Genomic DNA, 56,670 nt, shown 5'->3' with positions numbered 1-56,670 from the left:
GGCCCGGGCCTCGCTCGGCCGGGCCGCCGAGGTGCTGGCGGCCGCGGTCGAACGGGGTTTGGACGCAGGCGATCTCGCCGCGCGCACGGGTGCGCGCCGGGCCGACGTCGACGCCTTCACCGCCGCCTACGGCCGCTACTGCTGGCCCACCGACGGCCTCGAGGGCGTGCGCCTGGCCCCGTTCCAGCTGCTGGCCGCCGCCGGCGCGAATTGCGCCGGGCGCGACCACAACTGGCACCTGGAGCACATCGACCGCCTGGTCGCCGCCGACCCGGCATTCTTCACCCCGACCGGCCGCCGCCTGGTCGACCTCGCCTCCCCCGAGGCCGAGGCCGCCGCGACGGCCTGGTGGACCGACCTCACCGCGGCCGGCGGCGAGGGCATGGTGGTGAAGCCGCTCGGCTCGCTGGTGTCCGGCGCCGGCACCCGCAGCGGCCGGCCGGTGCAGCCGGGCGTGAAATGCCGTGGCCCGGAATACCTCCGGATCATCTACGGCCCGGAGTACCTGCGCCCCGACCAGCTGCACCGCCTGCGCTCCCGTGGCCTCGGCGGCAAGCGTTCCATGGCCCTGCGCGAGTACGCCCTGGGCCTGGAGGCCCTGGACCGCTTCGTGGCCCGGGAGCCGCTGTGGCGCGTCCACGAGGCGGTGTTCGCGATCCTGGCCCTGGAGACCGAGCCGGTCGACCCTCGGCTGTAGACGCCCGGAAGGTCGTCCGGTTCAGCTCAGGGTGTCGGGGTGGACCAGGCCGGTGCGGTAGGCGATGACGACGAGCTGGGCCCGGTCGCGCGCATCGAGTTTGGTCATGGCGCGATTGACGTGGGTCTTGGCGGTGAGGGCGGTGATGAAGAGACGTTCGGCGATCTCGTCGTTGGACAGGCCCAGCGCGACCAGCGTGACCACCTCGCGTTCGCGCGGGGTGAGCGCCGCCAGTGCGGGCGGCGGCTCCCAGCGCACCGGGTCCGGCTGGGCCAGGAAGCGGCCGATCAGTGCCTTGGTCGCGGTGGGCGACAGCAGTGCGTCGCCGGCGACGACCGTTCGGATCGCGGCGAGCAGTTCGTCGGCGTTCATGCCCTTGCCGAGGAATCCGCTCGCCCCGGCGTGCAGGGCCTCGACGACGTGCTCCTCGTGCTCGAAGGTGGTGAGCACCAGCACCTTCACCCCGGCGAGGTCCTCGTCCGCACTGATCAGCCGGGTCGCGGCCAGGCCGTCAAGCTCGGGCATGCGAATGTCCATCAGCACGACGTCGGCCCGGTGGGTGCGAGCGAGCTCGACCGCTTCGCGGCCGGTGGCGGCCTCGCCGACCACCCGCATGTCCTCGGTGGAGTCGATGAGCATGCGGAAGGTGTCGCGCAGGAGAGCCTGGTCGTCGGCCAGCAGTACCCGAATGGTCATGACCCGCCCTTCCGGCTGTTGCGATGCGGCAGTTCGGCGTCCACCCGGAAACCACCGTCCGGGCCCGGGCCAGCGTTGAGCGTGCCGCCCACGGCCTTCACGCGTTCCCGCATGCCGATCATCCCGTAGCCGGTGCCGGTCTCCGCGCGCAGGCGGCCGTCGTCCTCGACGGTGATCCGCACCCGGTCGGGTCGATAGTCCAGCCGCACCCACGCGGTCCTCACCCCGGCGTGCTTGCGGGTATTGGTCAACGCCTCCTGAATGATTCGGTAGGCGGTGAGGTCGGTCAGCGAGGAGAGCTCGAACGGCTCCCCGGAATGCTCGACGGTGACGTCGAGCCCGGCATGCCGGAAGGACTCCACCAGCTCGGTCAGTTCCCCGAGGCCGGGTGAGGGGGCACGCGGATGCCCCGAATCGTCTTCGGCGCGCAGCACTCCGACGGTCGCGCGGAGATCGTCGAGCGCGGTCCGGCTGGTGTCGCGAATGCGTTCCAGCGCCGCGTAGGCGTGGTCCGGATCTGTGCGCATCAGATGGTGCGCGACACTGGCCTGCGCGTTCACCAGCGTGATGTGGTGGGCGACCACGTCGTGCAGCTCCCGGGCGATCCGCAGGCGTTCCTCGGCGACGCGGCGGGCGGCCTCCGCTTCCCGGTCGCGTTCGGCGGTTTCGGCCCGTTCGAGGGCCGCGGCCAGCAGCTCCCGATGGCTGCGCATCGCATCACCGGCGGCGACGCCGAGCAGGGTCCAGGCGATCTGGGACAGCGCCTGGGGCAGATCCCCCGGACTCTGCTGCGAAATGAGGATGGCGGCGACCAGCGGCACCGCGGCACACACGCCGGCCAGCCAGGCGGTGCGCCGATCCATCCGGTTCGCCACCGTGAAGAGCGCGACCGCGGTGGCCGCGGGCGGCGGTGCGGAGTACGGAATCAACAGGTAGCGAGCGACTTCCACCAGCACGGTGGCGGCCACCACCGGGATCGGCCACCGGCTGCGGACCAGCAGCGGGACGCAGGTGAGCGCGAGCCCGCTGACCGCCCGGTCCATCGGGCTGTGCCGCAGATGGGCCATGCTCGCGGCCACCGGCGTGGCGACCAGGAAGCATCCGATCGCGACCGCGAGGTCGGCCGCCCACGGCCGGACTCGCAGCCAGCACCGCAGCCGGGCGATCATCCGCACGTCGTCAAGGTACCTACCCGCCGTGCGCATCGGCATTACCCGGCGCGATGACGCGGCCGCGGTATTCCCGCAGGGTGCGGGCGCTGTTCCAGCCCAGCGCCCCGACGACGCGGTCGCCGATGCGGTAGAGCGCGACGAATTTGCGCTCGCGGGGGTCTCCCGCGACGATCTCGGTCCGGGCGCCGATCGGACACCAGCCGTGGATCTGGATCTTGCTGTCGTAGTGGTCGGTCCAGCCGAAAGGGGTTGGCGCATAGAGTGTTTCCTGTCCCGACTCGGCGAGCAGATTGCGGGCAGCGGCCATGGCCTGCTCGCCCGCGTTGGTGCGCTGCTCGAACCGGACCCGCGCGCCGAGGCCCGGATGCGGCCAGTTGGCGACATCACCGGCGGCGTACACGCCCGGCGCGGCCCGGCAGTATTCGTCGCAGAGCACCCCGTCGCCGACCGGAACACCGGATCCGGCCAGCCAGTCGACGGCGGGCACCGAGCCGATGGCGACCACCACGACATCGGCCGCCAGCCGCGTCCCGTCGTCGAGCACCACGGCGGTGACCCGTCCGACCGCGCCTTCGATATCGGAAACCTTGCGGCCCATACGCATTCGCACACCGTGGTCGCGGTGTGACGCGGCCACCAGGCCCGCGACCTCGGCACCGAACTGGCGGATCAGCGGGGCGGGCTCGGCATCCACGAGGGTGACGTCCGCCCCGAGTTCCCGTGCGGACGCGGCGATCTCACTGCCGAGGAAGCCGGCGCCGAGCACCACCACCCGTGGTCCGGCCGCCAGCTCCGCGCGCAGGGCGAGGGCGTCGTCGAGGGTCCGCAGCGCGTGCATCCCGGCCAGGTCGTGACCGAAGGGCAGGCGGCGGGGTCGCAGGCCGGTCGCGATGATCAGGCCGTCGTAGCGCACCCGGTCGCCGTCGGCGAGGGTGACGGTGCGGGCATCGGTGTCCAGACCTGTTGCCCGGCAACCCGATCGCAGTTCGAGACCGAGCCCTTCGATCGCCGAGTCGTCGCGCAGCGCGATGTCCGCCGGCTGCCGGTCACCGGTGAGCAGCTGCTTCGACAGCGGCGGCCGGTCATAGGGCGCATGGGTTTCCTCGCCGATCAGGGTGAGCGTGCCCGTGAAGCCCTCGCGCCGCAGGGCCTCGGCCGCGCTCAGGCCGGCGGCCGAGGCGCCCACCACCACAAGGCGATCGAGGCCGGGCACTACTGCTCCACCCGGATGGCCAGGGCCGGGCAGCGCGCGGCGGCATCGAGCACCCGCGGCAGCAGCTCCTCGGCCGGGCTGGGATCGAGCAGGACGACGATGCCGTCCTCGTCGCGCTGGTCGAACACCTCCGGTGCGGCCACCACGCACTGACCGCCGCCACAGCACCTGTTCTCGTCGATGTCGATCTTCATGGGATATCCCCTCTCCTACCAGGTCACCGGCAGCTCGTGGACGCCGTAGACGACCATCTCGTCGCGCATCGGAACCGCGTCGAGCGGCACCGCGAGCCGCAGCTCCGGGAAGCGCTCGAACAGGGCGGTCAGCGCGATGCGCAGCTCCAGCCGGGCCAGCTGCTGCCCGATGCACTGATGGATGCCGAAGCCGAACGCCACGTGCGGCCGGTGGGGGCGCAGCAGGTCCAGGCTTTCCGGATCGTCGGGGAACAGCTCCGGGTCGCGGTTGGCCGCGGGCAGGTGCGCGACCACTGTGCTGCCCGCCGGGATCAGCTGCCCGCCTACTTCGACATCCTCCAAAGCCGTTCGGCGGATACCGAATTGGATGACACTCAGGAAGCGCAGCAACTCCTCCACCACGGCGTCCGCATGCTCGGGCTCGGCGCGCAGCAGGGCCAGCTGGGCGGGATCGCGCAGCAGGCACAGGGTGCTCAGGGCGATCATGTTGGCCGTCGTCTCGTGTCCGGCGACCAGCAGCAGAACACCGACTCCCGCCAGCTCCTCATCGGTGAGATCCCCGTCCCGGACCAGGGCGCTGAGGATGTCGTCGGCGGGCTCGGTCCGCTTCTGGACGGCGAGGCGGTGGATCAGCTGGTTCAGTTCCAGCTGGGCCTGCGCCACCTCCTCGGCGGGCGCGCCCAGCCGCAGCAGCGTGGCCGAATTGTGCTGGAACTCCGCACGATCGGCGTACGGCACCCCGAGCAGCTCGCAGATGACCAGGGAGGGAATCGGCAGCGCGAAGTCCTGCACGAGGTCGATCGGACCGGTGGCCGCCGCCATGGCGTCCAGGTGATCGGCGACGATCCGCTCCACCGCCGGAGCCAGCTCGCGCATGCGCCGCACGGTGAACTGGCCGGTGAGCATCTTGCGCAGGCGAGTGTGCTCCGGTGCGTCCATGAAGATGAACCAGCCCGGCGCAGGCGGCGGAATCTCTTGCGAGCCACGGTGATTGCCGGTGACACCGCGGCGCCGTGAACTGAAACGCGGGTCCGACAGCACGGCCCGCACGTCGGCGTATCGCGTGATCAACCAGCCGTCGATGCCGTCCGGCAAGGTGACATGCGCGACCGGATCCTGCTCGCGCAATTCCCGGTACTCCCCGGGCGGGCTGAACGGGCAGGTCCGGACCACGGGCTGGCTCCCGGCGAGCTGTGTATGGGTCATCGACGTCCTCTCCGAACGGTGGCGATCCGCGGATTCGCGGTTACAACCACCCTGCCGCCGGGACCGGGTGGCCGTCGTCGTCCGGACGTGGACTTTCGGCATACCGCGAACGCGGTATGCAGGGCTACGCGCCGTTGAGGTGCTCGCGCAGGCGATCGAGGTAGGGGCGCTGGCCCTTGCCGAGTTTCTCGTGGGCGGTGTCGAGATCGAACCAGCCGACCCGGTCGATTTCGGGGAATTCGGCGATTCGCCCGGATCGTGGCGGCCATTCCATTTCGAACGTGCCCGGCACCACCTGTTCGGGATCCAGGTCACCCTCGACGGCCCACACCGTGACCTGCTTCTTGCTGCTTCCGCTGCCGTACTGGACGTCGCCGAGCGGAATCCATTCGCCGTCGGGCACGGGCAGGCCGAGTTCCTCGCCGAATTCGCGGCGGGCGGCGTCCCGGGGCTGCTCCTCGGTGGGCTTGTACTCGCCCTTGGGGATGGACCAGGCGGCGCCGTCCTTCTTCGCCCACAGCGGTCCGCCCATGTGCCCGATCAGCACTTCGAGACCGGTGGTGCGGCGGTACAGCAGGACTCCGGCGCTGAATCTGAGGCTCATGGCAAGGAGTTTGCCGAATCGGCGCGCGGGCGCGCATCTCGGGCGCTACTGTGTGCGACACCGCGGCAATCCGGACGTCAGGGATAATTTCCCGATAACGGACGAATTATTCCCGCCCCGCTGTGTTGCGCCCGAAACCTGTTCGGCAGCATCGAATTCCATTAAGCTCCTGGGTTCGGATCGGCCCACACCTGATGACGGATTGGATACCGCATGGAGTTCCGCAACGCCTGCGCGACTGCCACCCTGGTGATCGGCACACTCATGACCCAGGCCACCGCACTATCGGGGGCGACCGGCCCGGCGAACGCCGAGCCCGCCGCCCCCGGCCTGGTGTACTCGGCCAAGCTGGTGGACAAGACCGTCGTCACCACCCTCAAGGGCGGCACCTTCGAGCTGTCGCAGGCGGCCAAGGATTCCACTCCGGCGGCCCCTGATTCGGACCCGGCGGCCAGGCCCGCCGACGTGGTGAACGTGAAGGACGCCGATGGCAAGGTGCTGCTCACACTGCCGCTGGAATTCCATCTGGGACCCGTCGATATTCCGGTCAAGCCCGAGGTGCAGAAGGACGGCACCGTGCTGGCCCTCACCCCCGACAAGCCGGCCGGGGTGTCGCTGTCGCAGCCGCTGGTCGTGAAACCGGTTGCCTCGCAGGCAGAGGACGACCGCGCGCTGAGCTACTTCACCACCCAGTTCAGCCTGGCCACCACCATCGGCACCTTCGTCGGCACCGCCATCGGCGCGACCGTCGGCTGCATCGTCACCCTGGTGGCGGGCTGCGTCCCGGGCCTGACCACCGGCGCCACCGCGGGCGGCATCATCGGCACCATCGCCTTGGGTGGCCCGACCCTCATCGCCTCGGGCATCGATCTGCTGTCCACCATGCAGGCTCCCGATGGCACCACCAAGTGGGCCGACAAGACCACGACCCCTGATCCCGCGCCGCAGCCTGCGGCTGCGCCGCCCGCGGAACAGCCTGCGCAGCCGAGTAACTGACGCGCCGGCCGGAACCGGACAGGCTCAGACCTGCGGAATCGGCACCCGCCAGACCAGTGTGGTGCCGTGCCCGTCCAGTCCCGGCCCGAGTTCGAGCACGCCGGCGAGATCGGTGGCGCATTCGGCGACTTTGCGCAGCCCGCCCCGCCGGGGCGCGTCACCCACGCCGACACCGTTGTCCGACACCGAGATTCGCAGTTCGCCCCGGGCGGCGGTGACGTTCACGTCGATGCGGGTGGCATCGGCGTGGCGCGCCACATTGGACAGTGACTCGCGCAGCACGGCCAGCGCCTGCCGCCCGGTCTCCGGCGGCACCACGGTATCGAGGGGACCGTCCTGCCGCAGGCTCGGCGCGTAGCCGAGGTAGCGGGCGGCGGTGGACACCAATTCGGTGATCTCGCTGCGCAATCCGCCCTGCCCGCCGGTGGCCGGAGGCAGCGAGAAGATGGTGGCGCGAATGTCCCGGATGGTGTCGTCCAGGTCGGCCGCCACGCGTGCGAGCCGCTCCCCGATCTCGGGCGCCGGGTTCATCCGGAGCGCGCCCTGCAGGGCCCGGCCCGAGGCGTCGATGCGCCGGATCACGGAGTCCTGCAGGTCGCGGGCGATGCGATCACGGTCCTCCATGACGGCGATCTTCGCCGAGTCCTGCCGGCGGCGTTCGGTGTCGCGCGCCACCTGGTCGTACATGCGCACATTGACGATCTTCACCGCCGCGATGACGGCCAGCGCCTCGATGATCCGCTCGTCCTCGTCGCTGAACGCGCCCCCGCGCTTGTTCGCCAGGTACAGGTCGCCGAGAACCGTGCCGCGGTAGCGCACAGCCACCCCGAGGAAGCTGCGCATGGGCGGATGCCCGGCGGGCCAGCCCTCGAAAGCGGGGCTCTTGGTGAGGTCGGCCAGCCGGACCGGATGCTCCCCGGACAACACCGCGCCGAGCACGCCCCGGCCGTGCGGCCAGTGCCCGATCCGGCGAATCGTCTCCTCGTCCACACCGACCGGGACGAATTGCGCCAGCTGCCGTTCACCGCTCCCGTTATCGGGTTCGAGCAAACCCAGTGCGCCGTATTGGGCACCGACCAGCCGGACCGCCGCGGTCACCAGCTGCCGCAGCACCAGATCCACATCCAGGTCCGATACCACCGTGTATACGGCCTCGATCAGATCGTGTAGGCGTTCTCGCGAGGCCGTCAGTTCACGCAGCTCGTCCGGTACGACAACCCACAGCTCATCGGACATGTGGCACAGGCTACCCACCAGCAACCTCGGGACATTTGCCTCCGGGGCCTGGTGTCGCCGAGAAGAACGAGAAATCAGACCTTTCGGCCGAACAGGAGTCACGCGACCGACCTCACCAACCACGAAAGCATTCCTCCGCCACATGGACCAGGCATTCCTCCGCCACATGGACCAGGGCGGCGGATCGAACCCAGGAGGACTCGGCGTGCTCCGCGAAGATCCGCAGACAGCTACGGGTGCTCGGCCATCGCACTCCACGCCCTGCCCCAAGGGAATTGGTGAACGGCGTCCGAGCCGGTGCCAGGGTCGTGCTGTTCGTTTGATTTCGTCGCCGGCGAGAACGGTTACGCCCCAGTCGGAAAGCCTGCGCACCGCCTCCTGCAGCGGAGGGACGCTGAGTTGCGCATTGCTCGAGAACGGGATCGCCGCCACGAGGGAGTGTTCCGGGAGTTGTCGAACATACCGCTGACTCCAGCATCGAGGCGAAGCTCCCGGAGCCGTCCCCCGAGAGCTTCTTTTGCCGGATCCAGCAAACTTGTCACGGTCGGCGATTCGGCCGGTGGGGTTGCCCTCGCCCAGTGATGGTGGACTCGCAAGATCGGGTCGAGCAGACCTCTTCCGTGACGCTCGAACGAGTGGTGTTCTGGATATGGGTCACCGACCCCGGTCTTCAGGACCGGAGCGGATCATTCAAGTGTCAAGGAAGGCGCTATGACCACGATCCATCTCCATCAGACGACCACCGCGACGCCTGAGCAGTTCCTGGCCGGCCTCACCGACTTCGGGCCGGGCCGGGCGGAACTCTTCGGCAACAGTGCAGACCGCTACCTCGAGGTGCATCACGAAGGCCCCCATGACGCTGATGTCACGGAGGGCTCGGGCGGCATCTGGGAACGCCTGCACTACGACTGGAGCGACCCTCATCACGTGGTGATGACGACCACCGACTCCAACTTGTGGGGTGGCGCCTCGGGCCACACCTACACTCTCACGCAGCTGCCCACGGGCATGACCGATGTGGACGCCCTCGTGGTCCGCGACGGCAAGAACCTCAGGGGACGGCTACTCGCGATAGTGCTCGGACTCTTCGGCACCCGCGTCTTGGGAAAGTCGTTCAAGAAATCCGTCGAGGCCATCGAAGCTCGCAGCGGCGGCGCGAGTGGAAAGAACACGCAGCCTGGCGAAGGGTGAACGAAACGGCCGTCCGATCGTTCCGCTCGGACCTGCAAGCGACGCGACCGGGCTGTTCGTCGCGGAAGGCGGGGCCGCCGGATCGAATTCCGGGGCGTGTCGCGCAATTCGGTGTCTAAACCCGCAGACCGTTGATCAAGGCCAGGACCGCGGGTTCGGTTTGGGCGCGGGCGGTTTCGGGGTCGTCGGCGTTGGCGATGAACATGGCGGCCTCGCCGAGGGCGGAGAGGATCATCAGGGCCAGGGGGCGGATGTCGAGGTCGGCGCGCAGGATGCCGGCCTGGACGCCGGATTCGAGGCCCGCGACGACCAGACCCAGGCCGTACTTCTCGTCGACCGCGCGCCACTCCTGCCAGCCGAGCACCGACGGTGCGTCGATGAGAGTGATGCGGACGCGTTCGGGGTCGACGCAGGAGAGCAGGAAGTTGTGCAGTCCGGCTTCGAGAACGGCCATGGTGTCCGTCGGCGGGGCCTCGGCCATGGTCTCGGCGACCTGCTGGAGGATCTCCTGCTGCACCTGCTCGTAGACGGCGCGGAACAGGTCCTTCTTGTCCTTGAACTGGTGATACAGCGCGCCGCGGGAGCTGCCGGCGCGCTCCACGATCTCGGGGGTGCTGACCGCCGCGTAGCCGCGTTCGGCGAAGAGTTCGCGCGCGGCGGCCATCAGATTCGCGCGGGTCGACTCGGATCGTTCGGCTTGCCTGATCATCGACACCTTTCTGGCTCGGTGCCTGGATCGTAACGCGGAACCATTGAAAACAGGCAGCCTGTTTGTTAGTTTGAAATCCTCTTCACCGTCACTGCTCCTAGAGGAGTCATCCAGATGACGCACACCATCTCCCCCGAATCCCGCGCCGCCTGGCGCGACCCCGCCCTCGGCACCCGCCGCGAGCTCGCACTGCCGCACGGCACGCTGAACGTCTTCGACAGCGGCAGCGGCGATCCCGTCGTCTTCGTGCATGGGCTGCTGGTCAATGCCAACCTGTGGCGCCGGGTCGTTCCGGCGCTCGCCGGCGAATTCCGCTGCGTGGCAATCGATCTGCCCTTCGGTTCTCACACCGCCGCCATGCCCGGCGCCGACCTGAGCGCCCCCGGCCTGGCCCAGCTGGTCATCCAGGCCATCGAGGAGCTCGACCTCGGGCCGGTCACCCTGGTGGGCAACGACTCCGGCGGCGCGGTGAGCCAGCTGGTCGTGGCCGCCCGCCCGGACCTCGTCGCTCGCTTGGTGCTGACCTCCTGCGACGCCTACGAGAACTTCCCGCCGCCGTTCTTCGATTACATCGGCCTGGCCGCCCGCACCCCGGGAGCGCTCACCTCGCTGGCCCTGAGTCTGCGCATCCGGGCCGTTCGCCGCCTGCCCATCGCCTACGGCTGGCTGACCCGTGGCCCGATCGACCACGCGGTCAGCGACTCGTACGCCCTGCCGGTCGGTACCAAGGCCATCCGCGAGGACGTCCGCCGCGCCATCGGCGGCCTCGACAGCCAGTACACCCTCTCCGCCGCAAGGACTTTCGCCGATTTCAAGAAGCCGGTGCTACTGGCCTGGTCGGCCGGCGACCGCTTCTTCCCGGACCGCTACGCCGAGCGCCTGGCCGCCGACTTCCCCGACGCCCGCATCGAATGGATCCACGATTCGCGCACCTTCTCCCCCGAGGATCAGCCCGAACAGCTGACCAGCGCGATCCGCGTCTTCCTGGACGCGACCAGCGCCGAGACCCGGCACTGATTCCGGCCCCGAGGCGTCAGAAGTCGCTGTCGAATCCGTCGAAGCCGCCGAAATTGCCGTAGTCGCCGAAGTCCTGGCCGCCCAGGTCGACCCCGGGGTCGTAGCCACCCTGGTCATAGCCGCCCTGATCGTAGCCGGGGTCGCCGGCGCTCTGGTCGTAGCCGCCGTCGGCATATCCGCCGTCGGCGGCGTCCAGCCCGGCCTGATAGCCGTCGCCGTAACCGCTTTCGAAGGCGGCCGAGTCGTACCCGACCCCGGACATGCCGCTGAAGAGGGCATTGAACAGGACCGCCGAGCCGACGCCCCAGGCACCGGCGACCAGGGCGGTCTTCCACCACGGCTCGGAGTACCAACCGGCCGGAACGGGACGGCCGGCGACGCGACCACCCGGGTAATAGTTCGGAGTCGAGGCCGACGGCGTGGGCGAGGCCTCGATGCGCCGCCCGTCGTATTCGATCGCGCGGTCCTCGGTGACCCGGCCGGCACTGCGCTGGCCGTCGAGTTCCGGAACGGCCGGACCGGGGTCCATGCCCATGGCCGACCGCGCGGCCCCCACGTAGTAAAGCCCTTCGAGCGCTGTCTCTTTCGCGAGCCGGGCCTGCGCGGGCGTGGTGGCCTGCTCGATCTGAGAGCCCGCGGCATTGAACCGCTCCCCCGCATCGGCGAGGGCCTGCTTCGACGCGTCGTCCGTGCCGACGAGGTTGTAGACCTGCCCGCCGAGGCGCTCGATCACCCGGCGCGCATCGGCCTTGGCATCCTCGAGCTGGGTGTTGGACCGCGAGCGCTGCGCGCGGTTGACCGCCACCACAGCCAGCAGGACAACCACCATGACAATGAGCAGAACGACGACCGTAGACACGCGACCAGCCTACGCGGCAGAATTCGCCAAACCGTTGCTAAGCACTGTGAGCCTCCCGAAGCCCCGGGCTATCCAGCCACCGCCGTAAAACGCGCGTTGCGGCGACCTGGATCAACCTCCTCTTCGTCTAGCTCCGACACCGCAAACTGACGTTTGCCCGCCGTTTTCGCCGAATACATGGCCCGGTCGGCGCTGCGCAGCAGATCCGAGAAGTCGCACTCCCGTCCGGGCGGACAGAACGCCGTGCCCACACTCGCCGAGGCCGGGACCGGACCGGCCGCCGTGGGCACCGGCTCGCACAGCGTGGCCAGCACCCGCATGGCCAGCTCGCCCAGGGTATTGCGGCGGGAAGGCAGTGCGACCACGAATTCGTCGCCGCCGTAGCGTGAGATCACCGTGTCGGGCGGGCAGGTCGAGCGCAGACGCTGAGCGATGGTGACCAGCACCTCGTCGCCGACCGTGTGACCGTAGGTATCGTTGATCACCTTGAAGTCGTCCAGGTCGATGAGCAGCAGACCCACCCCACGCGCCGGATCGGTAGACATCACCCGCACCCGTTCCTGCAGCAGTGAGCGATTGGCCAGATCGGTGAGAGCGTCGTGCGTGGCCTCGTGCCGCAGCCGGGTCTGCAGTGCCGCGATCTCCTGCACCCGCACCGACACCGCCTCCGAGAGACTGCGTTCCTGCTGGGCGAGGGCGCGCTGCTGCAGCGCCTCGGCGTAGGCATCGATGGCCTGGCTGGCGATGAACGACCAGCGGGTGGCGATCAGCGAACCGCGCACGCCCGGCGAGAGCCCCAGCAGCGCACGGCTGGCGGGGGCGAGCATGCGGGTGCGGTCGAACGGCGATTCGGCCAGACTGCGACCGATGCGGCGGGCAGCCTGCACCGGAAACGGTTCGGTCCCGGCCAATTCCAGCAGATCGTCGATGATCCGGCCGAAGATGCGCTCGAGTTCATCGGAGGGAACCGCGGGCGACTGGCCCAGCGCGGCGCTGCTCGCGCCGGGGTGCACTGCCCGCACCCATTCGCGGATGGTCACCGCCACAATGGCGGAGGTTCGGGTGTCGAGACGGATGGACATGCGCGCTCACCCGACGCACGAGATGCCAGGACCGGGCAGCACGCCGGTCACGCCCTTCGGATCGAACTCACTACCACGCGGTCGGCCACACCAGTGGTGCATGCTCACCGCCCCCTTTCCAGATACCCCCGTCCGGACAAAAAGGATCCTAGCAAGCCACCCGACATCGAAAACCCCTGATTCAGAACAGGTTCCCGCTGCCTCGCGAATGGCGATCGGATGTGTCATCGCTGGTGAGACCCCGGTGTTACACCCTATTTCGGCATGTTCTCGGCGACTCGCCGAACGACCCGTTTTACCGGCCGCGACGTGCGGCAACGGCACCTGATTGGCATTCCAGGAGTGAGGTTCGGTACAGTGCTCAACGCAGACAGCATCCATGGATGTGGTCACTGCGGGTGTAGTTCAATGGTAGAACCTCAGCCTTCCAAGCTGATGGTGCGGGTTCGATTCCCGTCACCCGCTCTTTCCCGTTCAGCGGGAGCGTCGAGTCCGACGTGCAACGGGGTGTAGCGCAGCTTGGTAGCGCATCCGCTTTGGGAGCGGAGGGTCGCAGGTTCAAATCCTGTCACCCCGACCATCTTTCGATTCGCACCACCCGGATGTCACCGCTCACCGCGGGCAATGGCCATGCGGCGCAGCGCGTTACGGTCCCCGCGCCGGGAGTGGTCAGCACCTCGATGCCCGCCGGAATGCGTTCACCGGTGATCGATCCGCGGTTCTGCCGCGTCCGGCCTCGCCCTGGGTGACCGGACAGCCCCTGTTGATCAACCCGCGGCGTCGTCTGGCCCGGCGGCGAACTACCCGATCACACGCCGCGCGATCGGCGGGCGACACTATTGCATCGCATACGCCGGATCCGCCCGAAAATGGTATTCCGGTAACCGGATGTTGTGCCTCCGTTTGCGCTGTGTTATCGATTTACAGTGCTGGTCGACCACAAGATGAACGTTTCCAACTCGGTGCTGTCCGGCACCGGGACTCGTTCTCGCCTCATCCCGGCCGCCGGGCTGGGCGTGGCGGTGGTGTTGCTGACCGTCGCGCAGGTATGGGCGTCGGCACACGGGGTGATGGGCCCGCTCCGCAGCCTGATCGACGACTACTTCGCGAACCCCCAGTCGGCGGCCGTGTCATGGGCCGGACTAGGGCTGGCGTGTATCGGGGTGCCCACCCGGGTCCGGGTCGTCAGCCTGGTAGCCGCCGCGGTGCTGGACCTGCTGACCTTGGGCCTGCAAGCGGCCTGTGGCTGGCACATATCGATCGGCACCGGACCGACGCTTGCCCTGACCGCCCTGACCGTGGTCGTGCTCCGCTGGGAAGGCGAGCATCGTCGAACTGCCCTGCAGGCCATCGCCTTCGGCGTGCTGCTGGTCATGGCCTCCAAACTCGCCGACACCTGGCTGATGGTCAGCATCGTCGCCGGACCCCGGGTGCTCGACCAGTACGTCCAGCTGGCCGACCGGGCGCTGGGCGAACCGGCCTGGCTGGTCGGGCGCGCGCTCGAGGCGCTGGGCCCGGTGCCCTCACACGTGCTGCACGTGGTCTACATCCAATTGCCGGTGGCGGCCGTGGTGGTCGCGGTCTGGCAGCTGCGCCATGTCTCGACGAGCGCGTGGCCGCGGCACCACCTGGTGCGAACCTTCCTGGTACTGGGCGTGATCGGCCCGCTCGGCTATGTGCTGTTCCCCGTCGTCGGCCCGGTCTTCGCCTACGGCCCGCTCGGCCACGGCCTGGAGATCGGCGACTGGCCGCAGGTCTGGCCCACGCTGACCCACGATCCACAGCCGATGCTCTTCGACTCCGAGACCGCCCGCAACTGCATGCCCTCCATGCACACCGCCTGGGCCACGGCCCTGTTCATCCACTCCCGCACCGCGCCGCGCTGGCTGCGCTGGGCCGGCGCCTTCTGGCTGGTGTGCACGCTGCTCGCGACGCTGGGCTTCGGCTACCACTACGGCAGCGATCTGGTGGCGGGCGCGGTGCTGTGCCTGACGGTGGAGTCAGCGTTGCGCGATCCGGAGCGCGGATGGGACGTGTACCGGGCCCGGATGGTGTCGCTCGGCACGGCGGCCCTCGCCGGTTTGCTGCTGTCCTATCGGTTCCTGACCGCAACCATGGCGGAGTATCCGATACCGGCCGGGGTCGTCGTGCTGGGCGCGCTGGCCACCGTATCCTTCGTCTTCTATGCGACCTGGTTCGCGCGGCCGGGCAGCCGGTTGGCGGACTGGGGCGGCCGGTCCCCGGCCGACGGATTTGCCACCGATTAACCGTTCCCCCAATGAAATCCGGACACCTTGCGCACCAGCCGAAAGGATTACTGTCTCCCTGATGATCACAACGCGGGCGGGGCAACGTAACTTGCTGCGCTATCTGAAGTCGGAGGGCCGCCCGGGCCTGCCCCGCATTCCGATCGTGATCGGAATCCTGGTGTCAGTGGCGATCACGGCGATCTTCTCCGCCATGCACGGCTTCCTCGACCTGCAGGTGTACCGGGTCGACACCCGGGGCTGGCTGGAGCACGGCACCCTGTACGGCCCGACCCTGCCGGTGGCGGGCCACACCGACCTGCCCTTCACCTACCCGCCGTCCGCGGCGGTGCTGATGATCCCGCTCGCCATCATGCCGCTGTGGCTGGCCGAACTCATGGTGACCGCCAGTTCGCTGGCCTGTCTCGGCATCACGATCTGGCTGGTGCTCTCCCGCGTCCGCCCGGATCTGGACCCGCGCACCAAACTCACGCTCAGCGTGACCGCGGTCGTGCTCATGCTGGCCGTCGAACCCGTCCGCACCACGCTGTGGTTCGGGCAGATCAACCTCGTTCTCATGGCCGCCGTCGCCCTCGACTGCCTGACCGAGAAGCCCCGCTGGCCGCGGGGTGTCCTGATCGGCGTCGCCGCGGTCACCAAACTGACGCCCGCCGCCTTCGTCCTGTACTTCCTCATCCGCCGCGACTGGAAGGCCGCGGGCACGGCCACGGCCACGGCAGCGGGCGTGATCGGCGCCGGATTCGTGCTGTTCCCGAGGGAATCGCGCGACTACTGGCTGCACGCGATCGCCGACACCAACCGCATCGGCTCCCCCGACTACGTCGGCAACCAGTCCCTCAAGGGCATGGTCTTCCGCCTCGGCCTGTCGAATCCCGCCGCCACCGCGGTCTGGCTGGGCCTGGCCGTGGTGGCGGTCTGCGCGGGCGCCGCCCTGATGCACCATCTGGTCGGGCTCGAACGCCGCACGGCGGACTCGTCCGGTCCGGCCAGCCCGGTGACCATCCTCTCGGTGACCGCGCTGCTCGTGAATGCCGCGGTCCTGCTGCTGATCTCGCCGGTGTCCTGGACCCATCACTGGGTCTGGGTGGCGCCTGCCCTGATCACCGCCGCGGCCTGGACCACCACGAATCCACGTGTCGCGCCGTTCGCGATGACCAGCGCCTTCACGCTGTTCTTCCTGATCGGCCCGGGCATCGTCCCCAATGGCAAACATCAGGAACTCGCGTGGTCGTGGTGGCAGCACATCCCGGGCGACATCTACATCATCGCCACCGCGGCCCTGCTCGCCGTCGGTGTCGGGCAGCTGCTCAGGCTCCGGGCCCGCGCTGCCCTCGACCGGACCCCGTAGCCGCAGCTATCCGGCCTCCGGTGCCGACACCGCGGTCAGATGCATGAACGAGACCGCGAACCGGCCGGATTCGGGCACCATGCACAGCAGGGTGTCGCCCGGCTCGATCATGCCCTCGGTCATCATCTCGTCGAGGATGACGAAAATGGACGCGCTGCCGATATTTCCGACCCGGGTCAGGTTGCTGAACCACATCTCGGGGCGGCCTGCCCAGATGCCGCGGCGCTCGAGCTCGTCCAGCAGGATGGTCTTCATCCGTTCGCTCGAGTAGTGCGCGGGGAACCTCTTCAGGCCGCGCGAGGCGAGTTCGCTGGCGACGGTGACCGCTGTACGCTTCTCGCCGATAGCCACCTGAAGGTAGGCGTTCTTCAACGCCATCATCCCGGAGCTGCAGATGCCCTGTGACATGCCGCCGCTACGCTCCACGAAGTCAGGCAGGCCGACAGCTCAGGCACCAGAACAGGTTTCGCGCGTCGAGCACCGAATACAGCCCCGCAGCGCGACGTCGGCGGCACAGGTCATAGCGCGGCGTTGGAGACGCTGGTTCAGCACGAGTGTGCTGGTTCAGGGCCGCAGGGTTGCGGCGGCGATGTCGAGGAATTCGCGGAGGAGTTTGTCGCGGTGGTCCGAGGCGACGACCAGGCAGGTTTCGGCGCCGGGGGCGTCGGTGACGGGGCGGTGGACGAGGTCGGGTCGGACGTAGGCGCGGACGACGCTGAGCGGGATCAGGGCCAGGCCGTGGCCGGAGGCGATCAGCTCGAACTTTTCTTCCAGTGAGGCGGTGCGGCGTTTCGGGGCGTCCAGCATTCGCTCGCCGTCGAGGTCGGCCAGGGTGAGTTCCCGACGCGATGCCAGCGGATGGATGGCGGGCATGCAGGCGACCCTGGGGTCGTGGCCGACGGGGATGGCGCGCAGTCCGGATTCATTGAAAGGTCTTCGGAGGTAACCGATCTGGGCTCGGCCGTCCCGTAATGGCGCGTCCGGCTCCCACCAGCGTGCGGGTACGACGTCGGTTTCGATCTCCGGGTGACGTGTCGTGAATTCCCGGATCGCCTCCGAGACGTACAGTCCGGTCGAGAAGGCGACCACCAGGCGTCGCACGCCGCTGTCGGCGTCGTGCACGCGCCGAACCGCCGCGTCGACGGCGGCGAGAATCCCCTGCGCCTCCTCGTAGAGCTGTTTTCCGGCGGCGGTCAACTCCACGGTGCGGGTGGTCCGCACGAGCAGGGCGCAATCCAATTCCTGCTCGAAGGCTTTGATCTGACGGCTCAGCACGGGCTGGGCGATGTAGAGCTTTTCCGCCGCGCGGCCGAAGTGCCGGTGCTCGGCCACCGCCGCGAAGTAGCGGAGCTTGCGCAGATCCAGATCCATACCCTCACGGTATCAATCTGTGGAAAGGGTCTTGGACGCCGCGACGAACCGTCACCAGACTCGAAGCATGATCGTCATCACCTCCCCCACCGGCCAGATCGGCAGCCAGCTGCTGGACCGCATGCTCGAAACATCCACTCGCAGTGAAGAATTGCGCGTTATCGTGCGCGATCCCGGGAAACTCCCGGAGGCGATCCGCGCCCGCGTCGACATCGTCACCGGATCGCACGGCGATGCCGATGTCGTGGACCGGGCCTTCGCCGGCGCGGACGCGGTCTTCTGGCTGGTCCCGCCCGACCTGCACGCGCCGAGCCTGGACGATGTATATGCCGGATTCACGCGCGCCGCCGCGAAGGCGTTCACCACCAACAAGGTCGGGCACGTCGTCGGCGTCTCGTCGCTCGGGCGCGGTACTCCCGTCGCAGGCCGCGCCGGCCACGTGACCGCATCGCTGGCGATGGACGATCTCATCGCGAGCACAGGTGTTGCCTACCGCGCACTGGCGAACCCGTCGTTCATGGACAACCTACTGTGGCAGGCGGTTTCGATCCGAGACGACGGCGTGTTCACCGGCACCGAGGCCGCGGACCGCCCGACGCGGATGGCCGCCACCCGCGATATCGCCGCGGTGGCCGCCCGCCTGCTGCTCGACCGCTCCTGGACGGGAACAGGCGAGGTCCCGGTATTGGGCCCGCAGGACCTGACACCGAACGACATGGCGCACACCATGTCCGAGGTACTCGGCCGCCGAATCCGCTACCAGCAGCAATCTCTCGACGACTTCCGCGCCACGCTGACCGCGCGCGGCATCGGCGACCCGATCGCGACCGCCTACGTCGACATGATGCACGCCAAGAACAATGGCCTCGACGACGCCGTGCCCCGCACCGACGAAACCGCGAGCCCGACAACCTTCCGCGAATGGTGCGAACAGATCCTCGCGCCAGCGATCCGCGCCTGACCGCTCCCAACTGTCACAGTCGCCTTCATGGTGAACGGATGCGTTCATAGGCATTTGCGGATGCTCTGTACCGCAGCGCATCTCGCCCGCCAACCGCGCGATGTACGGCAGCCTGGCGCGTCTGGATCCAGGCGGTGGTGGTCGAGGTCAGGACCCGATCGGGTGGGTGCCAGGCGTGTCCCGAGCGCGGCGGCCACGAACGGCGCGACCAGCGATGGGTGGTCGTGCGTATCCACGCGAGGACCAGGCGGCTGGGCGGCGCGTCGGCCACCGGGACGCACACCGGGCCGGGGCGGACCGGTTCGACCAGCGAGCGGGGCAGAACCCGATCATCCGGCCTTCCGCGATCATGTAGAGCAACTGGACCACGTCGGCGTCCTCAGGACCGGTGCCGTCGCCCCCGGGGACACCTTTCCGGCGCGGCACCGTTTCACCCGCCAGATCGGACATGCGCACTGCGGCGCACCCGGCCAGCCGGTGCCCGGGCTGGAGGGGGACGTGCTGAAACGATCCGCGACAGCTTCAGCAGGGCTGACAGGTGGGGCACCAGAACAGGTTTCGGGCTTCCATCACGGCGTGGACGACGATGGTGCCACACAGGCGGCAGGGTTCGCCGGCTCGGCGGTAGACATAGGTGCGAGGCCGGTCGGCGGCGTAGGAGGGTGCGCCGTGGTCGTGTTCGGGGCGGACCACGTGCATCAGGCCGCGACGGACGCCGACCTTCATCAGCTCGACCAGATCCAGCCACAGGGCATCCCATTCGCTGCGGCTCAGCGACTTTCCGGGACGGTAGGGCGAGATGCCGTGGCGGAACAGGACTTCCGCTCGATACACGTTCCCGACTCCGGCCAGGATCTTCTGATCCATGAGCAGCGCGCCGATCGGCCGTTGGGAGCGGCGGATGCGGTCCCAGGCGCGGTCGGGCTCGGCGTCCCGGCGCAGCGGGTCGGGGCCCAGGCGGGAGGTGAGCGCTTCGACCTCGGGGTCGAGCAGGATCTCGCACGCGGCGGGGCCGCGCAGATCCGTGCCGTGCAGGTCGCCGGTGCGGCCGCCGCCGATCAGGCGCATGCGGACCTCGCCGACCGGATCGTCCATGGGCACAGCGGATTCGGTGAACTTGCCGTACAGCCCCAGGTGAATGTGCAGGGTGACACCCGAATCATAGTGGTGGAGCAGGTGTTTGCCCCACGCCTCGGCACGGGTCAGCACCCGGCCGTCGATCAGCGCCGCGCCCTCGGCGAATCGCCCTTGCGGGCTGGAGACTCGGACCTGACCGCCGGCGAAGCGCTTGTCGTGCAGCTTCGCCAGGCGGTGCAGCGTATGACCTTCGGGCACAGGTCAGTTCGGGAGGGCCGGGGGAACGCCGGTCTTCTCGTACTCGGCGAGAATGTCGATGCGACGCTGGTGACGCTCCTCGTTGGACCACGGGGTGGTCATGAAGGCGTCCACGATGGCGAGGGCTTCCTCGGTGGTGTGCATGCGGCCGCCGATGCCGAGCAGCTGGGCGTTGTTGTGCTGGCGGGCGAGCTGCGCGGTCTCCACGCTCCAGCCCAGGGCGCAGCGGGCGCCGGGTACCTTGTTGGCGGCGATCTGCTCGCCATTGCCGGAGCCGCCGAAGACGAAGCCCAGCGAGCCCGGCTCGGCGACCACGCGGCGGGCGGCCTCGATGCAGAAGGCCGGGTAGTCGTCGAGGGCGTCGTATTCCAGCGCGCCGCAGTCGACGACATCGTGGCCCTGGCCCTCGAGGTGAGCCTTGACGTGGTTCTTCAGTTCGAAGCCGGCATGGTCGGCACCCAGGTATACGCGCATGGCTGCGATTCTGTCAGGACGCCCGCCCCCGGTCCGCATGGGGCTCTCACCGTGAGCGGCCCCGGGGCGACGACCGCGCCGCTACGCCCGCGAAACGTACTATCCAGGCATGACGTCCGACGACAGTTCGTATACGCCGAACGCCTACGGGGGACAAACCGCTGGCGGCCTATCGGGACCGCCGCCCGCCGGAAGCATTCCGGCTTGGAACCCCGCGACCGGCATGGCCGGATGGGATCCCAGGCTGGGCCCGCCGGGATGGGCTCCGCAGCAACCGTATTCGCCGCCCCCGCCGCCGGTGGTGCAGCAGACCCGCGGCCTGTCCCCGTTCGGGATGCCGGCGCGGCACAGCTGGGAGATCCCGCTGCTGGTGATCGTGATCTTGGCCACCGTGCTGGCGTATCTGTTCGCACTGCTGCTGCTGGTGTCCGGCTATGCCGGCCAGCTGGTGCTGGCCCTCGTGTTCGCGCCGCTGCTGGTCTATCTGGGCCGTGGTCTGAACTACGCGACTCAGCGGGTGAACGGCGTGAAGATGTCGCCGACCCAGTTCCCAGAGGGCTATCGCATGGTGCAGGAGGCCGCGGCCCGGTTCGGCATGGCCAAGGTGCCCGACGCCTATGTGCTGCTGGGCAACGGCCAGATCAATGCGTTCGCCTCCGGGCACGGCTTCCGCCGCTACGTGGTGGTGTACAGCGATCTGTTCGAAATCGGCGGCGCGGCACGCAATCCCGAGGCGCTGGCCTTCATCATCGGCCACGAGGTCGGGCACATCGCGGCCGGGCACGTCTCGTACTGGCGGCAGCTGGGCATGTTCCTGGCGCCGTTCCTGCCGATCCTGGGCAGCTCGCTGATCCGCTCCCAGGAGTACACCGCCGACAATCACGGCTTCTGCAACCGGCCGCAGGGCGCGCCCCCGGCCATGCAGACGCTGGCGGGCGGCAAGTACCTGAACAATCTGGTCGGTTTCGACGAGATGGCCGACCGGGCGGCCCAGGAGAAGGGCTTCTTCGTCTGGATCGTGAACGCCATGTCCAGTCATCCGGTACTGACCTGGCGCATGTGGGCGCTGCGCGACCGCAGCCGTCACGGCAAGCTGTTCTGGCGGCCCGACGCGCCGCAGCGTCCGGTCGCGGCCCCGCCCCATGGCGGGTACCAGCCGCCGTACCCGGGCGGATTCGGCGGACCGCCGCCCGGATATGGCGATACCACCACATATCACGAGTACCAGCCGCAATGACGTCTCGCGACAGCGAGATCGGGCGAAGTCTCCAAATATGTGACGGGACAACTTATTTCGTGAGGCGAGGGTGCCTCCCCGGGTGCGGCCGGAATCGGGTTGCCACTCGACCGCGGGCACGCGTGCCCGCCGGTGAACGGCTCTCAGCCGTGCGCCGAAGGCCCGGGGAGGCGGGGAAGTTCAGTCGAAGACGGGGTCCTCGGTGCGGGTCCGCTTGAGCTCGAAGAAGTGCGGGTAGGCGGCCAGCGCGACCGCGCCGTCCCACAGCTTGCCCGCCTCTTCCCCGCGCGGGATGCGGGAGAGCACAGGCCCGAAGAAGGCCACGTCATTGATGTGGATGGTCGGCGTGCCGACATCCGGGCCGACCTTGTCCATACCGGCGTGGTGCGAGGCGCGCAGCGCCTCGTCGAAGTCGGTGCCCTTGGCGGCCTCGGCCAGCTCGGCGGGCAGGCCCACCTCGGCCAGCGACTCGGCGATGATCTGGGCGAGCAGGTCCGCGCGGGAGCCGTCCTCGCGCTCGTACTCGGCGCGGCGGTTGTGCAGGCGGGTGCCCATGGCGGTGTAGAGCGGGGCCAGCACCTTGTCGCCGTGCTCCTGGGCCGCCGCGATGGCGACCCGCACCGGGCCCCAACCGGTCGCGAGCAGCTCCTCATACTGCGGGGGCAGGCCCTCGCGGCCTTCGTTCAGCACGGACAGGCTCATCACGTGGAAGTGCGTCTCGATATCGCGGACCTGCTCGACCTCGAGGATCCAGCGGGAGGTGATCCAGCACCACGGGCACAGCGGGTCGAACCAGAAGTCGACCCGGTCCTTCTTGGTGTCGCTCACAGAGAAATCCTTTCGCAGTCGATCGACGGCCGAGGGCAGGGCCGTACTCAATGCGCAACAACCCGGATTGTTGCCGATATTTCCGCTCCACCCGACTAAGCCCGGGCTAGGGTCGGAATATCGGCCTCATCGACGGCGGTCCCGACCGTACTAGCACGGAGGTTTCGGCATGACCACATCCAGGTTCGTCATCGCGGGCGGTGGACTGGCCGCCGCAAAACTCGCGGAAGCCTTGCGGGCCAATGATTTCGATGGTTCGGTGACGCTTGTCAGCGCGGAGGATCATCTGCCGTACGAGCGTCCGCCGCTGTCCAAGGAGCATCTGCTGGGCAAGAAGGCGCTCAGCGACTTCACCGTGGATCCGGCGCAGTGGTATCGCGACCATCATGTCGAGATGATGCCCGGCACCACCGTCACCGCACTGGATCGCGGCACCAAAACCATTGCGCTGCCGGACGGTACGACACTGCCCTACGACAAGCTGGCGCTGGCCACCGGTTCGCGGCCGCGGCTGCTGCGCCTGCCCGGCGCGGACGCCGAGGGCGTGTACGTGCTGCGCACCATCGAGGAGTCCGACGCCTTGCTCGCGATGTTCGGCTCCGCGCGGCGGCTGGCCGTCGTCGGCGGGGGGTGGATCGGGCTCGAGGTGACCGCCGCTGCGCGTGCCGCGGGCGTGGAAGTGACTGTGCTGGAGGCGGAATCGGTGCCGCTACTGGCCGCGCTCGGGGCCGAGATGGGCGCGGTGTTCGCTGATCTGCACCGCGAGCACGGGGTGGATCTGCGGCTCGGGGTGAAGGTCGGCGAGATCACCACCGCCGACGGCCGGGCCACCGGCGTACGGCTCGACGACGGCACCCACATCGAGGCGGACGCGGTGCTGGTCGCGGTGGGCGCGCGGCCCAATATCGAGCTGGCCGCCGATGCCGGGCTGGCGGTCAGCGGCGGCGTCCTGGTCGACGAGAGCCTGGCCACCAGCGACCCGGATATCGTCGCGGTCGGTGACATCGCCGATCAGCAGCATCCGGTACTGGGGCAGCGAATCCGGGTGGAGCACTGGGCGAATGCGCTCAACCAGCCCGCCGTGGCGGCGCTGACCATGCTGGGCAAGCCCGCCGTGTACGACCGGCTGCCCTACTTCTTTACCGACCAGTACGACCTCGGGATGGAGTACACCGGGTACGTGTCGCCCAGGCGGCAGGCGCGCGTGGTGGTGCGCGGCGACCTCGGCAAGCGCGAGTTCGTGGCGTATTGGCTGGACGCGAGGAACCGGGTGCTGGCCGGGATGAACGTGAACGTTTGGGACGTCACGGACAAGATCAAGAAGCTGATCCTGAGCAGCGAGGCCGTGAACCCCGAGGAGTTGTGACGACCATCACGTAACCCGGAGTGCGGAGTACGTCGCCCCGGCGTACTGGGCTCCGACCTGTGGACGAGAGCGCCCGCGGGGGCGCACAGACGAAAGGAGCCGACCGTGAAGTACATCCTGATCAAGACCTACTCCGCCGCCGCCTACTGCGACACCCCGATCAACGAGTGGGCGCCCGAGGAGATCCAGGCCCACATCGATTTCCAGCGCGCCCTCGGCGAGGAACTGGCCAAGTCCGGCGAACTCGTCGACGCCCAGGGCCTCGCCGACCCGGGCCAGGCGCGCACAGTCACGTCCGACGGCCGTTCCGCGCCGGTGGTCACCGACGGGCCCTTCCCCGAGACCAAGGAGTTCCTGGCCGGGTATTGGATCGTCGATGTCGAGAGCCCGGACCGCGCGCTCGAGATCGCGGCCAAGGCGTCGGCCGCGCCCGGCCCCGGCGGCAAGCCGATCGGCGAGTACATCGAGATCCGCCCGATCATGAGCGCCCCCGCCGCCGATCTCTGATGCCGGACATCGAGATCGAGGACCTGCTGCGCGAACTCGCGCCGCAGGTCCTCGGCACCCTCGTCCGCCGCTACGGCGACTTCGACGCTGCCGAGGACGCCCTCCAGGAGGCCCTGCTCGCCGCCGCCACCCAGTGGCCTGCCGACGGCCTGCCCGACAACCCGCGCGGCTGGCTCACCCAGGTCGGCTCGCGGCGTCTCATCGACACCATCCGCGCCGAGTCGGCCCGCCGAAACCGCGAGGCCGCCAATGCCATTCGCGATCCCGAACGACTCGGTGCCGCCGCCCCCGATCGAGTTGACGCCGCCCGCGCCGAAGATCGTGACGACACGCTGACGCTGTTCTTCCTGTGCTGCCATCCGGCCTTGTCGCCCGCGAGTGCGATCGCGCTGACGCTCCGGGCGGTGGGCGGGCTGACCACCGAGGAGATCGCGCGAGCCTTCCTGCTACCGGAAAAGACCATGGCGCAGCGGATTACGCGGGCCAAGAAGCGCCTGGCGGCCGAGGAGCGGCCGTTCGCCATGCCCGCGGAGTCGAACGGGCGACGGGGGGAATGGAATGAGCGGCTCGACAGTGTGCTGCGGGTGCTCTATCTGATCTACACCGAGGGGCACACCAGCGGTGGTGAGCGACTGTGGCGGGGCGATCTGTCGAGCGAGGCGATTCGGTTGGCGCGGGCCCTGTTCCGCGTCCTGCCGGATGATCCGGAGGTCACCGGGTTGCTCGCATTGCTGCTGCTGACCGATGCCCGGCGGGCGGCGCGCACCGGAAGTCGCGGCGAGCTCATCCCGCTCGCCGAACAGGATCGCGACCTCTGGGATCGCGAGATGATCATCGAGGGCGTGCGGCTGGCGACCGCGTCGGTGCGCAGCGGCCTCATCGGCCCGTACCAGATCCAGGCCGCCATCGCCGCCCTGCACGCCCAGGCGCTGCGTCCCGAGGACACGGACTGGCCCCGAATCCTGTTGCTGTACAACGCCCTCGAGCGCCAATCCCCCAACCCGATGGTGACTCTCAACCGCGCGGTCGCCACCGCCATGGTCCACGGCCCCCAGGCGGGCCTGGACCTCACCGACACCCTCTCCGACTCGCTCGCGGGCAACCACCGCCTCGACGCTGTCCGCGGCCACCTCCACGAAATGGCCGGCGACCCCGACGAAGCCATCGCCGCCTACACCGCCGCGGCCCGCCACACCACCAGCCTCCCCGAACGCGACTACCTCACCATCCGCGCCGCCCGCCTGCGCCGCCGGTGACCGACCGGTGGCAGGTCAGGCAGCGGAGGCACGGAAGGCGGTGGGGCTCTGGCCGCGGTGGCGTTTGAAGGCGGCGGAGAAGCCGAACGGGTCCGCGTAGCCAACCGCTTTGGCGATTTGGGCGATGGTGAGATCAGTGTCGGTGAGCAGTTCCTCGGCCTCGTCCATGCGGGATTCGGTGAGGTAGTTCAGCGGCGGCTGGCCCAGGACCGCGGTGAAGCGCTTGGCGAACAGGGAGCGGGAGACTCGGGCCTCGGCGGCCAGCGACGCGACGGTCCAGGGCGCGCCGGGATCGCTGTGGATGGCGTGCAGTGCCGGGCCGACGATCGGGTCGGATAGACCACGGAACCAGGTCGGGGCCTCCGGTCCGGCCTGCTCGAACCAGTTGCGCAGTGTGCAGACCAGGCTCCAGTCGAAGAGGCGGTCCATCATCGCCTGCGAACCCGCGCTCTGCCCGACAGCCGCGGCGGCCGCCGACTCGTACCAGTCGCAGGTCTCGAAATCCTCGCTGATCACCAGGACCGGCGGGAGCGCCCGCAGGAGGCGTTCGTGGCGGCGCGTCGAGGTCCGGTAGGCCCCGACCATCAGCGCGGTGGCGTCGGCCTCACTGCCCCACCGGATTCCGGTGAGCTCCTGGCCGGAGCACTCGGAATCGGAATGGAAGCAGGCGATCTCGTACTCGGTGGGCGCGGCATCACGATTTCCCGGTCGGTCGGCGGCCCGGTTCCCGACATCGCCTGATACCAGCCGGAATTCATCGGGCCCACGCACCAGCGCGGTGTCGCCCACCGCGAGCGGCCTGCTGCCGCCGCCCGGCAGTAGCAGCGTGCCGCCGCCACGCATGACGGTCACCATGGTCAATGGGGCGTGATCGGCGAAGCGGATGATCCAGGGCGCGGGCATGACCGCGTGCGTCACGATCGAGCCCTCGGCTCGAACACCGCTCAGCAATTTGCTCAGGGGATCCACCCCGTCGAAGGGTAGACGAATTCCTATTCAGTGGAGCGTTTTATCCATGGATCGTCCACATCGATTTCGGTGTACTGAAAGCCATCGGAACGCACCACCGCTCGATCCAGGAGGAAAACCCTTGTCGCACAACGGTATCGACCAGGTCGGCCGGCAGATCCACACCGCCCTGGTCGTGGTCGCCCATCACCGATCCGATTCCCTCACCGCGTACATCGCCGGCCGGACCGTCGCCCGGCTGGAGTCCACCGGATACCGCGTCGACCTGCTGGATCTGCGGGCCGAAGGTTTCGATCCGCGGATGACCGAGGCGGACCAGCCCGACTGGGGTAATCGCGAGAAGACCTACTCCCCCGAGGTCCACGCGCACATGGACCGCATCCTGGCCGCCGATGTCGTGGTCGCCGTCTTCCCGGTCTACTGGGCGAGCGTCCCCGCACTGCTCAAGGGCTGGATCGACCGGGTGTGGAACTACGGGTTCGCCTACGGCCGCAGCAAGCCTCGCCTCGCGGGCAAGCGCATGCTGTGGCTCGGCCTGGCCGGGGTCGCCGCCGGTGACCCGACCGTGGAGTTCATGCAGCAGAGTCTGGAAGGCCAGCTCAATATGGGAATCGCCTACTACTGCGGATTCTCGTACTCGGCAGTCGGTCTGCTCCCTGATGCCGAGGAGCGCCGCCAGCGCCTCACCGCCGACGGCAGCCTGCTCATCGACGCGGCCACCATCGGCGCGGAACGCGAGGCCCAGTACGCCGCACTGGAGCGCAGCGGCGACGGTCTCGTGGCGGACTTCCTTGCCGCCGAACCGATTCCGGTCTAGACCCCGTTCCAGGTATTGCCCGTGATGAGCTCGTAGGCCGCGACGTACTTCTGGCGGGTCACCTCGATCACCTCGGCCGGGATCTCCGGGCCCGGGTACTCCCTGTTCCACCCGGTGGAGGTGGACCAGTCGCGCACGAACTGCTTGTCGAACGACTTCTGCGGGCGGCCGGGCTCGTAGTCGTCGGCCGGCCAGAAGCGGGAGGAGTCCGAGGTCAGCACCTCGTCGCCGACGGTGAGAACGTCGCCGTCCCAGCCGAGTTCGATCTTCGTGTCGGCGATGATGACACCGCGCGCGGCGGCGTGCTCGGCACCGCGGGCGTAGATCTCGAGCGTCAGGTCGCGCAGCTGCTCGGCGACCTCCTTGCCCTCCTGGTTCACCACGTCCGCGAAGCTGATGGGCTCGTCGTGCCCGGCGTCGGCCTTGGTGGTGGGGGTGAAGATGGGTTCGGGCAGCTTGTCGCCATCACGCAGGCCGGGCGGCAGCGCGATACCGGACACGGTGCCGGAGCGCTGGTATTCGGCCAGGCCGCCGCCGGTCAGGTAGCCGCGCGCGATGCACTCCACCTTCAGCATCTTCAGCGGCTTGACCCGCACCCCGCGGCCCGCGAACTCGGCGGGCACGTCGGTGGTGGACAGAATGTGGTTGGGCACATCGGAGAAAAACCCGAACCACCAGTTGGACAGCTGGGTGAGCAGCGCGCCCTTGTCCGGGATCGGGGTCGGCAGCACCACGTCGTACACCGACACCCGGTCGGATGCGACCAGGATCAGCGAATCGCCGTCCTCGTACAGGTCGCGCACCTTACCGGCGTGGATGTGCTTCAACGGTCCTCCTCGTGCTGGGCGATTGCTGCCGCCGCAGAGCTTACCGACGGGCACCGTCCGCCTCGACGCCCGGTCGAACGCCCGATTCCATTCGACCTGGAGCAACCGGCCCGCACGGGTCGGGAACGACCGGCCCGCACGGGTCGGGAACAATCGGCCCGCGCGGGCCACGCCCCGGGTCGACGGGACGTGGCATTGTGGGGAACGTCGTGTCCGCGCCGGGTCTCGAGTGGAGAATTGTTCGGTCCGCTCGATGCCTCGCGCGGGCGCATCGCATCCCGCACCGAACCCTGGGCAACGTCGCTCAGCGAGCCGGGTGCACCTGCACGGCAGCAGTTCTCTTCAGAGCTAAGGAGCCCCCTTGTCCGCACCGAATCTCACCCGCGAGCAGGCGATCGAACGCGCCGCGACGGTCCAGGTCGAGAACTACCGGGTCGAACTGGATCTGACCGGTCAGCCCACCGGTGCCGAAGAGCCGCGCAGTGAGACCTTCCACTCGAAGGCGACGGTGACCTTCACCGCGACCCCGGGCGCGCAGACCTTCATCGATATCGTGGGCGCGGGCGTGCGCTCGGCCGTGCTCAACGGCGTGGCCCTGGATGTCAGCGGCTACGACGAGGAGCAGGGCATCACCCTGCCGAACCTGGCCGCCAGCAACGAGCTCGTCGTCGAGGCCGACTGCGAGTACTCGCACACCGGTGAGGGCCTGCACCGCTTCGTCGACCCCACCGACAACAAGGTCTACCTGTACTCGCAGTTCGAAACCGCCGACTGCAAGCGCATGTTCGCCTGCTTCGACCAGCCCGACCTCAAGGCCACCTACGACGTGATCGTCACCGTGCCCGAGGACTGGGAGGTCATCTCCAACAGCGCGGTCACCGATACCCACACCATCGGCACCGTGGTCCGTCACACCTTCGCCACCACCCCGCGCATGAGCACCTACCTGGTCGCGCTCATCGCCGGACCGTACGCCAAGTGGACCGACTCCTACCGCGATTCGCACGGCGAGATCCCGCTCGGCATCTACTGCCGCGCCTCGCTGGCCGAATTCATGGACGCCGAACGGCTTTTCACCGAAACCAAGCAGGGCTTCGGCTTCTACCACACCAATTTCGGTGTGCCCTATGCCTTCGGCAAGTACGACCAGCTGTTCGTGCCCGAATTCAACGCGGGCGCCATGGAGAACGCGGGCGCGGTCACCTTCCTCGAGGACTACGTCTTCCGCTCCAAGGTGACTCGCGCCTCCTACGAGCGCCGCTGCGAGACCGTGCTGCACGAGATGGCGCACATGTGGTTCGGCGACCTGGTCACCATGAAGTGGTGGGACGACCTGTGGCTGAACGAGTCGTTCGCCACCTTCGCCTCGGTGCTGTGCCAGGTCGGCGCGACCGAATACACCAATGCCTGGACCACTTTCGCCAATGTCGAGAAGTCCTGGGCGTACCGGCAGGACCAGCTGCCCTCCACCCACCCGATCGCCGCCGACATCCCGGACCTGGCCGCTGTCGAGGTGAACTTCGACGGCATCACCTACGCCAAGGGCGCCTCCGTGCTCAAGCAGCTGGTGGCCTACGTCGGTGAGGAGCCGTTCCTGGCCGGTCTGCGCGACTACTTCACCGAACACGCCTACAGCAACGCCACGTTCGACGATCTGGTGGGCGCGCTGGAGAAGGCGTCCGGCCGCGACCTGTCCGACTGGGGCGCGCAGTGGCTCAAGACCACCGGCCTGAACATCCTGCGCCCGGACTTCACCGTGGACGCGGACGGCAACTTCGCCTCCTTCGCGGTCGTCCAGGAGGGCGCGGAGCCCGGCGCCGGTGAGCGCCGCGTGCACCGCCTGGCCATCGGCGTCTACGACGACCAGGACGGAAAACTGGTACGCACCGAGCGCGTCGAGCTCGACATCGATCCGGCCGAGCGCACCGAGGTGCCCGAGCTGGTCGGCGTCGGCCGCGGCAAGCTGGTGCTGGTCAACGACGACGACCTCACCTACTGCTCGGTCCGCCTGGACGCCGGCTCCCTCGACACGGTGGTGGCGCGCATCGCCGATATCGCGGAGCCGCTGCCCCGCACGCTGGCCTGGTCGGCCGCCTGGGAGATGACCCGGCAGGCCGAGATGAAGGCCCGCGACTTCGTGGCGCTGGTGCAGCGCGGCGTCGGCGCGGAAACCGAGATCGGTGTCGTCCAGCGGCTTCTCATGCAGGCCGGAACCGCGCTCGGCGCCTACGCCGACCCCGAGTGGGCGCGCGCCGAGGGCTGGCCCGCCTACGCCGACGGCCTGCTGGAACTGGCCCGCGCCGCCGGTGCGGGCTCGGACCACCAGCTGGCGTTCGTCAACGCGCTGACCGCTGCGCTGCTCGCACCGCAGCACATCCAGGTGCTGCGCCAGCTGCACGCCGATGACCCGGAGGGCGCCGGCCTGCCGGGCCTGACCGTCGACACCGACCTGCGCTGGCGCATCACCCAGGCGCTCGCGGCCGCCGGGGCCATCGATGCCGAAGGCATCGAAACCCCACTCATCGACGCGGAACTCGCGCGCGACGACACCGCCGCGGGCCGCCGTCAGGCCGCGGCCGCGGCCACCGCCCGCCCGCAGGCGGCGGTCAAGGAATCGGCGTGGGACACCGTCATGGGCGACGACACGGTGCCGAACATCACCGCGCGCGCCATCGTCGCCGGTTTCGCCCCGGCGGGCCAGGCCGCGCTGCTGGCCCCGTACGTGGAGCGCTACTTCGCCGACATCGCGTCGGTGTGGGAGCGCCGCTCCAGCGAGGTCGCCCAGACGGTCGTGGTGGGGTTGTACCCGCACTGGGCCGTCACCGAGGAGGCCGTCGCGGTGGCCGACAAGTTCCTCGCCGATGACCACCCGCCGGCGCTGCGCCGCCTGGTGGTGGAGGGCAAGGCGGGCATCGAGCGCTCGCTGCGCGCCCGCGCCTTCGATCGCAGCTAGAAACACTGCACGGCACCATATTTCGACCCTCACAGCCCCTCCCGAATCCGTTCGGGAGGGGCTGTCGGCCGTGCGGGGCCGCCGACTGAAGAGTCGCTGAAGAACCACCGCCGGACGGGGTCCGCGGGGCCCGGGGTCCGACATGATCGGTCCCGCAAGCAATCCCGACCGAATGAGGCCATCCACCATGACATCCTGGACCCGTCACGCCGCCGCCGCTCTTGCCGTCACCGGAATCTGTTCCGCCGCAGTGCTTTCCGGCACAGGGGTCGCGGCCGCCGACGACGATGACTCGCTCACCCGTTCCACCTGCAGCTGGGCCCAGATCGACACCACCCTCAACGATCAGGATCCGGTGCTGGCCCGGCTCATCGACGGCCATCCGGAACTCACCTCCGGGCTCGCGGTGATGTACCAGCTGCCGCCCGAGGCGCGACCCGAGTCCTTCTTCCGCATCGTGTCCCAGTACCCCGACGTCGAGGACCGCATCGAGCAGATCCGCCACGACCACGCCCCCGGCAGCGAACCCGTGCGCGCCAAGTTCGACCGCGTCGCCGACACCTGCCACCGGCACTAGCCCGGCAGGCGCTGCTGTGGGCGGATCCGCTCACAGCAGCGCGGCAGGACTTACGGCGGTTCACTGCGGCACCGTGAAGGCATGGCAGAGAACAAGACTCCGATGTTCAACTGGCACACCAGGGAACAGCTCTTCGCCCGCCGGGTGCTGGTGCTGGACGGGCCGCTCGACGACGACAACGGCACGCTGCTCATGACCCAGCTGCTCACGCTGGCGGCCGAGGATCCCGAGGCCGACATCTCGCTGTGGATCCACTCGCCCGGCGGGTCCGTGCCCGCCATGCTCGCCATCCGCGACGTCATGCGGCTGGTGCCGGGCACGGTTTCCACACTGGCCCTCGGATTGGCCTGCAGCGCGGGACAATTCCTGCTGTCGGCGGGGACGCCCGGGCACCGCTACGCCCTGCCGCACGCCCGCATCCTCATGCACCAGGGTTCGGCGGGCATCGGCGGCAGCGCGGTCGAGGTGGAGGTGCAGGCCGACGACCTGCGCTACACCGTGCAGACCGTGCTCGGCCTGATCGCCGCCGACACCGGCCAGCCCTACGACCAGGTCTTCGAGGACTCCCTGCACGACCGCTGGTTCACCGCGACGCAGGCCCGCGAGTACGGCTTCATCGACGGCATCGTGGACTCTTTCCACCAGGTCGTCCCGCAGCGCCAGAAGCTGGGGATCTCGGCATGAGCGGCACCTACACGATTCCCAATGTGATCGCCCGCGACCCGCGCGGCGAGCGGATCATGGACGTCTACTCGCATCTGCTCACCGAACGCATCGTCTATCTCGGCACACCCATCGACTCCGGCGTCGCGAATGCCCTGATCGCCCAGCTCCTCCACCTGGACGCGGAAAGCCCGGGCCAGGACATCAACCTCTACATCAACTGCGAGGGTGGCGACCTGTCGGCCATGCTCGCGGTCTACGACACCATGCAGCACATTCAGTCCCCCGTGGTGACCACCTGCGTCGGCCAGGCGATCGCGGTAGGCGCGGTGCTGCTGGCCGGCGGTGCGAAGGGACGCCGCAATGTCCTCCCGCACTCCCGAATCGTCCTGCACCAGCCCGCGATCCGAGGTCAGGGCACCATCCCCGACCTCATCCTGCAGGCCGACGAAATCGTCCGCATGCGCGCCCAGATCGAAGCCATCCTCGCCACCCACACCGGCCAGTCCGCGGAAACCCTGCGCCGCGACACCGATCGGGACCGGGTCTTCACCGCGCAAACCGCGCTCGACTACGGCCTGGCCGACCACCTCCTCGGCCCTCGCGCCTGAACGCCGACGAGCATGCGCTGGTGCACGCACAACGCCGAAAAGGCAGGTGCGCCAACGCATGCTCGTGGATCAGGCGGCCAGCAGGACGGGGGAGATCGCCAGTGGCGAGATGGCCGGGTGCCGGGCCGGGGCGGGACGGGCGCGAAGCAGGTCTTCGGCCACCTGCCGTGTGAGCGAACCCAGGCTGGTGCCCAGAGCCCCCGCCAAGGCCGCGATCATCTCGCTGGACGGCTCCTTGCGCCCCCGTTCGACCTCGGACAGATACTGCGGCGAAATACCTGCCCGCCCAGCCGTTTCCGTCAGCTTCTCCCCCCGCTCCAGCCGGAGCGAGCGCAGCTGACCGCCGAGCGCCTCCCGCCACAGCGGCTCGCGCACCGGCGCCGGACGCACCCTGGGTCGCACTGCCCCGGCTTCGTCGAGACCACCGGGAATTGCTTTCAAACGCGGATGCTCGGCCATCTCCCGAGCGTAAATTCCCCCACCACGCCGCCGCGCCCCGATCTGCTCAGGGCGAAATGTCTGTCGGAGTGTGCGGGGTCGGTGCGCGACCTTGATCCCTCGGGGTTTGGGGGCTGAGCCCCCAAACGTCCCTCGGGGTTTCAGGGGCGAAGCCCCCGGAGAAGTGCCGAGAGTCGGCTAGACCCGCCCGATGGCGGCAGCCATCACCCGCACGGCCGAGACCAGGCCGTCGATCAGCTCGCCCTGACGGAAGGAGCTGGTGGCGGCGGTGGCACCGAGCTGGCAGACGCGGTCGTTGGCGCGCTCGGCGACGTCGCGGCCGGAGCGCACCTCGACGGAGCTGGTGTTCGGGTCCACCGCGATGAGCACCGAGCGGGCGGCCTCGGGGGTGGACGGGAACAGGGCGTCCACGCCGGCGGCCGAGTCGGAGCCCAGGTCACCGATGTAGATGTTGAAGCGCACCTTGGTGGCGCGGGTGGCGTCGGTGAGCGCATTGTCCATGAGCAGCCGCTCGCGGTCGCTGAACGGCGCTTCCTTGAAGACGTCGCCGGCCTCGTGCACACCGGAGACGCGTCCACTCGTGGTGATCGCGTAACCGTGGGGTAGGTCGGCCTGATCCACCGCGGGCCAATTAGAACTTGCCACTTGCCCGGCCTCCGATCAGCTCCGCGTCGGCGGATTCGATAGCCGCATGGTCACCATGCGAATCAGCAGTGTCGTGGTGGCCGGATCCGGTCACCTCGTCGGTCGCGCTCCACAGCACCGGGGGCTGGGTCCACTTCGCACCGAGTTCGTAGTGTTCCGGCTTCTTGCCGGGCAGCGGCTTGCCGAGGAACGACAATCCGGCGATCACCAGATAGATCGCGACCGGGATGCCGACGTAGATCAGCACTGTCTGGAGAATGCTCACGGCCCAACGGTAGTCGATGCCCGTGTGACTACTACGACCGGTAAGGGTTAGTGCGGCCGTGTCGTGACAAACCCTTCCAGGCCAGCCAGGCCGTCGAGTTCGCCGGAAGTTCTCGCCGTCCATTGATCGCCGCGCTCGCCAGCAGCACCTCACCCGCGGGGAGCATGATCGGCGCATCGGTGGCATTGAGCACGCACAGCAGACCGCCGTTGCGCCGGAACGCGAGGCAGCCGGGCGGACTCGCGTACCACTCCAGCTCGAACCCGCCGAATTCCGGCCGGACGGCCCGCAATTCGATCGCCATCCGGTACAGCGACAGCATGGAATCCAGTCGCTCCAGCTGCGCCTCCACGGTCAGCGCCGCCCACTCCGGCGGCATGGGCAGCCACGGCACCCCCGCCGTGAACCCGAACGGCGGCGACTTCCCCTCCCACGGCAGCGGCACCCGGCAGCCGTCCCGGCCGCGCTCGGTGTGCCCGGAGCGCTCCCAGGTGGGGTCCTGCAGCGCCGACTCGGGGAGATCGTCCACATTGGCCAGCCCCAATTCGGCTCCGTTGTAGACGAATACGCTGCCCGGCAGTGCCAGTTCCAGCAGGATCATGGCCCGTGCCCGCGCCTGCCCGACGGGCCCGCCACCGTAGCGGGTGACCTCGCGCTCGATGTCGTGGTTGGACAGCGTCCAGGTGGGCGTCGCGCCGACCCCGGCCACCGCGCGCAGCGAATTTTCCACGGCCGCGCGGATCCGATCCGGCCGGAAAGGCGTCTGGGCGAGCCGGAAATTGAAGGCCAGGTGCAATTCGTCGGGCCGGAGGTATTCGCCGAAGCGGGTGTTGTCGTCGACCCACACCTCGCCGATGGCGACCGCGTGCGGATACTCGTCCATCACCTTCCGGATCCGCCGGTGGATGTCGTGCGCGCCGGGGTTGTTGAAGCGCGGATCGTCGTCTTCGAGGTGGAGCATCCGCGTTTCGACGCGCTCCATATCGGGCAGGCCCGGAGGTTTGGCCATGCCGTGCGCCACGTCGATCCGGAAGCCGTCCACGCCACGGTCCAGCCAGAACCGCAGAGTCTGTTCGAAATCGGCTGCGACCTCAGGGTTTTCCCAGTTCAGGTCGGGTTGTTCGGCGGCGAAGATGTGCAGGTACCACTGCCCCGGTCTACCGTCCGATTCGATCACCCGGGTCCAGGCCGGACCGCCGAAGATGCTCGGCCAATTGTTCGGCGGCACAGTGCCCTCCGGCCCGCGGCCGTCGCGGAAGAAGTACCGCGCCCGCTCCGGACTCCTCGGCCCCGCTGCCAGCGCCGCCCGGAACCACGGATGCTGATCGCTGGTGTGGTTGGGCACCAGGTCCATGGTCACCCGCATGTCCCGGTCGTGCGCCTCGGCGATGATCGCGTCCAACGCGTCGAGGCCGCCGAACAGCGGGTCGATATCGCGCGGGTCGGACACGTCGTAGCCGCCGTCGGCCATGGGCGAGCGCATCACCGGGCAGATCCACAGCGCGTCCACCCCGAGTAGCTCGAGATAGCCCAGGCGGTCACGTAGTCCACCCAGATCGCCGACACCGTCACCGCCGGAATCGGCGAAGGAACGCGGGTACACCTGGTAGAACACGGCCGATCGCCACCACGGGGACGGCCCGGCTCCGTCCCCGGCTGCGGCGGAAATATCTATCACAGCCGTAATGGTGCCAAAGCGCAGTGACTTTCGCGGGCGCGTCGACCGGACTTGTCCAGTTTCAGCAAATTAGCAGCGGACAGCTGTGGGCGCCCGGAAACACTGTGAGGCGCTGGGATTTCTGCGGATCACTCAGAAAGGCGAGTTTATCAGCGAATTCGCGGCCATCTCGAAGTAATCGAGCAGTTGCTGCCGGTGCGCATCGTCGAGCACCTCCGGCTCGATCTCCGCTACCGCGATGCGCATGGCCCGCAGCCACGCGTCCCGCTCGATCGGCCCGACCTTGAACGGCATGTGCCGCATCCGCAGGCGCGGATGCCCGCGCTCATCGGAGTAGGTCCGCGGCCCGCCCCAGTACTGCTCCAGGAACATCCGCAGGCGCCGCTCGGCCGGGCCCAGGTCCTGCTCCGGATACAGCGGCCGCAACACCTCGTCCTGCGACACCTCGCGGTAGAACGCCGCGACGATCCGATGGAACGTCTTCTCGCCGCCCACGGCTTCATAGAAGGAGGTTGCAGTCTGCTCGCCGGAAGTCACGCTCCCATTGTGCCCAGTCCCGCGACATTCGGCCCGGGTGCACCCTCGATGCGGCCGATCGACGCCCCTCAGCACACCGTTCGCTGCTCGGAACAGTGTTCCTCGACACCCGCCCGGCCCGCGTGCACGATTGTCACGTCCCGTTCATCCGAATGTGCCCGACAATGTGCGAAATCACCGTGCAATGTGCGGCGAGTCATGGTCAACTGGGTGACAGTCTGCCGAGATACCACACAATCGGACGAATACGAAACCGGGGTATGGCCCATGAAGCAGCGGCACGGCGCCCGACACGAGGCGCGGACCCATCGACAACTCCAGCCCGCCGACGTCCACAATCGTGGGTCGGGGGCTACTCCGCTGCACTTGCTGTCCGAATATTCTCATTCCGAGCATCACCTGGGCACTCATCCCGAGCCGGCCCATCCGGGCGACCACCGCGAGCATGCGCATCATCCGCCCACCGCAGCACCCGTTCCCGCCTGGGCCAAACGCCGCGTGCTGCTGCTGAACGCCACGTACGAGCCGCTCACCGCCCTGTCCGCACGTCGCGCCATCGTGCTGCTGATCTGCGACAAGGCCGACACCGTGCACGACAATCCGGAGGGTCCGGTCGTGCATTCCGCCGGCACCTCGGTGGCGCTTCCCTCGGTCATCCGACTACGCAACTACGTGCGCGTCCCCTACCGGGCACGGGTACCCATGACCCGAGCCGCCCTCATGCATCGCGACCGATACCGCTGCGCCTACTGCGGCGGCAAGGCCGAAACCATCGATCACGTCATTCCACGCAGCCGCGGCGGCGCCCACTCGTGGGAGAACTGCGTCGCGTCCTGCGCCCCCTGCAATCACCGCAAGGCCGACAAGCTCCTGAGCGAACTGGGCTGGACGCTGCACCATCCGATGGTCGCGCCCAAGGGCCCGCACTGGCGGTTGCTGTCGGCCAGCTCGGAACTGGATCCGACGTGGTTGCAGTACCTCGGCGAGGGCGCGGCCTGACGCATCACTCCCCTGTGGGCAGACCGGCTTCGGCGGCCAGCACGCCGAGCGCGCGCAGGAAGGCCGTGCGCTCCTTGGCCGTCAGCCCGGCGGTGAGCTCTTCGTCGAGTTCTCGCGCGGCCTTTTCGCATTCCGCCAGCAGCGTGTAGCCGTGTCCGGTGAGCGTCAGCACCTGTCGGCGCCGATCCCCGGGATCCCGCACGCGCTCGATCGCGCCGAGTCGTTCCAGATGATCGGCCAGCGCCACCACCAGGCTCGGCGCGACGCCGAGCCGGCCCGCCAACTCCTGTTGTGACGCGGCCTCGCCGTGGCTCAGCACTGTCATCAGCCCCGCGTGTTTCGGCTTCAGCTCGAGGGTTTCGATGCGCGCGGCGAAGCGATCGGCGACCACCGAACCCACCGTGCCCAGCCGGAACGAGACGGTCTTCGGGAGTCCGGTCGGCTTCTTGACATCGTTCACGGGTCAGATGATACTTCCCTCGAAACGTTCAGACTATGAATGATTTAAGGAGTGAAGGAAATGGATGCTTACACCGGAATCGCCCTCGCGAACGCGGCGGTCGCCCTGGTCTCGGGAATCTCCAGCGTGGTGGGCATGGCGCGGCCCGCGCTGGCGGTACCGGACGAGGGCCAGATCAATGCGGGCACAATGTTTTTCGCGTACGCGTACGGTGCGCGGGCGGTGCCGCTGAGCATCGTGATGCTGATCCTGCTCGCGGTCGGGGCCCGCAGCGGGCTGGCGCCGATCCTGGTGGTCGCCGGACTGGCTCAGATCGGCGACGCGGTCATCGGTGCGGGACGGCGCAATTGGCCGATGGCGGTCTCCTGCGTCGGACTGGCGGCGGTGCACCTGCTGTCCGCCTGGTGGGTGGCCGGGCAGTGAGATCGGCCGCGCCGCAGCCGGATTCGCGGATCAGCTGTATTCGCTGACCAGCAGGGCCCAAGTGCCCGGCTCGAGAGCCTCGAAGACGTGCGGCAGATCACCGGGGTAGCAGATGTAGTCGCCGGGCCCGAGTTCCACCGGATCTTCGGCAAGCCCGACCTTGGCGCGTCCGGCGCACAGCACGATGTGCTCGACGACGCCGCGGGAGTGCGGTGCCGAGTCACGAGGATGGCCGGGTTCGGCGGTGACGCGATAGACGTCACGACGGGCCGCGGGCGGGGAGGCCGCGAGCAGGGTGGTCCGATACTCGGACCGCGCCGAGGCGAGGACCGGACCCTCACCCGCGCGGATCACCTGAACCTGCGGGGTCGGGGGATCCAGCAGCCGCGAGAACTGGATGTCGAGCGCGAGGCAGAGCGCCCACAACGTTTCGATGCTGGGGTTGCCGGAGCCCGATTCCAGTTGGGACAGTGTAGATTTGGCGATCCCGGCGCGACGGGCGACCTCGGTCAGCGAGAGTCCGGAACGAGCCCGCTCCCGGCGCAGAGCGGCGGCGATCGCCTCCTGCGGAGACGCGGGCGCCTGCAGCGGAGACACCGGCGCCTGCTGGGCAGACTCGGGCACCTGCCGGGCAGACCCGGGCACCTGCTGGGCAGACTCGGGCTCGGAGCGGTCGGACTGCTGGGTCATGGTGGCGTTCACAGTACCGGGATGTCGGCACGCCCTTTGACGAACCTGGCCGGTTGTGTTCATTATAGAAAACATGCGTTCGGCATGGCGAACACTCGATCGGGGTGTGCTCACAGGTATCGCGGCGATCTGCCTGGCAGTCGCCATGATCGGCGTATCCTACGGCGCTACCGCGGTGACCTCCGGACTACCCGGCTGGCTGCCGGTGCTCATGAGCGTCTCCGTCGTGGCCGGCGGCTCGGAATTCGTCTTCATCGGTATTCTCACCGCCGGCGGTGGGCTGGTCGCCGCCGTACTGGCGGGACTGCTCGTCAACGCCAGGCACCTGCCCTATGGACTGTCCGTGCCCGATGTGGTCGGCACCGGCTGGCGGCGGCTGCTGGGCACCCACGTCATGAACGACGAATCGGTGGCCATGGCCCTGGCCCAGCCGGATCGGGATCGACGGCGTGCCGCCTACTGGGTGTGCGGGCTCTCGGTACTCGCCGTGTGGCCGCTCGGCGCGACGATCGGCGCGATACTCGGTGCGGTGGTACCGGACCCCAATGCGTTCGGTCTGGACGCCGTCTTCCCGGCCGTACTGTTCTCACTGGTGCTGCCCGCCCTGCGCGAACCCCTCACCCGCACAGCCGCTCTGGTCGGCGCCGTGGTCGCCGCGGCTACCACACCGTTCCTGGGCACGGGGCTGCCGGTACTGCTCGCGCTGACCGCGGTCTTGCTGGTCGTGCGCCGCGCGGGCGCGGGCGAAGCCACCACCACCGCGAACGCGGATCAGGCGGCGAGTACCGAGTGCACCACCGCTGCGGCTGGGACCGTGTGATGCGGGCGATCTTTCGACGGCTGGACTCCAGGGGCGCGCGCCGATGACCAAGACTCTCCTGGTGGGTGCCATGGCATTGGCCATGGGTACCTTCGCATTCCGATTCGCCGGGCCGCTGTTGCGGAGCCGGGTCAAGATTTCGCCGCGCACCATCCGGCTGCTGGAGATCGCGTCGGTCGTGCTGCTCACCGCGCTGGCGGTGACCACGCTGGTGCCGACGGGCAGCGGCCAATTCGGGTGGGCGCTGCCCGCGGGCGTGCTGGTCTCGGCGGGGCTGGCGTGGAAACGCGCGCCGCTGCTCGTGGTGATCCTCTCCGCGGCGGTGGTAACGGCGGGGCTGCGGATGCTCGGCGTGCACTGAGGAGCGAATCCTCAGCGTCTGCTGAGAACTGAATCCTCGGCGTACCGAATTCGCTAGCCGCGCAGCAGGTCCGCGAGCCGGGCCCAGGAATCCTCGGCAACCTCGGGCCGGTACCAATCGCGGCCGGGGAAGAGGAAGCCGTGCGGGGCGTCGGCGTAGACCACGATCTCGTGCTGGATATTGCCCGCGCTCAGCGCCTCTTCGAGTTCGTCGCGAGCCTCGGCATCGATCAGCGGATCCTCACCGCCGAAGAACAACACGACCTGGCCCGTGATGCCGGGGGTGGCTTCGACAGTAGGTTCGGGTGTGGACAGCGGGATATCGGTATTGGTGAGCCAGCCCGGGTAGAACGCGGCGGTGGCGGCCAGTGGGAGCTGGGTGGCGGCGTAGTAGGCGACGTGCCCGCCCGCGCTGAAGCCGACCATATTCAGCGACACCGCGCCGCGACGACGCAATTCGTCGAGACAGGCCGAGATATCGTCGACCACTCCCGGACGGGTCAGGGTGCGCAGCAGTTCGAGGCCGCGTTCCCGATCGGCGTGCAATTCCAGCTCGGCGCGCGGCGCGGCGCGGTGGAACAGGTCCGGCAGGACGGCGATGACGCCCAGGGACGCCAGACGGTCGGCGGCCGCCCGCGCCGTGGCGTGCTGGCCGTAGATCTCGTGTCCCACAACGACTCCCGGATACTCACCCGGTTCCGCCGGACGGGCCACGTAGGCACTCATCACGGCATCGCCGACCTTCAGGTCGGTCCACTCGGTCACGATCGCGGCATCGCTCATGCCGCCAAGGTAATCCGCACGGGGCGGGGCGACCAATCGTTGCGGCTATGTCGGCCATCGCGATTCCGATGGCCGGCCGACCGGTTGTCGCCTCAGCCGCCCACGGCGGGCGCGAAGGCCGGGGCCAGCAGGGCGATACCCAGCGCCACACCCGCGAGAATGCACCTCAAGATCATCATGATTATGGCCCCTCCCGTGGTTGCGTTCGGCCCGACTCGAACGTAGCCCGGCTCGAAAAACCCTACGAGCCAGGATATTCGGTGCCCCGTGCATTGGGGGCCGGTTCGTGCGGGACGCCGTGTCGGAAGGCGGCAGAGCCTCAGCGCGGGAGCAGCGGCAGGGCGGGGCCGCGACGGCGGGCCACCGAACCGTAGCGGGCGTCCAGGCGCAGCCAGGTACGAGCCGCACGCACCCGCACGATCTCGTCCACCGGGATGCGGCGGGAGTCGGTCTTCTCGCCGCCGTGCGGAATGAAATCCATGGCGGCGAGGGCGAACACCACCCGCATGGGCACCTCGACCTGCTCGCCGCCGCCGGATACGGTGAGCACCGTCTGATCCAGCAGGGCGGCCGGCGGGCCGTGCTGGCTGCCGTGTTCCTGCGCCAATTCGGCTCCGCGCTCGGCCAATTCGACGAGCATGCGGGCGGGCACGTCCTCGACATGGACGAACCCGGCCTCGGGCGGCAGCGCGGCACGCCAGGCGGAATCCATGGCATAGCCGAGCCCGAACGCAGCGCCCGCGTCCGGCCCGTGCAGCCCGGCGAGGACGGCATCCGCGCCGACGGTCACATCATCCATCCCGAGGTCGGCCACCACGGTGCGCACCGCCAGCGCCTCGAATCCGGTGGTCGCCCAGGCGGAGACGTAGCGGTCCCCGCGCCGGCGCAGCCGGATGACGGCCGCCGGGTCGAGGCGGACTGCGTGCGTGATGAAGGTGGCCAGGTTCTCGCGTTCCGCGGGATCCGGAACGTGCAGGGTCAGCTGTCCCGACAACGGTCGTTCTCGGTCAGTCGGCCAGCCACTGCGCGAGGTAGTCACGTTCCTCGGCGGTGAGGCGGCGTAGGCGCTGGGTGTCGATGTCGAAGGCGGCCAGCTGGGTGGAGGCGATCACCGCGGGCGGGGAGTCCGGAGCGGCGCCGGCGGCGCGCACCTCGTAGCCGACGGTGAAGTCCACCGCGCGCAGCCGGTCGATCCACATGGACACGTCCAGCGGCGAATCCTCGTGGCGGAGCTGCCCCTTGTACTGCACCCGCAGATCGGCCAGCACACAGCCGGACCGCAACGCAACCGTCGGTCGCTCATCCAGGAACAGCCACGGAATGCGGGCCTCCTCCAGCAGTGTGACCATGCGGGCATGGTTGATGTGCTGGAAGGCGTCCATATCCGACCAGCGCACCTCCACCGTGGTGTGGAAACGCTTCGGCTCGGCCGAGTCCGGGGACACCCCAGGACTCGGTGCTGCCGTCTTCGCATGGCCGTTCAGCGAACCGACACTCGTCAACGCGGTACCTCCGATTGCGCACCCACCCCACTCACCATGCTTCGCACCTGCCGCGCCGCAACCGACAGCGTGGCCAGATCGTGGGTTCCGGACTCGAACAGTTCCGACAGGGCAGAGCGTGCACGGCCCAGCCGGGACTGGTTCTTGGACTCCCAGTATGCAATCTTCTCCTCGGCCGTCTCCTCTGGGTCACCGCCGGAGAGCACGTCGAGGGTGAGCGAGCGCAGCGAGCCGTACATGTCGTCGCGCAGCGCGAGCCGGGCCAGCGCGTGCCAGCGATCACCGCGTTCCAGGTGGCTGACCGCCTGCAACAGCCAATCGATCTTGAGGTGGTCGTTGAGCGCGTAGTACAGCGCGCCCACCTCCTCACCGCTGCGATCGGTGATGTCGGCGATATCCAGCACATCCAGCAGCGGGAACTGGTTCAGCAGGCCGAACACCTCGGTGGCCAGCTCCGAGGGCGCCCCCTGCTCGACGATCGCCTGGGACTGCGCATTGAGGCTGTCGATGTGGTGACCGCGCAGCCAGCCCGGCACCTTGGGCGAGAGAGCACGCACACCCTGCGCGTAGCGATGGATCTCCGCGCCCACCGCGACCGGCTGCGGGCGGTTGTTGAGCAACCAGCGCGAGGCTCGGTCCAGGGTGCGCTTGGTCTCCAGCTCCAGCGTGTCCTTCGTCCCCGTGGAGATCTCCGCGGCGCGAATACGACCCCACACCGAGCGCAGATCGAAGATCTGGGTCGCCGCGGTGAAGGCGCGGACCGCGTCGGAGGCCGAGGCCCCGATCTCCTCGCCCAGCCGGAAGGCATAGGTGATGCCGCCCAGGTCGACCACCTCGTTCACCAGCACGGTGGCGGTGATCTCCCGGCGCAGGCGATGCCGCTTGATGGCCACACCGAAGCGGGTGCGCAGCGGGGTCGGGAAGTACTGCGGCAACCGTGCGGAGAAGTACGCGATATCGGGCAGATCGCTGGCCAGCAGGTCGGCCTTGAACGAAAGCTTCACGTGCGCCATGAGATTCGACAGCTCCGGCGAGGTCAGGCCGGTGCCCTCCTCGGCGCGCTGCTTCATCTGCGCGTCGCTGGGCAGCGCCTCGAGCTCGCGGTCCAGGCCACGACGTTCCTCGAGATCCTCGATGACGCGCTGGTGCACATTGAGCATGTACGGGGCCTCGGCCCGGGACATACCCATAAGGATGTTCTGGGAGACGTTGTCCTGCAGCACAAGTGCGGAGACCTCGTCCGTCATGGAGGCCAGCAGCGGGTTGCGCTCGGCCTCGGGCAGTTCGCCGGAGGAAACCACGCCGTCGAGCAGGACCTTGATATTGACCTCGTGGTCGGAGCAGTCCACACCGGCGGAGTTGTCCAGCGCGTCGGTGTTCATCTTGCCGTCGTGGCGGCAGAACTCGATGCGGCCCAGAGCGGTCACACCCAGGTTGCCGCCCTCGCCGATCACCTTGACCCGCAAGGCGTTCGCGTTCACCCGGACCGCGTCATTGGACTTGTCGCCCACCTCGGCATTGGTCTCGGTACTGGCCTTGATGTAGGTGCCGATGCCGCCGTTCCACAACAGCTGCACGGGGGACTGCAGGATGGCGCGGATCATCTCCGGCGGGGACAGCGAGACGACGTCGGCGGCCAGGCCGAGCACCGTGCGGACCTGGTCGGTGACCGGGATGGCCTTCACCGTGCGGTCGTAGACCCCACCGCCCTCGCTGATCAGGGACCGGTCGTAGTCGGCCCACGACGAGCGCGGCAGCGCGAACATGCGCTCACGCTCGGCGAAAGAGATCGCGGCATCGGGATTCGGGTCCAGGAAGATGTGGCGGTGGTCGAAGGCCGCGACCAACCGGATGTGGCGCGAGAGCAGCATGCCATTGCCGAACACATCACCGGACATGTCACCGATGCCGACCACCGTGAAGTCCTGCGACTGGGTGTCGATGTCCATCTCGGCGAAGTGCCGCTTCACGCTCTCCCACGCGCCCTTGGCGGTGATGCCCATCGCCTTGTGGTCATAGCCCACCGAACCGCCGGAAGCGAAGGCGTCGCCGAGCCAGAAACCGTAGTGCCGGGCCACATCATTGGCGATATCGGAGAAGGAGGCGGTGCCCTTGTCGGCGGCGACCACGAGGTAGGTGTCGTCGGCGTCGCGGCGCAGCACCCGCTCCGGCGGCAGCACCGCGCCGGTGGCGCGATCGACATTGTCGGTGACGTCGAGCAGGCCGGAGATGAAGGTGCGGTAGCAGGCGATGCCCTCGGTCTGCAGCGCCTGCCGATCGGCGACCGGATCGGCGGTGGCGCCCGGGGGCTGCTTGACCACGAAACCGCCCTTGGCGCCGACCGGCACGATCACCGCGTTCTTCACCGCCTGCGCCTTGACCAGGCCCAGGACCTCGGTGCGGAAGTCCTCGAGGCGGTCCGACCAGCGCAGGCCGCCGCGCGCCACCGGACCGAAGCGCAGGTGCACGCCCTCCACCCGCGGGGAGTAGACGAAGATCTCGAATTGTGGCCTGGGCTTGGGCAATTCGGTGATCTCCCGCGGTTCCACCTTGAACGACAGGTAGTCCCGCACGGTGCCCTCGGCGTCGCGGACGTAGTAATTGGTGCGCAGGGTGGCCTTGATCAGGCCGAGGATGGCGCGCAGGATGCGGTCGGCGTCCATGCTCACCACCTCGTCGATGCGGAGGCGGACCGCGGCCTCAAGCTCGGTGGCATGGTCGGGGTTGGCCGAGTCCGGATCGAAGAGCGCGGTGAACAGCTCTACGAACATGCTCGCCGCCTCCGGATAGGCCAGCAGCACGCGGGTGATGGCGGCCTGGCTGTACTGGAATCCGGCCTGCTGCAGGTACTTCGAGTAGGCGCGCAGGATCGCGACGCTGCGCCAGTGCAGGCCGGCGCGCAGCACCAGCTCATTGAGGCTGTCGGCCTCGGCGCGGCCGTACCAGAGCGCCGCGAAGGCCTCGGTGAAGCGTTCGCGTAAACCGCGCACCTGGGCGTCGAGCACGTCGAGCCGGCTCACGGACTCCACCAGTTCGGCGTCCATGTTCCGGTCCAGGGCGCTGCGCAGCAGCTCGGGACGGGCAAGCAGGCCGAAGTCGTAGATCCACTGCTCCGGGCCCTGATCGCGCTCGACGTGGTGCGGGCGCTCGTCGATCACCTCCACGCCGAGGCTCTGCAGCAGCGGCAGCACCTGGCTCAGCGAGATGCCACCGCCACCACCGATGTAGAGCGTGAAACGCCAAGAGCCCGGGGCGGAGTCGGACCAGCGGTACAGGTGCTGGTCGATGCCCCCGTCGGGCAGCCGCTGCAGCCGCAGGATGTCGGCCACGGCACGGGTGGGCTCGAAGTCCTCCTTGTAGCTCTCCGGCAGCGACTCGGCGTAGCGCTGCGCCACCGCCGGATCGAGCACGGTGGAGTTGGCCACCTCGTCGCGCAGGTGGTCGTCCCAGGTGCGGCTGGCCTCGGCGAGCAGGTGCTGGATGCGCAGCCGGTTGGGCTCGCCGGTGTCGGCCACGATGCCCTGATCGGGCAGCGGGACCGTGAAATACACACTGGCGAGGTCACTTTCGGACACGCGCGCCGAATAGTCGATGGATACACCACCCAGTTCGCGCACCAGGATGTCCTGCATCTCCAGGCGGACGCGGGTGGTGTAGCGGTCACGCGGCAGGTACACCATGCAGGCCACGAAGCGGCCATAGCCGTCCATGCGCATGAACAGTCGAACCTGGCGGCGCATACCGACATTCAGCACCGCGCTGGCGGTGCGGCGCAGCGCGTCGCCCTCGGAGGAGAACAGCTCGGTGCGCGGGAAGGCCTGGATCACCTCGAGCATCTCCTGGCCGGAGAAGGAGTCCAGGTCGAAGCCGCTGGACTCGATGATGGAGCGCACCCGGCGGTCGATGACGGGGATATCGAGCACGTTCTCGTGCAGGGCGGTGACGGTGAAGACGCCGATGAACAGGTGCTCGCCCGTGACGGCACCGGATTCGTCGATCTCGGCCACGCCGACGAAGTACGGGTAGACCGCGCGGTGCACGGTGGCCGGGACGAGGCCCTGGGTCAACATGAGCAGCGACTGGTCGCCGCTGTTGTCGGGGACCCGGAAGTCGGTGCCCACATTGGGGCGCAGCACGCCGAGGCTGGTGTCCGGCACGATGATGGACTTGGCCTGACCGTCCACGGTGCTGCGCTCGTAGCGGGCGTAGCCCAGCACGGTGAAGTGGCCGTCGGCGAGCCAGCGCAACAGATTGGCGCAGTCGGTGAGATCCGTTGCGGGAAAGGCGGATCTGCCCGCGGTGGCTGCGGTGTCGAGCTCGGCGGCGACCCGCTCCTGCGCCTCGCGCATGGCCTCGGTGTCCTCGATGACCCGGCGCACGTCGGTGAGCACGTCGGGCAGCGCGGTCTCGATCTGCTCGAGCTGGGCGCGGCTGGTGGCGGGGTGCAGCTGCACGTGCATCCAGGACTCGGGCAGGCCGGTGGTGCCATTGCCGTCGACCTCGTGCGGCGCTGCCGTCTCGAGGCGGCCCGCGGCGTCTCGGGTCACCTCGAAGATGGGGTGGACGACCTCACTGACACTGACGCCGATCCGGCTCAGCGAGGAGGTTACGGATTCGACCAACAGCGGCATGTCATCGGTCACGAGCTGGATGGCGACGCCGAGCCCGGCCTCGTCATCCGCATGGTATACACGGACATTCGCAGTGCCGGGGGTGCGCTGGATGCCGAGATCCACATGGCAGCGGAAGATGTGGGTGGATGTCGCGGGGATCGCGCAGTCAGCATCGCCGGCGTCGACATGGCGGAAGTACGCCTCCTCGAGGGATACGAGATTGCCCCGCAGAGACGCGGGCAAACTCGCAGCCCAGGCCGCGCTGGACAACTCGGACGAGACCGTCATTTCGCCAACTCCTCGGATTCGGTTCCGTAACAAAGTGACGCCGATGCGAGAGTAGCTGGGCGCAAGAACTGCCGGGCTGAATTCCTCTCAATGCCGCGCCGCGTCTCATCATACGTATGAACCGGACGGTTCGGTCGTCGCCGACTCCGTCCGATATTGCCAGGTCGCATACGACAAACCTTGCACCAAAACAGTTTTCACGCACAAGCACGAATGCGAAACCACTGAGTTCGCCATTCGATAACCGTTCATCCGGCCGGTCACGGCCCGCCATCCAGCGGGCCGCGAACCGTCCAGCAAACGTCTTCGGCCCGACGAAATGGTGATCAATCAACCATTCTTCGATGGACCGTACGGAATCCAGCGCTCGGTAGCGGACCGACGCGTTCCGGCTACCTCACCCGGGTCGGCGGGTGAGGGCGGCGGTGAATTCGGTTGGGGTGGCCCGTTATCCGCGGGTCAGCTTGCGGTGGGTGACGCGGTGCGGGCGCGCCGCTTCCGGACCCAGGCGCTCGATCTTGTTGGCCTCGTAGGCCTCGAAGTTGCCCTCGAACCAGAACCACGAGGCCGGGTTGTCCTCGGTGCCCTCCCACGCCAGGATGTGGGTACAGGTGCGGTCGAGGAACCAGCGGTCGTGGGAGATGACCACCGAGCAGCCCGCGAAGTTCTCCAGCGCGTTCTCGAGCGAGCTCAGGGTCTCGACATCGAGGTCGTTGGTGGGCTCGTCGAGCAGGATCAGGTTGCCGCCCTGCTTGAGGGTCAACGCCAGGTTCAGGCGGTTGCGCTCACCACCGGAGAGCACACCGGCCGGCTTCTGCTGATCCGGGCCCTTGAAGCCGAACGCCGAAACGTAAGCGCGGGAAGGCATTTCCTGATTACCGACCTGGATGAAGTCCAGCCCGTCGGAAACCACCTGCCACACCGTCTTGTTCGGGTCGATGCCGGAGCGGCCCTGGTCGACGTAGCTCAGTTTGACCGTCTCGCCGACCCGCACCGCGCCGCTGTCCGGCTGCTCCAGACCGACGACGGTCTTGAACAGCGTCGACTTACCGACACCGTTGGGGCCGATGACGCCGACAATGCCGTTGCGCGGCAGGGTGAACGACAGATCCTTGATCAGCTGCCGGTCGCCGAATCCCTTGTCCAGGTGCTCGACCTCGACGACCACATTGCCCAGGCGCGGACCGGCCGGGATCTGGATCTCCTCGAAGTCCAACTTGCGCATCTTCTCGGCCTCGGCGGCCATTTCCTCGTAGCGACCCAGACGTGCCTTGTTCTTGGCCTGCCGCGCCTTGGCGCCGGAGCGGACCCAGGCCAGCTCCTCCTTCAGGCGCTTCTGCAGCTTCTGGTCCTTCTTGCCCTGCACCTCGAGGCGCTCGGCCTTCTTCTCCAGGTAGGTGGAGTAGTTGCCCTCGTAGGGGAAGGTACGGCCGCGGTCGAGCTCGAGGATCCACTGCGCCACATTGTCGAGGAAGTAGCGGTCGTGGGTAACGGCCAGCACCGCGCCCGGGTAGGTGGCGAGGAACTGCTCGAGCCACAGCACCGACTCGGCGTCGAGGTGGTTGGTCGGCTCGTCGAGCAGCAGCAGGTCGGGCTTGCTCAGCAGCAGCTTGCACAGCGCGACGCGACGGCGCTCACCACCGGAGAGGTTGGTGACCGGCTCGTCCGGCGGCGGGCAGCGCAGCGCGTCCATGGCCTGCTCGAGCTGGGAGTCGACATCCCACGCGTCGGCGTGGTCGAGCTCCTCCTGGAGCTTGCCCATCTCCTCCATCAGCTCATCGGAGTAGTCGGTCGCCATGAGCTCGGCGATCTCGTTGAAGCGGTCCAGCTTCACCTTGATCTCGCCGAGGCCCTCCTCGACATTGCCGCGCACGGTCTTCTCTTCGTTCAGCGGCGGCTCCTGCTGCAGGATGCCGACCGTCGCGCCCGGCGCGAGCCAGGCATCACCATTGTTCGGCTGGTCCAGTCCCGCCATGATCTTCAGCACACTGGACTTACCCGCGCCGTTCGGGCCGACGACACCGATCTTGGCGCCGGGAAGGAAGTTCAAGGTCACATTGTCGAGCACGACCTTGTCGCCATGCGCCTTTCGCACCTTCACCATCTGGTAAATGAACTCAGCCATATCGGCAAGCCTAACTGTGTGTAGTAGCGGGTTCTCCGGCAGTGTCCGCATCCACGGACGGCCGTTCCACGGGTTCGGTCCGGTCGGTTCGACCGAAGGTTTTGCGCACCACCGGGGCGGTGCAACGACCCAGGTCGGGACCCAACGCCAGGGCCCGCATCTCGAGGTCGGTGCGCTCCGCGCCATCTCGGGTGGTGTACTCGTTCGAGCGCAGCTGCCCGTACGCGATGATCGGATCACCTCGCTGCAGTGACGCCTCGACTCCTTCGATGATCCCCCGTCGCCAACAGTTTACGGTGAGGTACAGAGTGCCACCGTCCACCCAGTCTCCCGCGCCCTGATCGTAGCGGCGGGCGGTACTGGCCAGCCGGAAACTCAGGAGCTGTTCGCCATTCTGCAGTGCGCGCCGCACCGGATGTGTGACGATCCGGCCGATCACCGCGGTGTTCGCCTCGTACATTGCACTCCCCCTTGTCGATTCGAGCCTGTGCCTGCCATCGATCTCAAGGTTCCCGCGCAGGGGAGGACGGCGACAGGACCGAATCGGCGAGTGTGGACAACTCGCGGGGTGTGGATAGGTTCGCGGTGCGCTACAGCGTGGCCAGATCGGTATTGGCCCCGCACAACACGATTACCGGCCGCTCCCCCGGAGCCGGCACGTACGCACCGCTCTGGATCGCCGCCACCGCCGTCGCACCGGCCGGCTCCACCACGATGCGGAACTCGCGCCACAGATACTCGCGCGCCATCACGATGGCGTCGTCGCTGACCAGGATGGAACGCACCGCGTAGCGCTGCGCCACCTCCATGGCGATATCGCCGATCCGGTTCGCACCCAGGGAATCCGAGGCCACGCTGGAGACCTCGACATCCACCGGGTGCCCGGCCGCCAGTGCCGAGTGCAGGGTCGGCGCGCCGTACGGCTCGACCCCGATCACCCGGCCGCGCAGCCCGAGCGCCGCCGCGACACCGGCGACCAGACCGCCACCACCGACCGCGACCAGCACGGGCGGCCTGCCCCGTACCTGCTCCTCGATCTCGAGCCCGACCACACCCGCCCCCGCCACGATCTCGGGCAGATCGTAGGCGTGCAGCTGCATGGCGCCGCGCTCGGCGGCGAGCTGGCGGGCGTACCGGTGGGCCTCGGCGTAAGTCGTTCCGTGCCACAGCACTTCGGCGCCGTGCGACCACATGGCTGCCACCTTGGTGTGCGAGGCCGACTCGGGAACCACCACGGTGCACGACATTCCGCGCACGGCGCTGGCCAGCGCCGCCGCGATCCCGGCATTGCCGGCCGAGGCCAGCACCACATGGGTCTTGTCACCGCGCGCCTGCAACAGCGCGTTGAGACAGCCGCGCACCTTGAAGGTGCCGCCGTGCTGGAGATGTTCCAGCTTGAGGGTCACCGGAACCGGGCCGCGCGGGCCCAGGATGTCGGTGTGGAAGACGGGGGTCTTACGGGTGTGACCGCGCAACAGGCGGCGGGCCTGCCGCACATCGGATCGGTAGAGCCGCTTGACTTTTCGGGTCGCCATGGCGACGTCGTTCACTTGCGCACCTCTCCGTCACGCCGGGCGAGCTCGGCGAACATGGCGTTGTACGCGGTCAGGTCCGCGTCGTCGTCACGTTCGGCCTTGCGATCGAGCCGGTTCGCCAGGCGTTTGTCGCTGCGTGACCATTGGATGAGCAGCGCGAGCATCACCACCACCAGCGGCACTTCGCCACTGGCCCAGGCGAGGCTACCGCCGGTGTGCTGATCGGCGAGCAGATCATGGTTCCAGGACAGGCCCAGACCGCGATAGAACCAGCCGCCCATCACGGTATCCATGCTCATCAGCGCGATACCGAAGAAGGCGTGGAAGGGCAGCGAACCGAACACCATGCCCAGCTTGGTCAGCGGCTCCACCGGGCGCGGCTTCGGATCGATGCCGATCACCACCCAGTAGAAGAGGTATCCGCTGAGCAGAAAGTGCACGTTCATCACCAGGTGCGCACCGTGCGTACCGACGAACTTGTCGAAGATGCCGCCCAGGTACAGCGCGTAGAAACCGGCTACGAAGAACACGGAGGCCACTATGGGCTGCGTCATGAATCGCGACACCGGATTGTGCACGGCCGCCAGGATCCATTCTCGCGGCCCGGGCGGTGCGTCCCGACCAGCCGGTTGAATCGCCCGCAGCGCCAGCAGCACCGGGCCGCCCAGCGCGAACAGGATCGGGGCCAGCATGGACAGCATCATGTGCTGGGCCATGTGCACGCTGAACATGGCCGGGGCATAGCGGCCGACACCGGAGCTGGTGGCGATCAGCAGGGTGGCGCAACCCACGAGCCAGGCGATGGTCCGTCCGACCGGCCAGGAGTCGCCGCGCTTGCGCAGCCGCAGCACACCCAGCACGTACACCACGGCCAGCACGAGCGCGAGGGTCCCGAAGACGAGGTCGAAACGCCAGTCGAACAGCAGTTGCTCGATATTCGGCGGACCGGCCAGGTTGTAGCCGATCTCCACCTCGGTCGGCGTGGGCACGGTGCGCAGGTCCGGCGGCGGTGTGCGGCCCAGGCCCGCGGCCAGGCCGACGGTGGCCGCGAAAATCAGTGCCTCGACGCCCGCAAACCGAATGAGCGCGCCGCGATCCTGCGGATCCTTCTCCAGATCCGGGATGGCGCGCTGCCGCTGCAGGAACCCCACGACACCGAGCAGGATCAACGCTGCCGCCTTGGCCAGCACGAGCTTGCCGTAGGTGGTACCGAACAGATCCGACAGCGGCACCCGGACATAGGCGTTGATCACACCGCTGATCACGATGACCACGAACGAGACGGTCGCCACTTTCGAGAACCGGCGCACGGCGAGCGCGGTGTATTTGCCGTCCCGCAGCGCGTACGCCAGCACCGCGAACAGGCCGCCCACCCAGAAGCAGGCCGAAACCAGGTGCAGGATCAGGCTGTTGGTGGCCAGATCGTGCGCGCCGCCCGACGAGGAGTGCCCGGTCAGGGCGACCGGCAGCAGCGACAGCACCGACAGCCACAGCAGCACCGGCGTCCAGCCCCAGCGCAGCGCCACCCGGCAGCCGACGGCCAGCACCACCACCATGAACACGGTGAATCGCCACGACCCGGCCACATCGACCTTGTCCGCGGCGCGCCACACCTCCTCCGGACGCAGCGAATCCTGCAGCGGTTGCCCGGTGGTGTCCGACAGGGTCAACGGCACCAGCAACGCCGCCGCGACCGCCCACGCCACCGCCGCGTTCCCGGCGCGCCGCAACGCCCGATACCCGCCCACATCGAGCAGCCCGCCGCTCTGCGGCGGCACGAAGAACGCGGCGAACAGCAGCGACCCGACGGTCAGCGCCGCCGAGAAATCCGCGACCGCCCGCACCGCCGGCAGCCCGTAGGTGGTCAGCGGTCCCGGATCCGGAATACCCAGCAGGGTCAGCGCCTGCGCCGCGGACAACGCCACGACCAGCGCCGCCACCAGCGCGGTCGCCGCTCCACCCAGTGCCGTGATCGCCGCGAACGTCACCCCCGAACCCGACCGATTCGCCGAAACATCCGATCCTGCGGGCGGGTCCTGCACTGACGACATGGGCCCAGCGTAGTTCGGAGCGCCCGTCCAGACTCCCCTGGGGTTTCCGGTCCTCCGGTCTGCACAACCGCCCCGACGCGCCGAACAGTTGCTACGCGACCCAGCTTTGCCGATCTGGACGCTCGCTATACTTAACGCGCTGGACACCGAGATCGATTTCGGTCAAGGTGTTTGGAGCCCGCATCACCGCCGATGCCCGCACTGCCTCCGTAGCTCAGTTGGATAGAGCAAGGGCCTTCTAATCCCTAGGTCGCAGGTTCGATTCCTGCCGGGGGCGCACAAGGGGTGACTGACCAGCGAAAATGCTGGCAGTTACACCATTACCCGCATCAGACGACCCGCAAACCGGGACCGCAACCCCAACAAACTCCCAACTAACTCACTCGTCGCTGACCGCGTTGTGCAGCGCGACGGCCGCCGCCGGATGCACCCGCCCGCGGGCCATGTACCGGCGCTGGGTCATCGAGGGATCGGCGTGCCCGAGAACATCGGCCGCGACACGCGCGGAGAGGCCGGCGTCGTCCAGGATCGTCGCGACGGCACCCCGGAAGCTGTGCGCGGTGATGTCGTCCGGAATCCCGAGCGCTGCGCGAACCCGCTGCCATTGGTCCTGGACATTGTCCGGATCCCTCATCGTCCACCGTGTGGAAGGAAAAACCAGGTCGTATTCGGGAGGCTCAACCGGCGGACGGGTCCGCTTACGTTCCTCGAGCACCTGCTTGCGCCGGGTGAGCATCACGACCGCAAACTCCGGCAACGCAATTCGGCCCTTCCGGTTCTTCGGGTCGGCCTCTTGCGTGATCCGGGCCAGTCCCTGCCCCGCGACGCGGACAACCTTCCCGGTCGTCCGCAAGGTCTTGTCGTCGAGATCGATGTCGGACCACAAGAGGGCGAGCACCTGGCTGCGACGCAGACCCGTGGCCGCCAACAATGTGACCCAGTCTGCGAGATCTGTGCTCGCGCAGTAGTCGGCGACGGTGGGCGGGGTGTACGCCTTGAGTGGTTTTGCCCGCTCACGTTCCTTCTTGGTGAGTTTTCGCGGACAAGGCAGCGCCGATACGCGGACGGCGGTGAGGATGAACCGCAGTTCGTCAACGGTGATGTCGCGCGCTCCCCCGGTGCGTCCCTTGGCTTCGAGGTTCTGTGGCAGTTCCACCTCGCGAACGGGGTTGACTTCCCGCGCGCCCCGGCGAACGGCGTAGCGGAACATCCCGGAGAGCACCGACCGGGCGCTGGCCATAGAGCCCGGCCCCTGCTCGGTGCCGACATCGATCAGAAACTTCTCCACGGCACCGGTGGTGACTTCTGCCACAGTGAGATCGCCGAACTCCTTGTTGAACATGACGGCGACCTCGTCATATCGGACGAGTGTCCGCGGTGCTCGTTGCAGGGCCACCAGCCGCTGGCGGTATTGCGTCCGCAATTTGCGGACCCTAATACTGCCCGTGATCTCGCTGTCGTGGTCGACCCTGACTTCACGAGCGGCGGCCAACACAGCGTCGGCGGCCCGGGAGCCGTTGCGGTCCGGAACCTTTCGCCCTCTTGCGTCCAGTTTCTCCGGAGACACGCGTGTGACCTCGCGTCGTCGGCCAGAAGCGTCACGAACCAGTACCCGGGCCAGCGGCGGGGTCCACTCCCGCGGCTTCCACGCCAGATACCGGTGCTCGACCTGCGGCGGCGCGAACACCCACGCCCGGCCGCGCTGGGCACCGTTGATCGTGAACGACACCGGCGTCGAATCCGTCAGGTTGGCGCCGATTTCGACGTAAGTGCAGCCGCCGGAGAACCCGCCGCTGATACATTGCGCCGTCAAGTTGGTGATTGTCGCCGAGGCCGGTGTCGCGGCGACCGCGAGACTGGCCGCCGCGGGCGTGCCGGGCGTGGGGACGGCCTGATCGCGGAGCTGCGCGACCTGGCCGCCGGGTATCAGCAGCTGCGCGCCCGCCCAGAGCTGCTGCGGATCGATGAGCTGGGTGCGCCGCTGCGCGGCAACTGCGCAAAGACCCGTCGGTCCGTGCGCGCGTTCTCGAACTGCCGGCGGCCTCGTGCAGCAGGGTGCCCAGTACCTCCCGTGGCCCGAACGCCAGTCCTTCCCCGCCGACGAAGAGCTCCGGCAGGAGGTCCGGGCCGTGCTTCCAGCGCGCCGGCCCGAAATGGCCCAACCGCAGTCCTTTGCGGCCTGCAGAGCCGGCGGCCATGGTCACCACGACATCGGGAACATCCGGATGTCGGGTACGTAACTGGCCCCAAATCGATTCGATGGTGGTGATCAGAGAACCTGCGATGGCGGTCATACCACGCCCCTCAGAACTTGATGATTATCCATCAATTCTACCGAAATACACTCCCCTGCAACACTTTTGATGAATACGGATTAATCACAGAACTGATCGATACACATCAAATCATGTGCACTGGAACGGCTTTCGCAACGCCTTGTTCCTTGATGCATACACATCAACCGACCGCAGGCCGCCGGCTGATCCCTCCGTTGCGGTCCTGCTTCCAGACCACCTACGCGACGCAACCCTTCGTGCTCACCCCCCTTGTGGTTCGTCCCCGACGCGCCCAGCTCTCTCAACGCACCGTGCCATGCCAAGCCCCTCCGTTGTGGTCCCTCCCGTTGTGGTCTCTTTTCCTTGTGGTCCCCTCCCCCATTCCCTCTTCTCTTCTTGATCTTCTGCTCTCAACTGTTTGGTGGTGGTTTGCCTCCCGCTCGACCCCCACTATCTTCAGCGAAGCGGGAGATAGTGGGGGGTCGAGCGGGAGGCGGGCCGCCACCAAACACCCCAGGTCAAAGCGATTTTTCATCGCACTTTTATCGCAACGCTTGTGTGCATTCATTGTGCATCCAGTGTGCATTCATTCCGCATTCGTTCCGCATCAAAATCGTTGGCAGGAACGGCAATTCGGGTGGCCAGGGCCTCGACGACCGCGCTGAGCTCTCGACAGTCGTTGAGGCTCGACGTCAGGCCCAACGTCCGAGATCGGACGACCTTCCCGTTGGTGCGTGGCGTCGTCGGCAACATCCGAGCGGACTCGAGCAGACCGACCGGTTGGAGATCTCGTATGGCCGCTGTCCGCGCCTATGCTTACTGAGAGGTTCTGTTGCCAGTGTGGGCACCCGAATCGCGGGCTGGGTGTTTGCTGGTCGGGTGTCGGATTGAGGGTGTTCCCGGAAGGGAGGGGTCCTCAGTG

At 68.3% G+C, this 56,670-nt stretch carries 53 protein-coding genes and 3 tRNA genes (1 of these 56 only partly in view); 23 read left to right on the top strand and 33 right to left on the bottom strand.

Annotated elements, in window-relative coordinates:
* Positions 1-697, top strand: the end of a protein-coding gene (locus tag ABZ909_RS30085) for a polynucleotide kinase-phosphatase (RefSeq protein WP_357006117.1). Its footprint begins 1,883 nt before the window's first position; the window shows 697 of its 2,580 coding nt (coding positions 1,884-2,580); the start codon falls outside the window, past its left edge; it ends in the stop codon at positions 695-697.
* Between the two features lie 21 nt (positions 698-718).
* Here ABZ909_RS30085 and ABZ909_RS30080 read toward each other — a convergent pair whose 3' ends face one another.
* The 6 genes from ABZ909_RS30080 to ABZ909_RS30055 form a co-directional block, all read right to left on the bottom strand.
* Positions 719-1,393 carry a response regulator transcription factor gene (locus tag ABZ909_RS30080; protein ID WP_357006114.1) on the bottom strand — a complete coding sequence of 225 codons (675 nt, stop codon included), beginning with the start codon at positions 1,391-1,393 and terminating at the stop codon, positions 719-721.
* Positions 1,390-2,562, bottom strand: a complete 1,173-nt coding sequence (locus tag ABZ909_RS30075) for a sensor histidine kinase (protein WP_357006323.1) — start codon at positions 2,560-2,562, stop codon at positions 1,390-1,392. Before ABZ909_RS30075 ends, ABZ909_RS30080 begins: the two co-directional genes overlap by 4 nt.
* Positions 2,563-2,581: 19 nt before the next feature.
* Positions 2,582-3,778, bottom strand: coding sequence for an FAD-dependent oxidoreductase (locus tag ABZ909_RS30070; protein WP_357006111.1), 1,197 nt, complete (start codon positions 3,776-3,778; stop codon positions 2,582-2,584).
* Positions 3,778-3,972, bottom strand: coding sequence for a ferredoxin (locus ABZ909_RS30065; RefSeq protein ID WP_357006108.1), 195 nt, complete (start codon positions 3,970-3,972; stop codon positions 3,778-3,780). Before ABZ909_RS30065 ends, ABZ909_RS30070 begins: the two co-directional genes overlap by 1 nt.
* A gap of 15 nt (positions 3,973-3,987) precedes the next feature.
* Positions 3,988-5,178, bottom strand: coding sequence for a cytochrome P450 (locus ABZ909_RS30060; protein WP_357006106.1), 1,191 nt, complete (start codon positions 5,176-5,178; stop codon positions 3,988-3,990).
* Positions 5,179-5,302: 124 nt separating this feature from the next.
* The gene (locus ABZ909_RS30055) at positions 5,303-5,782 is read right to left on the bottom strand and encodes an NUDIX domain-containing protein (RefSeq protein ID WP_357006104.1); all 480 of its coding nucleotides are present in this window, start codon (positions 5,780-5,782) and stop codon (positions 5,303-5,305) included.
* A 213-nt stretch (positions 5,783-5,995) separates the two neighbouring features.
* On the opposite strand from ABZ909_RS30055, the gene ABZ909_RS30050 reads away from it, so the two are divergent.
* Positions 5,996-6,778: a hypothetical protein gene (locus tag ABZ909_RS30050; protein WP_357006102.1), complete on the top strand. Its 783-nt coding sequence runs from the start codon at positions 5,996-5,998 to the stop codon at positions 6,776-6,778.
* Positions 6,779-6,802: 24 nt separating this feature from the next.
* On the opposite strand, the gene ABZ909_RS30045 is transcribed toward ABZ909_RS30050, so the two are convergent.
* Entirely contained in the window at positions 6,803-8,014 is a 1,212-nt protein-coding gene (locus tag ABZ909_RS30045; RefSeq protein ID WP_357006099.1) for a GAF domain-containing protein, read from the bottom strand.
* Between the two features lie 711 nt (positions 8,015-8,725).
* Here ABZ909_RS30045 and ABZ909_RS30040 point away from each other — a divergent pair.
* On the top strand, positions 8,726-9,205 hold the full coding sequence (locus tag ABZ909_RS30040) for a hypothetical protein (protein WP_357006096.1): 480 nt from the start codon (positions 8,726-8,728) through the stop codon (positions 9,203-9,205).
* A gap of 115 nt (positions 9,206-9,320) precedes the next feature.
* Here ABZ909_RS30040 and ABZ909_RS30035 read toward each other — a convergent pair whose 3' ends face one another.
* A complete protein-coding gene (locus ABZ909_RS30035; protein WP_357006094.1) occupies positions 9,321-9,914 on the bottom strand; it encodes a TetR/AcrR family transcriptional regulator in 594 nt (197 codons plus the stop codon).
* A 114-nt stretch (positions 9,915-10,028) separates the two neighbouring features.
* On the opposite strand from ABZ909_RS30035, the gene ABZ909_RS30030 reads away from it, so the two are divergent.
* A complete protein-coding gene (locus ABZ909_RS30030) occupies positions 10,029-10,931 on the top strand; it encodes an alpha/beta hydrolase (protein ID WP_357006091.1) in 903 nt (300 codons plus the stop codon).
* Positions 10,932-10,947: 16 nt separating this feature from the next.
* Here ABZ909_RS30030 and ABZ909_RS30025 read toward each other — a convergent pair whose 3' ends face one another.
* Together ABZ909_RS30025 and ABZ909_RS30020 are read right to left on the bottom strand one after the other, a co-directional pair.
* Complete coding sequence (locus ABZ909_RS30025) at positions 10,948-11,790, bottom strand: DUF1542 domain-containing protein (protein ID WP_357006088.1); 843 nt, start codon at positions 11,788-11,790, stop codon at positions 10,948-10,950.
* A 68-nt stretch (positions 11,791-11,858) separates the two neighbouring features.
* Positions 11,859-12,872, bottom strand: coding sequence for a GGDEF domain-containing protein (locus ABZ909_RS30020; protein ID WP_357006085.1), 1,014 nt, complete (start codon positions 12,870-12,872; stop codon positions 11,859-11,861).
* Positions 12,873-13,266: 394 nt separating this feature from the next.
* Here ABZ909_RS30020 and ABZ909_RS30015 point away from each other — a divergent pair.
* The 4 genes from ABZ909_RS30015 to ABZ909_RS30000 all read left to right on the top strand — a co-directional run bounded on the left by ABZ909_RS30015 (position 13,267) and on the right by ABZ909_RS30000 (position 16,487).
* Positions 13,267-13,337 (top strand) — tRNA-Gly (locus ABZ909_RS30015).
* Positions 13,338-13,375: 38 nt separating this feature from the next.
* Positions 13,376-13,452, top strand: a tRNA-Pro gene (locus ABZ909_RS30010).
* Between the two features lie 364 nt (positions 13,453-13,816).
* A complete protein-coding gene (locus ABZ909_RS30005) occupies positions 13,817-15,139 on the top strand; it encodes a phosphatase PAP2 family protein (RefSeq protein ID WP_357006321.1) in 1,323 nt (440 codons plus the stop codon).
* Positions 15,140-15,200: 61 nt separating this feature from the next.
* Complete coding sequence (locus ABZ909_RS30000; protein ID WP_357006083.1) at positions 15,201-16,487, top strand: glycosyltransferase family 87 protein; 1,287 nt, start codon at positions 15,201-15,203, stop codon at positions 16,485-16,487.
* Positions 16,488-16,493: 6 nt separating this feature from the next.
* On the opposite strand, the gene ABZ909_RS29995 is transcribed toward ABZ909_RS30000, so the two are convergent.
* A complete protein-coding gene (locus tag ABZ909_RS29995; RefSeq protein WP_357006080.1) occupies positions 16,494-16,895 on the bottom strand; it encodes a 3-oxoacyl-[acyl-carrier-protein] synthase III C-terminal domain-containing protein in 402 nt (133 codons plus the stop codon).
* Between the two features lie 156 nt (positions 16,896-17,051).
* Positions 17,052-17,858 (bottom strand): LysR family transcriptional regulator, encoded by an 807-nt coding sequence (locus tag ABZ909_RS29990; protein ID WP_357006077.1) that lies wholly within the window; start codon positions 17,856-17,858, stop codon positions 17,052-17,054.
* A gap of 67 nt (positions 17,859-17,925) precedes the next feature.
* On the opposite strand from ABZ909_RS29990, the gene ABZ909_RS29985 reads away from it, so the two are divergent.
* Positions 17,926-18,819, top strand: a complete 894-nt coding sequence (locus ABZ909_RS29985; protein WP_357006074.1) for an NAD(P)H-binding protein — start codon at positions 17,926-17,928, stop codon at positions 18,817-18,819.
* Positions 18,820-19,341: 522 nt separating this feature from the next.
* Here the strand turns inward: ABZ909_RS29985 and ABZ909_RS29980 are convergent.
* On the bottom strand, positions 19,342-20,154 hold the full coding sequence (locus ABZ909_RS29980) for a DNA-formamidopyrimidine glycosylase family protein (protein WP_357006072.1): 813 nt from the start codon (positions 20,152-20,154) through the stop codon (positions 19,342-19,344).
* Between the two features lie 3 nt (positions 20,155-20,157).
* Complete coding sequence (locus tag ABZ909_RS29975) at positions 20,158-20,628, bottom strand: ribose-5-phosphate isomerase (RefSeq protein WP_357006069.1); 471 nt, start codon at positions 20,626-20,628, stop codon at positions 20,158-20,160.
* A gap of 334 nt (positions 20,629-20,962) precedes the next feature.
* Between ABZ909_RS29975 and ABZ909_RS29970 the strand changes: the two genes are divergently transcribed.
* Positions 20,963-21,865 (top strand): M48 family metallopeptidase, encoded by a 903-nt coding sequence (locus tag ABZ909_RS29970; RefSeq protein WP_357006319.1) that lies wholly within the window; start codon positions 20,963-20,965, stop codon positions 21,863-21,865.
* 180 nt (positions 21,866-22,045) lie between these two features.
* Here the strand turns inward: ABZ909_RS29970 and ABZ909_RS29965 are convergent, their stop codons facing one another.
* Positions 22,046-22,693: a DsbA family protein gene (locus tag ABZ909_RS29965; RefSeq protein ID WP_357006066.1), complete on the bottom strand. Its 648-nt coding sequence runs from the start codon at positions 22,691-22,693 to the stop codon at positions 22,046-22,048.
* Positions 22,694-22,862: 169 nt separating this feature from the next.
* Between ABZ909_RS29965 and ABZ909_RS29960 the strand changes: the two genes are divergently transcribed.
* The 3 genes from ABZ909_RS29960 to ABZ909_RS29950 all read left to right on the top strand — a co-directional run bounded on the left by ABZ909_RS29960 (position 22,863) and on the right by ABZ909_RS29950 (position 25,822).
* On the top strand, positions 22,863-24,059 hold the full coding sequence (locus tag ABZ909_RS29960) for an FAD/NAD(P)-binding oxidoreductase (RefSeq protein WP_357006064.1): 1,197 nt from the start codon (positions 22,863-22,865) through the stop codon (positions 24,057-24,059).
* Positions 24,060-24,164: 105 nt separating this feature from the next.
* A complete protein-coding gene (locus ABZ909_RS29955; RefSeq protein WP_357006061.1) occupies positions 24,165-24,566 on the top strand; it encodes a YciI family protein in 402 nt (133 codons plus the stop codon).
* Positions 24,566-25,822, top strand: a complete 1,257-nt coding sequence (locus ABZ909_RS29950; RefSeq protein ID WP_357006058.1) for a sigma-70 family RNA polymerase sigma factor — start codon at positions 24,566-24,568, stop codon at positions 25,820-25,822. Before ABZ909_RS29955 ends, ABZ909_RS29950 begins: the two co-directional genes overlap by 1 nt.
* A gap of 15 nt (positions 25,823-25,837) precedes the next feature.
* Here ABZ909_RS29950 and ABZ909_RS29945 read toward each other — a convergent pair whose 3' ends face one another.
* Positions 25,838-26,791, bottom strand: coding sequence for an AraC family transcriptional regulator (locus ABZ909_RS29945; RefSeq protein WP_357006056.1), 954 nt, complete (start codon positions 26,789-26,791; stop codon positions 25,838-25,840).
* 121 nt (positions 26,792-26,912) lie between these two features.
* Here ABZ909_RS29945 and ABZ909_RS29940 point away from each other — a divergent pair, with 121 nt between their 5' ends.
* Entirely contained in the window at positions 26,913-27,608 is a 696-nt protein-coding gene (locus tag ABZ909_RS29940) for an NAD(P)H oxidoreductase (protein WP_357006053.1), read from the top strand.
* Here the strand turns inward: ABZ909_RS29940 and ABZ909_RS29935 are convergent.
* On the bottom strand, positions 27,605-28,435 hold the full coding sequence (locus ABZ909_RS29935; protein ID WP_357006051.1) for a phosphoribosylaminoimidazolesuccinocarboxamide synthase: 831 nt from the start codon (positions 28,433-28,435) through the stop codon (positions 27,605-27,607). The genes ABZ909_RS29940 and ABZ909_RS29935 overlap by 4 nt on opposite strands.
* A gap of 361 nt (positions 28,436-28,796) precedes the next feature.
* Here ABZ909_RS29935 and pepN point away from each other — a divergent pair, with 361 nt between their 5' ends.
* From pepN to ABZ909_RS29915, 4 genes are all read left to right on the top strand, one after another.
* Positions 28,797-31,388, top strand: a complete 2,592-nt coding sequence (gene pepN / locus ABZ909_RS29930; protein WP_357006048.1) for an aminopeptidase N — start codon at positions 28,797-28,799, stop codon at positions 31,386-31,388.
* A gap of 187 nt (positions 31,389-31,575) precedes the next feature.
* Positions 31,576-31,965, top strand: coding sequence for a hemophore-related protein (locus tag ABZ909_RS29925; RefSeq protein ID WP_354834689.1), 390 nt, complete (start codon positions 31,576-31,578; stop codon positions 31,963-31,965).
* A gap of 81 nt (positions 31,966-32,046) precedes the next feature.
* The gene (locus tag ABZ909_RS29920) at positions 32,047-32,649 is read left to right on the top strand and encodes an ATP-dependent Clp protease proteolytic subunit (protein ID WP_354834686.1); all 603 of its coding nucleotides are present in this window, start codon (positions 32,047-32,049) and stop codon (positions 32,647-32,649) included.
* The gene (locus ABZ909_RS29915; RefSeq protein WP_357006044.1) at positions 32,646-33,239 is read left to right on the top strand and encodes an ATP-dependent Clp protease proteolytic subunit; all 594 of its coding nucleotides are present in this window, start codon (positions 32,646-32,648) and stop codon (positions 33,237-33,239) included. The genes ABZ909_RS29920 and ABZ909_RS29915 overlap by 4 nt, the downstream gene beginning before the upstream one ends.
* A gap of 69 nt (positions 33,240-33,308) precedes the next feature.
* On the opposite strand, the gene ABZ909_RS29910 is transcribed toward ABZ909_RS29915, so the two are convergent.
* The 5 genes from ABZ909_RS29910 to ABZ909_RS29890 form a co-directional block, all read right to left on the bottom strand.
* Positions 33,309-33,698 (bottom strand): helix-turn-helix transcriptional regulator, encoded by a 390-nt coding sequence (locus ABZ909_RS29910; RefSeq protein ID WP_357006041.1) that lies wholly within the window; start codon positions 33,696-33,698, stop codon positions 33,309-33,311.
* A 177-nt stretch (positions 33,699-33,875) separates the two neighbouring features.
* Positions 33,876-34,343: a DUF5130 domain-containing protein gene (locus ABZ909_RS29905; RefSeq protein WP_357006038.1), complete on the bottom strand. Its 468-nt coding sequence runs from the start codon at positions 34,341-34,343 to the stop codon at positions 33,876-33,878.
* Positions 34,330-34,608: a hypothetical protein gene (locus ABZ909_RS29900; protein ID WP_357006036.1), complete on the bottom strand. Its 279-nt coding sequence runs from the start codon at positions 34,606-34,608 to the stop codon at positions 34,330-34,332. The genes ABZ909_RS29905 and ABZ909_RS29900 overlap by 14 nt, the downstream gene beginning before the upstream one ends.
* A gap of 31 nt (positions 34,609-34,639) precedes the next feature.
* A complete protein-coding gene (locus tag ABZ909_RS29895; protein ID WP_357006316.1) occupies positions 34,640-36,277 on the bottom strand; it encodes a glycoside hydrolase family 13 protein in 1,638 nt (545 codons plus the stop codon).
* 141 nt (positions 36,278-36,418) lie between these two features.
* Positions 36,419-36,823, bottom strand: a complete 405-nt coding sequence (locus ABZ909_RS29890) for a globin (RefSeq protein WP_357006033.1) — start codon at positions 36,821-36,823, stop codon at positions 36,419-36,421.
* Positions 36,824-37,090: 267 nt separating this feature from the next.
* Here ABZ909_RS29890 and ABZ909_RS29885 point away from each other — a divergent pair, with 267 nt between their 5' ends.
* Positions 37,091-37,822: an HNH endonuclease gene (locus tag ABZ909_RS29885; protein ID WP_357006031.1), complete on the top strand. Its 732-nt coding sequence runs from the start codon at positions 37,091-37,093 to the stop codon at positions 37,820-37,822.
* A 4-nt stretch (positions 37,823-37,826) separates the two neighbouring features.
* Here the strand turns inward: ABZ909_RS29885 and ABZ909_RS29880 are convergent, their stop codons facing one another.
* Positions 37,827-38,282, bottom strand: a complete 456-nt coding sequence (locus ABZ909_RS29880; protein ID WP_357006028.1) for a MarR family winged helix-turn-helix transcriptional regulator — start codon at positions 38,280-38,282, stop codon at positions 37,827-37,829.
* A gap of 60 nt (positions 38,283-38,342) precedes the next feature.
* Here ABZ909_RS29880 and ABZ909_RS29875 point away from each other — a divergent pair, with 60 nt between their 5' ends.
* Positions 38,343-38,705: a hypothetical protein gene (locus tag ABZ909_RS29875; RefSeq protein ID WP_357006025.1), complete on the top strand. Its 363-nt coding sequence runs from the start codon at positions 38,343-38,345 to the stop codon at positions 38,703-38,705.
* Between the two features lie 30 nt (positions 38,706-38,735).
* On the opposite strand, the gene ABZ909_RS29870 is transcribed toward ABZ909_RS29875, so the two are convergent.
* The gene (locus ABZ909_RS29870; RefSeq protein ID WP_357006022.1) at positions 38,736-39,395 is read right to left on the bottom strand and encodes an XRE family transcriptional regulator; all 660 of its coding nucleotides are present in this window, start codon (positions 39,393-39,395) and stop codon (positions 38,736-38,738) included.
* Positions 39,396-39,468: 73 nt separating this feature from the next.
* Here ABZ909_RS29870 and ABZ909_RS29865 point away from each other — a divergent pair, with 73 nt between their 5' ends.
* Positions 39,469-40,215, top strand: a complete 747-nt coding sequence (locus ABZ909_RS29865) for an AzlC family ABC transporter permease (RefSeq protein ID WP_357006020.1) — start codon at positions 39,469-39,471, stop codon at positions 40,213-40,215.
* 43 nt (positions 40,216-40,258) lie between these two features.
* Positions 40,259-40,576 (top strand): AzlD domain-containing protein, encoded by a 318-nt coding sequence (locus ABZ909_RS29860; RefSeq protein ID WP_357006017.1) that lies wholly within the window; start codon positions 40,259-40,261, stop codon positions 40,574-40,576.
* Between the two features lie 53 nt (positions 40,577-40,629).
* On the opposite strand, the gene ABZ909_RS29855 is transcribed toward ABZ909_RS29860, so the two are convergent.
* From ABZ909_RS29855 to ABZ909_RS29820, 8 genes are all read right to left on the bottom strand, one after another.
* Positions 40,630-41,358 carry a dienelactone hydrolase family protein gene (locus ABZ909_RS29855; protein ID WP_357006014.1) on the bottom strand — a complete coding sequence of 243 codons (729 nt, stop codon included), beginning with the start codon at positions 41,356-41,358 and terminating at the stop codon, positions 40,630-40,632.
* Positions 41,359-41,677: 319 nt separating this feature from the next.
* Positions 41,678-42,352, bottom strand: coding sequence for a hypothetical protein (locus ABZ909_RS29850; protein ID WP_357006011.1), 675 nt, complete (start codon positions 42,350-42,352; stop codon positions 41,678-41,680).
* A gap of 13 nt (positions 42,353-42,365) precedes the next feature.
* Positions 42,366-42,803 (bottom strand): thioesterase family protein, encoded by a 438-nt coding sequence (locus ABZ909_RS29845; protein WP_357006315.1) that lies wholly within the window; start codon positions 42,801-42,803, stop codon positions 42,366-42,368.
* 53 nt (positions 42,804-42,856) lie between these two features.
* Positions 42,857-47,761 carry an NAD-glutamate dehydrogenase gene (locus ABZ909_RS29840; protein ID WP_357006008.1) on the bottom strand — a complete coding sequence of 1,635 codons (4,905 nt, stop codon included), beginning with the start codon at positions 47,759-47,761 and terminating at the stop codon, positions 42,857-42,859.
* 448 nt (positions 47,762-48,209) lie between these two features.
* Positions 48,210-49,886 carry an energy-dependent translational throttle protein EttA gene (ettA, locus tag ABZ909_RS29835; protein ID WP_357006005.1) on the bottom strand — a complete coding sequence of 559 codons (1,677 nt, stop codon included), beginning with the start codon at positions 49,884-49,886 and terminating at the stop codon, positions 48,210-48,212.
* Positions 49,887-49,896: 10 nt separating this feature from the next.
* Positions 49,897-50,346, bottom strand: a complete 450-nt coding sequence (locus ABZ909_RS29830; RefSeq protein ID WP_357006002.1) for a single-stranded DNA-binding protein — start codon at positions 50,344-50,346, stop codon at positions 49,897-49,899.
* Positions 50,347-50,476: 130 nt separating this feature from the next.
* Positions 50,477-51,421, bottom strand: coding sequence for a threonine/serine dehydratase (locus tag ABZ909_RS29825; RefSeq protein WP_357006312.1), 945 nt, complete (start codon positions 51,419-51,421; stop codon positions 50,477-50,479).
* 11 nt (positions 51,422-51,432) lie between these two features.
* Positions 51,433-53,472, bottom strand: coding sequence for a cytochrome c oxidase assembly protein (locus tag ABZ909_RS29820; protein ID WP_357005999.1), 2,040 nt, complete (start codon positions 53,470-53,472; stop codon positions 51,433-51,435).
* Between the two features lie 203 nt (positions 53,473-53,675).
* Here ABZ909_RS29820 and ABZ909_RS29815 point away from each other — a divergent pair.
* A tRNA-Arg gene (locus tag ABZ909_RS29815) sits at positions 53,676-53,749 on the top strand.
* 102 nt (positions 53,750-53,851) lie between these two features.
* Here the strand turns inward: ABZ909_RS29815 and ABZ909_RS29810 are convergent.
* Positions 53,852-55,285, bottom strand: a complete 1,434-nt coding sequence (locus ABZ909_RS29810) for a site-specific integrase (RefSeq protein WP_357005996.1) — start codon at positions 55,283-55,285, stop codon at positions 53,852-53,854.
* Positions 55,286-56,670: the final 1,385 nt, after the last annotated feature.

This window comes from Nocardia sp. NPDC046763 (assembly GCF_040645495.1).
GTDB lineage: Bacteria > Actinomycetota > Actinomycetes > Mycobacteriales > Mycobacteriaceae > Nocardia.
This window is presented reverse-complemented; position numbering and strand designations above follow the sequence as displayed.

Excerpts from the sequence above, each read along its gene's own strand:
- ABZ909_RS30050 (WP_357006102.1), top strand. The coding sequence starts at position 5,996 with ATGGAGTTCCGCAACGCCTGCGCGACTGCCACCCTGGTGATCGGCACA.
- ABZ909_RS29875 (WP_357006025.1), top strand. The coding sequence starts at position 38,343 with ATGGATGCTTACACCGGAATCGCCCTCGCGAACGCGGCGGTCGCCCTG.
- ABZ909_RS29970 (WP_357006319.1), top strand. The coding sequence starts at position 20,963 with ATGCCGGCGCGGCACAGCTGGGAGATCCCGCTGCTGGTGATCGTGATC.
- ABZ909_RS29870 (WP_357006022.1), bottom strand. The coding sequence starts at position 39,395 with ATGACCCAGCAGTCCGACCGCTCCGAGCCCGAGTCTGCCCAGCAGGTG.
- ABZ909_RS30080 (WP_357006114.1), bottom strand. The coding sequence starts at position 1,393 with ATGACCATTCGGGTACTGCTGGCCGACGACCAGGCTCTCCTGCGCGAC.
- ABZ909_RS29995 (WP_357006080.1), bottom strand. The coding sequence starts at position 16,895 with ATGTCACAGGGCATCTGCAGCTCCGGGATGATGGCGTTGAAGAACGCC.
- ABZ909_RS30035 (WP_357006094.1), bottom strand. The coding sequence starts at position 9,914 with ATGATCAGGCAAGCCGAACGATCCGAGTCGACCCGCGCGAATCTGATG.
- ABZ909_RS29855 (WP_357006014.1), bottom strand. The coding sequence starts at position 41,358 with ATGAGCGATGCCGCGATCGTGACCGAGTGGACCGACCTGAAGGTCGGC.
- ABZ909_RS30020 (WP_357006085.1), bottom strand. The coding sequence starts at position 12,872 with ATGTCCATCCGTCTCGACACCCGAACCTCCGCCATTGTGGCGGTGACC.
- ABZ909_RS30045 (WP_357006099.1), bottom strand. The coding sequence starts at position 8,014 with ATGTCCGATGAGCTGTGGGTTGTCGTACCGGACGAGCTGCGTGAACTG.
- ABZ909_RS30075 (WP_357006323.1), bottom strand. The coding sequence starts at position 2,562 with ATGATCGCCCGGCTGCGGTGCTGGCTGCGAGTCCGGCCGTGGGCGGCC.
- ABZ909_RS30040 (WP_357006096.1), top strand. The coding sequence starts at position 8,726 with ATGACCACGATCCATCTCCATCAGACGACCACCGCGACGCCTGAGCAG.
- ABZ909_RS29885 (WP_357006031.1), top strand. The coding sequence starts at position 37,091 with ATGAAGCAGCGGCACGGCGCCCGACACGAGGCGCGGACCCATCGACAA.
- ABZ909_RS29910 (WP_357006041.1), bottom strand. The coding sequence starts at position 33,698 with ATGGCCGAGCATCCGCGTTTGAAAGCAATTCCCGGTGGTCTCGACGAA.
- ABZ909_RS29920 (WP_354834686.1), top strand. The coding sequence starts at position 32,047 with ATGGCAGAGAACAAGACTCCGATGTTCAACTGGCACACCAGGGAACAG.
- ABZ909_RS29985 (WP_357006074.1), top strand. The coding sequence starts at position 17,926 with ATGATCGTCATCACCTCCCCCACCGGCCAGATCGGCAGCCAGCTGCTG.
- ABZ909_RS29865 (WP_357006020.1), top strand. The coding sequence starts at position 39,469 with ATGCGTTCGGCATGGCGAACACTCGATCGGGGTGTGCTCACAGGTATC.
- ABZ909_RS29925 (WP_354834689.1), top strand. The coding sequence starts at position 31,576 with ATGACATCCTGGACCCGTCACGCCGCCGCCGCTCTTGCCGTCACCGGA.
- ABZ909_RS30005 (WP_357006321.1), top strand. The coding sequence starts at position 13,817 with ATGAACGTTTCCAACTCGGTGCTGTCCGGCACCGGGACTCGTTCTCGC.
- ABZ909_RS30055 (WP_357006104.1), bottom strand. The coding sequence starts at position 5,782 with ATGAGCCTCAGATTCAGCGCCGGAGTCCTGCTGTACCGCCGCACCACC.
- ABZ909_RS30060 (WP_357006106.1), bottom strand. The coding sequence starts at position 5,178 with ATGACCCATACACAGCTCGCCGGGAGCCAGCCCGTGGTCCGGACCTGC.
- ABZ909_RS30000 (WP_357006083.1), top strand. The coding sequence starts at position 15,201 with ATGATCACAACGCGGGCGGGGCAACGTAACTTGCTGCGCTATCTGAAG.
- ABZ909_RS29825 (WP_357006312.1), bottom strand. The coding sequence starts at position 51,421 with ATGGCGACCCGAAAAGTCAAGCGGCTCTACCGATCCGATGTGCGGCAG.
- ABZ909_RS29975 (WP_357006069.1), bottom strand. The coding sequence starts at position 20,628 with ATGCGCGTATACCTGGGTGCCGACCATGCCGGCTTCGAACTGAAGAAC.
- ABZ909_RS29840 (WP_357006008.1), bottom strand. The coding sequence starts at position 47,761 with ATGACGGTCTCGTCCGAGTTGTCCAGCGCGGCCTGGGCTGCGAGTTTG.
- ABZ909_RS30030 (WP_357006091.1), top strand. The coding sequence starts at position 10,029 with ATGACGCACACCATCTCCCCCGAATCCCGCGCCGCCTGGCGCGACCCC.
- ABZ909_RS29990 (WP_357006077.1), bottom strand. The coding sequence starts at position 17,858 with ATGGATCTGGATCTGCGCAAGCTCCGCTACTTCGCGGCGGTGGCCGAG.
- ettA (WP_357006005.1), bottom strand. The coding sequence starts at position 49,886 with ATGGCTGAGTTCATTTACCAGATGGTGAAGGTGCGAAAGGCGCATGGC.
- ABZ909_RS30065 (WP_357006108.1), bottom strand. The coding sequence starts at position 3,972 with ATGAAGATCGACATCGACGAGAACAGGTGCTGTGGCGGCGGTCAGTGC.
- ABZ909_RS29915 (WP_357006044.1), top strand. The coding sequence starts at position 32,646 with ATGAGCGGCACCTACACGATTCCCAATGTGATCGCCCGCGACCCGCGC.
- ABZ909_RS29830 (WP_357006002.1), bottom strand. The coding sequence starts at position 50,346 with ATGTACGAGGCGAACACCGCGGTGATCGGCCGGATCGTCACACATCCG.
- ABZ909_RS29950 (WP_357006058.1), top strand. The coding sequence starts at position 24,566 with ATGCCGGACATCGAGATCGAGGACCTGCTGCGCGAACTCGCGCCGCAG.
- ABZ909_RS29960 (WP_357006064.1), top strand. The coding sequence starts at position 22,863 with ATGACCACATCCAGGTTCGTCATCGCGGGCGGTGGACTGGCCGCCGCA.
- ABZ909_RS29860 (WP_357006017.1), top strand. The coding sequence starts at position 40,259 with ATGACCAAGACTCTCCTGGTGGGTGCCATGGCATTGGCCATGGGTACC.
- ABZ909_RS29820 (WP_357005999.1), bottom strand. The coding sequence starts at position 53,472 with ATGTCGTCAGTGCAGGACCCGCCCGCAGGATCGGATGTTTCGGCGAAT.